The sequence below is a fragment of the Enterobacter cloacae complex sp. IR5403 genome (assembly GCF_049238705.1).
Classification (GTDB): domain Bacteria; phylum Pseudomonadota; class Gammaproteobacteria; order Enterobacterales; family Enterobacteriaceae; genus Enterobacter; species Enterobacter hormaechei_C.
In genome coordinates this window covers 1-56,467 of sequence record NZ_JBMKHP010000011.1, presented here as the reverse complement: position 1 = coordinate 56,467, position 56,467 = coordinate 1, and the positions used below count along the sequence as shown (strand labels likewise).

Annotated in this window: 54 protein-coding genes, 1 pseudogene and 1 riboswitch (1 of these 56 cut by a window edge); of the genes and pseudogenes, 31 read left to right on the top strand and 24 right to left on the bottom strand. The window is 56.8% G+C overall.

The features are described 5' to 3' along the window. Window positions 1-394 carry the 5' portion of a manganese-binding transcriptional regulator MntR gene (gene mntR, locus ACOTW6_RS15510; RefSeq protein WP_022650657.1) on the bottom strand. It extends 80 nt beyond the left edge of the window, so the window shows 394 of its 474 coding nt (coding positions 1-394); its start codon is at window positions 392-394; the stop codon falls past the left edge of the window. A 183-nt stretch (window positions 395-577) separates the two neighbouring features. Here mntR and mntS point away from each other — a divergent pair, with 183 nt between their 5' ends. Then, the gene (gene mntS, locus ACOTW6_RS15505) at window positions 578-706 is read left to right on the top strand and encodes a manganase accumulation protein MntS (protein WP_017384915.1); all 129 of its coding nucleotides are present in this window, start codon (window positions 578-580) and stop codon (window positions 704-706) included. Between the two features lie 269 nt (window positions 707-975). Further along, a complete protein-coding gene (locus tag ACOTW6_RS15500; RefSeq protein WP_213788866.1) occupies window positions 976-2,559 on the top strand; it encodes a phosphoethanolamine transferase in 1,584 nt (527 codons plus the stop codon). Window positions 2,560-2,675: 116 nt separating this feature from the next. Here the strand turns inward: ACOTW6_RS15500 and ompX are convergent, their stop codons facing one another. Then, window positions 2,676-3,194 carry an outer membrane protein OmpX gene (ompX, locus tag ACOTW6_RS15495; RefSeq protein WP_003858450.1) on the bottom strand — a complete coding sequence of 173 codons (519 nt, stop codon included), beginning with the start codon at window positions 3,192-3,194 and terminating at the stop codon, window positions 2,676-2,678. 354 nt (window positions 3,195-3,548) lie between these two features. Here ompX and rhtA point away from each other — a divergent pair, with 354 nt between their 5' ends. From rhtA to ybiO, 6 genes are all read left to right on the top strand, one after another. Next, a complete protein-coding gene (gene rhtA / locus ACOTW6_RS15490) occupies window positions 3,549-4,436 on the top strand; it encodes a threonine/homoserine exporter RhtA (protein ID WP_193136120.1) in 888 nt (295 codons plus the stop codon). Window positions 4,437-4,734: 298 nt separating this feature from the next. Continuing rightward, window positions 4,735-5,238: a DNA starvation/stationary phase protection protein Dps gene (dps, locus tag ACOTW6_RS15485; protein WP_193136121.1), complete on the top strand. Its 504-nt coding sequence runs from the start codon at window positions 4,735-4,737 to the stop codon at window positions 5,236-5,238. A 363-nt stretch (window positions 5,239-5,601) separates the two neighbouring features. Further along, window positions 5,602-6,345 carry a glutamine ABC transporter substrate-binding protein GlnH gene (gene glnH, locus ACOTW6_RS15480; RefSeq protein ID WP_003858455.1) on the top strand — a complete coding sequence of 248 codons (744 nt, stop codon included), beginning with the start codon at window positions 5,602-5,604 and terminating at the stop codon, window positions 6,343-6,345. Between the two features lie 93 nt (window positions 6,346-6,438). Beyond that, window positions 6,439-7,098 carry a glutamine ABC transporter permease GlnP gene (gene glnP, locus ACOTW6_RS15475; RefSeq protein ID WP_003858462.1) on the top strand — a complete coding sequence of 220 codons (660 nt, stop codon included), beginning with the start codon at window positions 6,439-6,441 and terminating at the stop codon, window positions 7,096-7,098. Beyond that, window positions 7,095-7,817: a glutamine ABC transporter ATP-binding protein GlnQ gene (gene glnQ / locus ACOTW6_RS15470; RefSeq protein WP_006809503.1), complete on the top strand. Its 723-nt coding sequence runs from the start codon at window positions 7,095-7,097 to the stop codon at window positions 7,815-7,817. Before glnP ends, glnQ begins: the two co-directional genes overlap by 4 nt. A 120-nt stretch (window positions 7,818-7,937) precedes the next feature. Continuing rightward, complete coding sequence (gene ybiO, locus ACOTW6_RS15465) at window positions 7,938-10,148, top strand: mechanosensitive channel protein (protein WP_017384918.1); 2,211 nt, start codon at window positions 7,938-7,940, stop codon at window positions 10,146-10,148. 45 nt (window positions 10,149-10,193) lie between these two features. Here ybiO and rlmF read toward each other — a convergent pair whose 3' ends face one another. Beyond that, window positions 10,194-11,105 carry a 23S rRNA (adenine(1618)-N(6))-methyltransferase RlmF gene (rlmF, locus tag ACOTW6_RS15460; protein WP_032647782.1) on the bottom strand — a complete coding sequence of 304 codons (912 nt, stop codon included), beginning with the start codon at window positions 11,103-11,105 and terminating at the stop codon, window positions 10,194-10,196. A 242-nt stretch (window positions 11,106-11,347) separates the two neighbouring features. Here rlmF and mcbA point away from each other — a divergent pair, with 242 nt between their 5' ends. From mcbA to ybiJ, 3 genes are all read left to right on the top strand, one after another. Next, on the top strand, window positions 11,348-11,611 hold the full coding sequence (mcbA, locus tag ACOTW6_RS15455) for a DUF1471 family periplasmic protein McbA (protein ID WP_003858470.1): 264 nt from the start codon (window positions 11,348-11,350) through the stop codon (window positions 11,609-11,611). A 123-nt stretch (window positions 11,612-11,734) separates the two neighbouring features. Beyond that, a complete protein-coding gene (locus ACOTW6_RS15450) occupies window positions 11,735-12,001 on the top strand; it encodes a DksA/TraR family C4-type zinc finger protein (RefSeq protein ID WP_062932149.1) in 267 nt (88 codons plus the stop codon). 285 nt (window positions 12,002-12,286) lie between these two features. Continuing rightward, window positions 12,287-12,547 (top strand): DUF1471 family protein YbiJ, encoded by a 261-nt coding sequence (gene ybiJ / locus ACOTW6_RS15445; RefSeq protein ID WP_003858474.1) that lies wholly within the window; start codon window positions 12,287-12,289, stop codon window positions 12,545-12,547. Between the two features lie 115 nt (window positions 12,548-12,662). On the opposite strand, the gene ybiB is transcribed toward ybiJ, so the two are convergent. Further along, on the bottom strand, window positions 12,663-13,625 hold the full coding sequence (gene ybiB / locus ACOTW6_RS15440) for a DNA-binding protein YbiB (protein ID WP_047053105.1): 963 nt from the start codon (window positions 13,623-13,625) through the stop codon (window positions 12,663-12,665). Between the two features lie 256 nt (window positions 13,626-13,881). Here ybiB and ACOTW6_RS15435 point away from each other — a divergent pair, with 256 nt between their 5' ends. The 5 genes from ACOTW6_RS15435 to ACOTW6_RS15415 all read left to right on the top strand — a co-directional run bounded on the left by ACOTW6_RS15435 (window position 13,882) and on the right by ACOTW6_RS15415 (window position 19,253). Next, window positions 13,882-14,418, top strand: coding sequence for a fimbrial protein (locus tag ACOTW6_RS15435; protein ID WP_047053102.1), 537 nt, complete (start codon window positions 13,882-13,884; stop codon window positions 14,416-14,418). Between the two features lie 69 nt (window positions 14,419-14,487). After that, the gene (locus ACOTW6_RS15430; protein ID WP_062932150.1) at window positions 14,488-15,162 is read left to right on the top strand and encodes a fimbrial biogenesis chaperone; all 675 of its coding nucleotides are present in this window, start codon (window positions 14,488-14,490) and stop codon (window positions 15,160-15,162) included. A 26-nt stretch (window positions 15,163-15,188) separates the two neighbouring features. After that, a complete protein-coding gene (locus ACOTW6_RS15425; protein ID WP_139157939.1) occupies window positions 15,189-17,732 on the top strand; it encodes a fimbria/pilus outer membrane usher protein in 2,544 nt (847 codons plus the stop codon). Between the two features lie 22 nt (window positions 17,733-17,754). Next, a complete protein-coding gene (locus ACOTW6_RS15420) occupies window positions 17,755-18,744 on the top strand; it encodes a fimbrial protein (protein WP_213788867.1) in 990 nt (329 codons plus the stop codon). A 5-nt stretch (window positions 18,745-18,749) separates the two neighbouring features. Beyond that, window positions 18,750-19,253 carry a fimbrial protein gene (locus ACOTW6_RS15415; RefSeq protein ID WP_047053095.1) on the top strand — a complete coding sequence of 168 codons (504 nt, stop codon included), beginning with the start codon at window positions 18,750-18,752 and terminating at the stop codon, window positions 19,251-19,253. Here ACOTW6_RS15415 and dinG read toward each other — a convergent pair. Then, window positions 19,240-21,417, bottom strand: a complete 2,178-nt coding sequence (gene dinG, locus ACOTW6_RS15410; protein WP_421766266.1) for an ATP-dependent DNA helicase DinG — start codon at window positions 21,415-21,417, stop codon at window positions 19,240-19,242. The genes ACOTW6_RS15415 and dinG overlap by 14 nt on opposite strands. Window positions 21,418-21,514: 97 nt before the next feature. Continuing rightward, window positions 21,515-22,897, bottom strand: a complete 1,383-nt coding sequence (rhlE, locus tag ACOTW6_RS15405; protein ID WP_062932153.1) for an ATP-dependent RNA helicase RhlE — start codon at window positions 22,895-22,897, stop codon at window positions 21,515-21,517. A gap of 204 nt (window positions 22,898-23,101) precedes the next feature. Between rhlE and cecR the strand changes: the two genes are divergently transcribed. The 5 genes from cecR to ACOTW6_RS15380 are packed head-to-tail and all read left to right on the top strand — an operon-like array spanning window position 23,102 to window position 28,790. After that, window positions 23,102-23,779 (top strand): transcriptional regulator CecR, encoded by a 678-nt coding sequence (gene cecR, locus ACOTW6_RS15400; protein WP_213788868.1) that lies wholly within the window; start codon window positions 23,102-23,104, stop codon window positions 23,777-23,779. Further along, window positions 23,776-24,771 carry a secretion protein HlyD gene (hlyD, locus tag ACOTW6_RS15395; protein ID WP_023296152.1) on the top strand — a complete coding sequence of 332 codons (996 nt, stop codon included), beginning with the start codon at window positions 23,776-23,778 and terminating at the stop codon, window positions 24,769-24,771. Before cecR ends, hlyD begins: the two co-directional genes overlap by 4 nt. After that, window positions 24,764-26,503, top strand: coding sequence for an ATP-binding cassette domain-containing protein (locus tag ACOTW6_RS15390; RefSeq protein WP_062932155.1), 1,740 nt, complete (start codon window positions 24,764-24,766; stop codon window positions 26,501-26,503). Before hlyD ends, ACOTW6_RS15390 begins: the two co-directional genes overlap by 8 nt. Continuing rightward, window positions 26,493-27,626 (top strand): ABC transporter permease, encoded by a 1,134-nt coding sequence (locus ACOTW6_RS15385; protein ID WP_047740623.1) that lies wholly within the window; start codon window positions 26,493-26,495, stop codon window positions 27,624-27,626. The genes ACOTW6_RS15390 and ACOTW6_RS15385 overlap by 11 nt, the downstream gene beginning before the upstream one ends. Window positions 27,627-27,683: 57 nt before the next feature. After that, window positions 27,684-28,790, top strand: a complete 1,107-nt coding sequence (locus tag ACOTW6_RS15380) for an ABC transporter permease (RefSeq protein WP_062932157.1) — start codon at window positions 27,684-27,686, stop codon at window positions 28,788-28,790. Here ACOTW6_RS15380 and ACOTW6_RS15375 read toward each other — a convergent pair. Continuing rightward, entirely contained in the window at window positions 28,752-29,162 is a 411-nt protein-coding gene (locus tag ACOTW6_RS15375; protein ID WP_003858499.1) for a YbhQ family protein, read from the bottom strand. The genes ACOTW6_RS15380 and ACOTW6_RS15375 overlap by 39 nt on opposite strands. A gap of 133 nt (window positions 29,163-29,295) precedes the next feature. Between ACOTW6_RS15375 and ACOTW6_RS15370 the strand changes: the two genes are divergently transcribed. Genes ACOTW6_RS15370 through ACOTW6_RS15360 form a run of 3 tightly spaced genes read left to right on the top strand, consistent with a single transcriptional unit; the run spans window position 29,296 to window position 32,254 of the window. Continuing rightward, window positions 29,296-30,057, top strand: coding sequence for an endonuclease/exonuclease/phosphatase family protein (locus tag ACOTW6_RS15370; protein ID WP_047053083.1), 762 nt, complete (start codon window positions 29,296-29,298; stop codon window positions 30,055-30,057). Next, on the top strand, window positions 30,054-31,292 hold the full coding sequence (clsB, locus tag ACOTW6_RS15365) for a cardiolipin synthase ClsB (RefSeq protein WP_047364663.1): 1,239 nt from the start codon (window positions 30,054-30,056) through the stop codon (window positions 31,290-31,292). The genes ACOTW6_RS15370 and clsB overlap by 4 nt, the downstream gene beginning before the upstream one ends. Next, window positions 31,292-32,254, top strand: coding sequence for a lysylphosphatidylglycerol synthase domain-containing protein (locus tag ACOTW6_RS15360; RefSeq protein ID WP_062932159.1), 963 nt, complete (start codon window positions 31,292-31,294; stop codon window positions 32,252-32,254). The genes clsB and ACOTW6_RS15360 overlap by 1 nt, the downstream gene beginning before the upstream one ends. A gap of 125 nt (window positions 32,255-32,379) precedes the next feature. On the opposite strand, the gene ACOTW6_RS15355 is transcribed toward ACOTW6_RS15360, so the two are convergent. The 6 genes from ACOTW6_RS15355 to moaA all read right to left on the bottom strand — a co-directional run bounded on the left by ACOTW6_RS15355 (window position 32,380) and on the right by moaA (window position 35,853). Next, window positions 32,380-33,087, bottom strand: coding sequence for a Bax inhibitor-1/YccA family protein (locus ACOTW6_RS15355; RefSeq protein WP_015571081.1), 708 nt, complete (start codon window positions 33,085-33,087; stop codon window positions 32,380-32,382). A 58-nt stretch (window positions 33,088-33,145) separates the two neighbouring features. Further along, window positions 33,146-33,598 carry a molybdopterin synthase catalytic subunit MoaE gene (gene moaE, locus ACOTW6_RS15350; RefSeq protein WP_062932160.1) on the bottom strand — a complete coding sequence of 151 codons (453 nt, stop codon included), beginning with the start codon at window positions 33,596-33,598 and terminating at the stop codon, window positions 33,146-33,148. A 1-nt stretch (window position 33,599) separates the two neighbouring features. Beyond that, the gene (gene moaD / locus ACOTW6_RS15345; protein ID WP_062932161.1) at window positions 33,600-33,845 is read right to left on the bottom strand and encodes a molybdopterin synthase sulfur carrier subunit; all 246 of its coding nucleotides are present in this window, start codon (window positions 33,843-33,845) and stop codon (window positions 33,600-33,602) included. Further along, window positions 33,838-34,323 carry a cyclic pyranopterin monophosphate synthase MoaC gene (gene moaC / locus ACOTW6_RS15340; protein ID WP_017384934.1) on the bottom strand — a complete coding sequence of 162 codons (486 nt, stop codon included), beginning with the start codon at window positions 34,321-34,323 and terminating at the stop codon, window positions 33,838-33,840. The genes moaD and moaC overlap by 8 nt, the downstream gene beginning before the upstream one ends. Before the next feature lie 3 nt (window positions 34,324-34,326). Continuing rightward, window positions 34,327-34,839, bottom strand: coding sequence for a molybdenum cofactor biosynthesis protein B (moaB, locus tag ACOTW6_RS15335; RefSeq protein ID WP_045334163.1), 513 nt, complete (start codon window positions 34,837-34,839; stop codon window positions 34,327-34,329). Between the two features lie 24 nt (window positions 34,840-34,863). Then, window positions 34,864-35,853: a GTP 3',8-cyclase MoaA gene (moaA, locus tag ACOTW6_RS15330; protein WP_017384935.1), complete on the bottom strand. Its 990-nt coding sequence runs from the start codon at window positions 35,851-35,853 to the stop codon at window positions 34,864-34,866. Further along, a riboswitch (molybdenum cofactor riboswitch) is annotated at window positions 35,841-35,974 on the bottom strand. It overlaps the preceding gene by 13 nt. A 226-nt stretch (window positions 35,975-36,200) precedes the next feature. On the opposite strand from moaA, the gene yvcK reads away from it, so the two are divergent. Next, window positions 36,201-37,109, top strand: coding sequence for a uridine diphosphate-N-acetylglucosamine-binding protein YvcK (gene yvcK / locus ACOTW6_RS15325; protein ID WP_121479181.1), 909 nt, complete (start codon window positions 36,201-36,203; stop codon window positions 37,107-37,109). Window positions 37,110-37,187: 78 nt separating this feature from the next. Here yvcK and uvrB read toward each other — a convergent pair whose 3' ends face one another. Beyond that, on the bottom strand, window positions 37,188-39,203 hold the full coding sequence (gene uvrB, locus ACOTW6_RS15320) for an excinuclease ABC subunit UvrB (protein ID WP_213788869.1): 2,016 nt from the start codon (window positions 39,201-39,203) through the stop codon (window positions 37,188-37,190). A 748-nt stretch (window positions 39,204-39,951) separates the two neighbouring features. Between uvrB and ACOTW6_RS15315 the strand changes: the two genes are divergently transcribed. Continuing rightward, window positions 39,952-40,674: an ABC transporter ATP-binding protein gene (locus tag ACOTW6_RS15315; RefSeq protein WP_062932164.1), complete on the top strand. Its 723-nt coding sequence runs from the start codon at window positions 39,952-39,954 to the stop codon at window positions 40,672-40,674. On the opposite strand, the gene bioD is transcribed toward ACOTW6_RS15315, so the two are convergent. Genes bioD through bioB form a run of 4 tightly spaced genes read right to left on the bottom strand, consistent with a single transcriptional unit; the run spans window position 40,637 to window position 44,264 of the window. Next, entirely contained in the window at window positions 40,637-41,338 is a 702-nt protein-coding gene (gene bioD / locus ACOTW6_RS15310; RefSeq protein WP_062932310.1) for a dethiobiotin synthase, read from the bottom strand. The two genes, ACOTW6_RS15315 and bioD, sit on opposite strands and share 38 nt — an antisense overlap. Beyond that, complete coding sequence (gene bioC, locus ACOTW6_RS15305) at window positions 41,331-42,086, bottom strand: malonyl-ACP O-methyltransferase BioC (RefSeq protein ID WP_062932165.1); 756 nt, start codon at window positions 42,084-42,086, stop codon at window positions 41,331-41,333. Before bioC ends, bioD begins: the two co-directional genes overlap by 8 nt. Continuing rightward, entirely contained in the window at window positions 42,070-43,227 is a 1,158-nt protein-coding gene (gene bioF / locus ACOTW6_RS15300; RefSeq protein WP_062932166.1) for an 8-amino-7-oxononanoate synthase, read from the bottom strand. Before bioF ends, bioC begins: the two co-directional genes overlap by 17 nt. Next, window positions 43,224-44,264, bottom strand: a complete 1,041-nt coding sequence (gene bioB, locus ACOTW6_RS15295; RefSeq protein WP_017384942.1) for a biotin synthase BioB — start codon at window positions 44,262-44,264, stop codon at window positions 43,224-43,226. Before bioB ends, bioF begins: the two co-directional genes overlap by 4 nt. An 86-nt stretch (window positions 44,265-44,350) precedes the next feature. Between bioB and bioA the strand changes: the two genes are divergently transcribed. Continuing rightward, window positions 44,351-45,640, top strand: a complete 1,290-nt coding sequence (gene bioA, locus ACOTW6_RS15290; protein WP_407057590.1) for an adenosylmethionine--8-amino-7-oxononanoate transaminase — start codon at window positions 44,351-44,353, stop codon at window positions 45,638-45,640. Between the two features lie 47 nt (window positions 45,641-45,687). Beyond that, the gene (locus tag ACOTW6_RS15285) at window positions 45,688-46,164 is read left to right on the top strand and encodes a kinase inhibitor (protein ID WP_003858531.1); all 477 of its coding nucleotides are present in this window, start codon (window positions 45,688-45,690) and stop codon (window positions 46,162-46,164) included. 102 nt (window positions 46,165-46,266) lie between these two features. Here the strand turns inward: ACOTW6_RS15285 and hutH are convergent, their stop codons facing one another. The 5 genes from hutH to hutI all read right to left on the bottom strand — a co-directional run bounded on the left by hutH (window position 46,267) and on the right by hutI (window position 52,511). Further along, the gene (gene hutH / locus ACOTW6_RS15280) at window positions 46,267-47,787 is read right to left on the bottom strand and encodes a histidine ammonia-lyase (protein WP_047053065.1); all 1,521 of its coding nucleotides are present in this window, start codon (window positions 47,785-47,787) and stop codon (window positions 46,267-46,269) included. After that, the gene (gene hutU / locus ACOTW6_RS15275) at window positions 47,784-49,472 is read right to left on the bottom strand and encodes a urocanate hydratase (RefSeq protein WP_045906626.1); all 1,689 of its coding nucleotides are present in this window, start codon (window positions 49,470-49,472) and stop codon (window positions 47,784-47,786) included. Before hutU ends, hutH begins: the two co-directional genes overlap by 4 nt. 126 nt (window positions 49,473-49,598) lie before the next feature. Then, entirely contained in the window at window positions 49,599-50,333 is a 735-nt protein-coding gene (locus ACOTW6_RS15270; RefSeq protein ID WP_047053063.1) for a histidine utilization repressor, read from the bottom strand. Window positions 50,334-50,352: 19 nt separating this feature from the next. Beyond that, complete coding sequence (gene hutG / locus ACOTW6_RS15265) at window positions 50,353-51,291, bottom strand: formimidoylglutamase (RefSeq protein WP_213788871.1); 939 nt, start codon at window positions 51,289-51,291, stop codon at window positions 50,353-50,355. Beyond that, complete coding sequence (gene hutI / locus ACOTW6_RS15260; protein WP_047053059.1) at window positions 51,288-52,511, bottom strand: imidazolonepropionase; 1,224 nt, start codon at window positions 52,509-52,511, stop codon at window positions 51,288-51,290. The genes hutG and hutI overlap by 4 nt, the downstream gene beginning before the upstream one ends. Before the next feature lie 223 nt (window positions 52,512-52,734). On the opposite strand from hutI, the gene ACOTW6_RS15255 reads away from it, so the two are divergent. Continuing rightward, window positions 52,735-54,018, top strand: a complete 1,284-nt coding sequence (locus ACOTW6_RS15255) for a putative acyl-CoA thioester hydrolase (protein ID WP_213788872.1) — start codon at window positions 52,735-52,737, stop codon at window positions 54,016-54,018. Between the two features lie 103 nt (window positions 54,019-54,121). Here the strand turns inward: ACOTW6_RS15255 and pgl are convergent, their stop codons facing one another. Beyond that, window positions 54,122-55,117, bottom strand: a complete 996-nt coding sequence (pgl, locus tag ACOTW6_RS15250; protein ID WP_015571095.1) for a 6-phosphogluconolactonase — start codon at window positions 55,115-55,117, stop codon at window positions 54,122-54,124. A 119-nt stretch (window positions 55,118-55,236) separates the two neighbouring features. Between pgl and ACOTW6_RS15245 the strand changes: the two are divergent. Beyond that, window positions 55,237-55,449 (top strand): annotated as a pseudogene (locus ACOTW6_RS15245) (HAD-IIB family hydrolase); the annotation flags it as partial. Between the two features lie 156 nt (window positions 55,450-55,605). After that, window positions 55,606-56,388, top strand: coding sequence for a pyridoxal phosphatase (locus ACOTW6_RS15240; protein WP_421766265.1), 783 nt, complete (start codon window positions 55,606-55,608; stop codon window positions 56,386-56,388). Window positions 56,389-56,467 lie beyond the last annotated feature (79 nt).

Here is a 56,467-nt window from a genome sequence, read left to right as displayed (position 1 = left end):
CTTCGGCATCCCGACGGGCAATTTCCGGGCTGACGCCCAGCACCAGTAAAAAATTCTCGACGATCTGGTGGCGCTCGCGGCTCTCCTGCGCCAGCTTTTCGCCCTCAGCGGTGAGAAACACCCCGCGCCAGGGGATCATCTCGATCAGCCCGACCGACGCCAGACGTTTTAACATTTTGGCAACGGTTGGCTGCGACACCCCCAGGCGTGCGGCCATATCCACCTGGCGCGCTTCTCCAACCTCACGGATCAGATCAGAGATCAGTTCGACATAATCATCAATCAGCTCCCGGCGGTGCGCCTCGCGCACCTGGCGGAAGCCTTCCACATGCTCTTCAACGTTCACCAGTTGCGTCGTTTTTTTTGTTGTTGGCTTACCTGCGCGACGGTTCATTGTGCTTCCTCAATGGGGTTGACGCTTCCAGCGCCCTGTAACGGAGCGCACATTGTAAACCATAGCTCTACAAGCACAAAAAATTAACGAATTAGCCATAGCTATACAATATAGCCTGTGCTATATCTGTATGTAATGCAGTCACCCTTCACGGATCGAAGGGATCATGAATCAGGAGGTCTTATGAATGAATTCAAGAGGTGTATGAACGTGTTTACCCACTCTCCTTTTAAAGTGCGCCTGATGCTGTTGAACATGCTGTGCGATATGTTTAACGCCAAACCGCAGCAGGACGACAACTCTTCCCACTAAGCGGCGTCGCGGTACGCCGCTTCATTTTCCTGTCACACTTTCGCTGTACACTGGCCTGTTCCCGATTATTTTTGCGGATTTGCAGCCCCCTTCGCAAAACATCTGTTTAGCAACTGTTGACCTTAATTCATGCTCGCACTATCTTCTTGCAGCCCTGCACAATTTGCGGCTCGCTGAAGCGGACCTCTCATTCCCTTTCCACGCACTGTCCGGCAGGCTTTGACCCTTGACGCCAGGGTGAGCACATGGCGTTTTCGTGATAGTGATCTATGAACGTAACCCTGATTGATACACTTGTTACCCGCAGCCGGGCCTTAAGCCCGTGGACGGGATTCTATTTTTTGCAATCGCTGTTGATTAACTTTGCTCTTGGCTACCCCTTTAGCCTGCTTTATGCCGTCGGGTTCACCTGTATTCTTCACCTGCTCTGGCGAAGCGCACCGCGCATGCAGAAGGTGCTTATCGGGATCTGTTCTCTGGTTGCTGCCGCCTATTTCCCGTTTGGCCAGGCTTATGGCGCGCCGAACTTTAATACTCTGCTGGCGCTCCACTCCACCAATATGGAAGAGTCCACAGAGATCCTGACGATCTTCCCGTGGTACAACTACGTGGTTGGCCTTTTCATTTTTGCCCTCGGCGTGATTGCGGTTCGTCGTAAGCCCGTCGGGAAAAAAGCATGGGGTAAAATTGAAAGCCTGTGCCTGGCCTTTAGCGTGGTGACGTTTTTTGTTGCGCCGGTACAAAACCTGGCCTGGGGCGGCGTGTTTAAGCTTAAAGATACCGGGTATCCGGTGTTTCGCTTCGTCAAAGACGTGGTGGTGAATAACGAGGAAGTGCTCGACGAGCAGGCGCGTATGGCCGAGCTTTCCACCATGAAAGACACCTGGAACGTGCTGGCGGTGAAACCGAAGTATCACACTTATGTGGTGGTGATCGGGGAAAGCGCGCGTCGCGATGCGCTCGGCGCGTTTGGCGGTCACTGGGATAACACGCCGTTTGCCAGCTCCGTTAACGGTACGCTGTTTACCGACTATGTAGCGGCCAGCGGCTCGACGCAGAAATCACTCGGTCTGACGCTCAACCGCGTGGTGGATGGAAAACCGCAGTTTCAGGATAATTTTGTCACCCTGGCCAACCGGGCAGGTTTTCAGACGTGGTGGTTCTCCAACCAGGGACAGATCGGCGAGTATGATACCGCCATCGCCAGCATCGCGAAGCGTGCCGACGAGGTACAGTTCCTGAAAAGCGGTGACTTTGAAGCCGATAAAAACACAAAAGATGAAGCGCTGTTAAAAATGACCGCGCAGGTTTTTGCCACCCAGCGCACCCAGCCGCAGCTGATTGTCCTGCACCTGATGGGCTCCCACCCGCAGGCCTGCGACCGCACGCAGGGGAAATATACCGAGTTTGTGCAGTCGAAAGAGACCTCCTGCTACCTCTACACCATGACACAAACCGACGATCTGCTCAGCAAGCTGTACGCGCAGCTGCGCAACAGCGGCGACAGCTTCTCGATGGTCTATTTCTCTGACCACGGCCTGGCGTTTAAGGAGCGCGGTAAAGAGGTGCAGTATCTGGCCCACGATGACAAGTTCCAGCAGAACTTCCAGGTACCGTTTATGGTGCTGTCGAGTGATGACAAAACGCATCGCATCATCAAAGCGCGCCGTTCCGCGAACGATTTCCTGAAATTCTTCTCACAGTGGACGGGGATTAAGGCGAAAGAGATAAAAAATGATTACCCGTATATCTCCGGGAAGAAGGGCCCGCCAGTTTACATTACCAACTTTAAGTTACAGAAAGTCGACTATAACCATCTTGGGACGGATATTTTCGATATTAAGAGTAAGTAATTTCTGCCGTCTCGTGCAGGCTGATGCCCTCACCCCGGCCCTCTCCCACGGAGAGAAGGTACAAACAAAAAAAATCCGCCACATTGGGCGGATTTTTTACTGGCTCACCGAAGTGATTAGAAGCGGTAACCTACGCCCGCGATCCAGGTGCCAACGTCAACGTTGCGGATACGGCTCTGCTCATAGGAGAAGTCCAGAGCAACGTTTTCGATTGGGTTGAACTGCATACCTGCGCCATAGGAGAAACCATAGTCGCTGTTGCTTGCAGTACGGTTCAGACCTTGGTTTTCGGTCTGCTGGAATTTACCGTAGCCAACACCTACAACACCGTAGATGCTTGCCCAGTCATTCAGGCGGTAAGCAGGACCCGCGGTGATGCCGTAGTACTGACCTTTATTGTAAGAGCCATTTTCAGTACGATCTTTCTCGGTGTAAGTGAAAGAACCGATCACACCCAGCGGGTTGTTGTCTTGCTCATAACGGTACTTCAGGTTGAAACCGTTGGTTTTGTTCATCACGCCCTGCATATCGCTCTGAGCGTAACCACCAGTTACAGTAGAAGTTGCCGCTACAGCGGTACCTGCGGAAACAGCCAGAACAGCTGCCAGTGCTGAAAGACATGCAATTTTTTTCATAACCACCTCAAATGTGCTTCAAGTAAGTCCGTAAGTTTTAAATATATCAAAAAAATCTGTGAAACTCTTTGTCATTCACGATGTCTAATGCGACCTTTCCTGTAACAGAACATTTCCAGCACCAGCTATCTCGTTCAAATAACTCCAGATTTTCACCTGTAAATGCTAATAGTGCGCGTCATCGCCATTTAGTTCATCCAGATTATTCCTAATCTTTCAGGCGATAAAATCATCAGCGTTTTCTCATTTTACGGATTTTCCCTGGATTTTTTTCAACAGTAGCTCAACCGTTGCAGCTTATTTCCATTACACTGCGACTTTTACCTCATTTGACATAAATTGACAGGAGAAAGGATGCCAGGTTTACCCCGTAAATCGTCGGTCTGGATGCCGGTGGCAGTCATACTTATCGCGATGATGTCCATACAAAGCGGCGCGTCGCTGGCAAAATCGCTGTTTCCGCTGGTTGGTGCGCCCGGCGTCACGGCGCTGCGTATCGCATTAGGCACCCTGATCCTCGTGGTTGTCTTTAAACCCTGGCGGCTACGGTTTAAAAAGGAGCAGCGACTGCCTCTGCTTTTTTATGGGCTGGCGCTGGGAGGGATGAACTACATGTTCTATCTCTCTATTCAGACGATCCCGCTGGGGATCGCGGTCGCGCTTGAATTTACCGGCCCGCTGGCGGTTGCCCTCTTCTCTTCTCGTCGTCCGGTAGACTTTATCTGGGTCGTACTGGCCGTGCTGGGGCTATGGTTCCTGCTGCCGCTCGGGCAAAGCGTTTCACAAGTCGATCTGACCGGGGCAGCTCTGGCGCTGGGCGCGGGGGCGTGCTGGGCGGTGTATATTCTCACTGGTCAGCGTGCGGGCGAAGAGCACGGCCCCGCGACGGTCGCCTTAGGCTCGCTGATTGCCGCCGTTATCTTTGTTCCAATCGGAATGGCACAAGCGACGGACTCAATATGGCAATGGTCGATCCTGCCGGTTGGGCTGGCGGTTGCCATTCTCTCGACGGCGCTACCCTACTCTCTGGAGATGATTGCCCTGACGCGCCTGCCCACGCGCATTTTTGGTACGCTTATGAGCATGGAGCCCGCGCTGGCCGCCATCTCAGGAATGATTTTCCTCGGTGAAACCCTGACCCTGGTACAAACGCTGGCGCTCTGTTCCATTATCGCGGCGTCAATGGGCTCCACCCTGACCATGCGCCCGGAACCTAAAGTGCAAAAAATCGACCTCAACTAAGCCTTAAATTCTGCATGGCTAACCCGCCATGCAGAATATACGTCTCGTCAGTACTTCAAATAATTTCTTACAAACTCTCTTATATTGCCAAAATATTTCACCTGCCCGCCTTCCCGGAGAATGAATTAAGATTGATCTGTATCAACTTAAATAAATCACTTACTTTTCAAAAAGTTGATAATACAAGCCTCCTTTCGCTATTAAACCAATAGGCAGACCCAAACCGCAGAGAAAAAATCCGGTGCTATACTTAGTTCCGTAATTACCTGGGACACAAACATCAAGAGGATATGAGATTATGAGTACCGCTAAACTGGTGAAAACGAAAGCGTCTAATCTGCTTTATACCCGTAACGATGTATCGGATAGCGATAAAAAAGCGACCATTGAGCTGCTGAATCGCCAGGTGGTCCAGTTCATCGATCTTTCGCTGATCACCAAACAGGCCCATTGGAATATGCGCGGTGCAAACTTTATTGCCGTTCATGAGATGCTGGATGGCTTCCGCACAGCACTGGTGACTCACCTGGATACCATGGCCGAACGCGCCGTACAGCTGGGTGGCGTGGCACTGGGTACCACACAGGTGATCAACAGCAAAACGCCACTGAAAAGCTATCCGCTGGATATCCATACCGTTCAGGATCACCTGAAAGAGCTGGCAGATCGTTATGCGATTGTGGCGAACGATGTTCGTAAAGCGATTGGCGAAGCTAACGACGAAGATACTGCTGATATCTTCACTGCCGCATCACGCGACCTGGATCAGTTCCTGTGGTTCATCGAGTCCAACATCGAATAATCCCTGCGGATTTTCCGAATAACCCTCGCCCCCCTGGCGGGGGTTTTGCACATTTATGGTGCGCACTTTTGTCCGCAACGGCCGCAAAAGTGAATAAAATGTAATAATCACCTCACACAACCGTTAACGGAAGATTGTTTTTTCGTCAGATTCTGCGCTAAATATCCCCCTGTCAGAAGACCTTAACGAAGCGCACCAAAACGGTGCTCCATTCTGGTGCAACCTGACAGAATTGCCACGCTTTTTGTGCAATGCGTGACATCATCCCCTTTGCAAAACAATAGCTTGTAAAACTGGCACGATTTTTTCATTGTGCCAGAGGTTCTCGCAGGGGATCGCCCCGTGGATATAAAAGGAAATGCTATGAAGTCTGTATTAAAAGTTTCACTGGCTGCACTTACCCTGGCGTTTGCGGTGTCCTCGCAGGCTGCCGACAAACTGGTTGTGGCGACTGACACGGCGTTCGTACCGTTTGAATTTAAACAGGGTGATAAATACGTTGGTTTTGACGTCGATCTGTGGGCCGCGGTCGCAAAAGAACTCAAACTGGATTACACCCTGAAGCCAATGGATTTCAGCGGCATTATCCCGGCACTGCAAACCAAAAACGTTGACCTGGCGCTGGCAGGCATCACCATTACCGAAGAGCGTAAAAAAGCCATCGATTTCTCTGACGGCTACTACAAAAGCGGCCTGCTGGTGATGGTGAAAGCGGATAACAATGACGTGAAAAGCGTGAAAGATCTCGACGGTAAAGTGGTCGCCGTGAAGAGCGGCACCGGCTCCGTTGATTACGCGAAAGCTAACATCAAAACCAAAGACCTGCGTCAGTTCCCGAACATCGACAACGCTTACATGGAACTGGGCACCAACCGCGCTGACGCGGTGCTGCACGACACGCCTAACATCCTTTACTTCATCAAAACCGCCGGTAATGGCAAGTTCAAAGCGGTAGGTGATTCCCTGGAAGCTCAGCAGTACGGTATTGCGTTCCCGAAAGGCAGCGACGACCTGCGTAACAAAGTTAACGGCGCGCTGAAAACCCTGAAAGAGAACGGCACCTATAACGAAATCTACAAAAAATGGTTCGGTACCGAGCCTAAATAATTTCACCTGACTTCAGGTTTGTAACGCCCGGTGGCGCTTGCGCATACCGGGCCTACGTTTTTCGTTTTTCACCACGGTATACAGGAATACATCATGCAGTTTGACTGGAGCGCCATCTGGCCTGCCATTCCTCTCTTGCTTGAAGGCGCTAAAATGACCCTGTGGATTTCGGTCCTCGGTCTGGTTGGCGGGTTGATTATCGGTCTGGTGGCCGGTTTCGCCCGCACCTACGGCGGCTGGATTGCAAACCACATCGCACTGGTTTTCATCGAAGTGATCCGCGGCACCCCTATTGTGGTGCAGGTCATGTTTATCTACTTCGCCCTGCCGATGGCCTTCACCGACCTGCGCATCGACCCGTTCAGCGCCGCCGTTGTCACCATCATGATCAACTCCGGTGCCTACATTGCGGAAATTACCCGCGGTGCGGTGCTGTCGATTCATAAAGGCTTCAGCGAAGCTGGCCTGGCGTTAGGTCTTTCCCGTCGCGAAACCATCCGTCACGTGATCCTGCCGCTGGCGCTGCGCCGCATGCTGCCGCCGCTGGGTAACCAGTGGATCATCAGCATTAAAGACACCTCGCTGTTTATTGTTATCGGCGTGGCCGAGCTGACCCGTCAGGGCCAGGAGATCATCGCGGGTAACTTCCGCGCCCTGGAAATCTGGAGTGCGGTCGCCGTTGTCTACCTGATTATCACGCTTGTCCTGAGCTTTGTTCTGCGTCGTCTTGAAAGAAGGATGAAAATCCTGTGATTGAATTTAAAAACGTTTCCAAGCACTTTGGCCCAACCCAGGTGCTGCACAATATCGATTTGAACATCAGGCAGGGCGAAGTGGTGGTGATCATCGGGCCGTCCGGTTCCGGTAAATCCACCCTGCTGCGCTGCATTAACAAGCTTGAGGAGATCACCAGCGGCGATTTGATCGTCGATGGTCTGAAGGTTAACGATCCGAAAGTGGACGAGCGCCTGATCCGCCAGGAAGCGGGCATGGTGTTCCAGCAGTTCTACCTGTTCCCGCACCTGACGGCGCTGGAAAACGTGATGTTCGGTCCTCTGCGCGTGCGCGGGGCCAGCAAAGCGGCGGCGGAAGCGCTGGCAAAAGATCTGCTGGCGAAGGTTGGTCTGGCGGAGCGTGCCCACCATTATCCTTCCGAGCTGTCCGGTGGCCAGCAGCAGCGCGTGGCCATTGCCCGTGCGCTGGCGGTGAAGCCAAAGATGATGCTGTTTGATGAGCCAACGTCGGCACTCGACCCGGAGCTGCGTCACGAAGTGCTGAAAGTTATGCAGGATCTGGCGGAAGAAGGCATGACGATGGTGATCGTTACCCACGAAATCGGCTTTGCCGAAAAGGTGGCGTCCCGTCTGATCTTCATTGATAAGGGCCGTATCGCGGAAGACGGTAATCCACAGGCGCTGATTGCGAACCCACCAAGCCAGCGCCTTCAGGAGTTCCTGCAACACGTCTCCTGATAGCCACACCCAGAGCCGGGCATGCCCGGCTTTTTTACGCCGGATTGTTCCCAAAAACGCCTCTCCGCTCCCCGCGCTCTATACTTATCATTTTGCACGATATTTTTGTCGGAGGACGCCGTGCCGTGGATCCTGTTGCTACTGTTTAGCCTGTTTAGCGCGCCATCACTTGCTGTAACCCTTCCCGGCGTCACCACCGGAGCCACCGCCACCCAGCAAAATGCGCCGCCAGAGCCAGACGCTGAAAAGAAAAAAGCCGCTTACGGCGCGCTGGCCGACGTGCTTGAGAACGACACGTCCCGACAGGAGTTGATCGATCAGCTGAGGAAGGTGGCCGCCACGCCGCCTCAGGATCCGGTTCCTGCAATTGCGCCGCCGGAAGCCGAAGAAGAAAAAACGGTGCTGGAAAACGTCACCGACATCAGTCGCCGCTACGGGGAAGCCCTGTCGTCGCGTTTTGCCCAGCTCTATCGCAACCTGGTTGGCACCTCGCATAAGCCTTTTAATCCTCATACCTTTTCCGCAGCCGCCACCCAGTTTGCTATTCTGGCTGGCGCCGTGTTCATTTTTTACTGGCTGTTGCGCCTGTCTGTCTGGCCGCTTTACCGGAAAATGGGCCAGTGGGGACGCAAAAAGAATCAGCATAAAAGCAGCTGGCTGCATCTTCCGGCAATGATTACCGGGGCGTTTGTCATCGATTTGCTGCTGCTGGCCCTGACGCTGTTTGTCGGCCAGATGCTGGCCGACCGACTTAATACCGGAAACAAAACCATCGCGTTTCAGCAGGGACTATTCCTCAATGCGTTTGCCCTGATTGAGTTCTTTAAAGCCCTCCTGCGGTTGATCTTCTGCCCACGCGTGCCGGACCTTCGCCCCTTCGCCATTTCGGATCAGAGCGCCAAATACTGGGCGGTGCGGCTCAGCGTGCTGAGCGGGTTGATTGGTTATGGCCTGCTGGTTGCCGTGCCGATCATTTCCAACCAGGTTAACGTGCAGTTCGGCGCGCTGGCGAACGTGCTGATCATGCTGTGCATTACCGTCTGGGCGCTGTACCTCATCTTCCACAATAAAAAAGCGATCACCGACAGCCTGCTGCACCTGGCCGATCGCTCCCTCTCCTTTTTCAGCCTCTTTATTCGCGCCTTTGCGCTGGTGTGGCACTGGCTGGCCAGCGCCTATTTTATTGTGCTCTGTTTCTTCTCCCTGTTCGATCCGGGCAATAGCCTGAAATTTATGATGGGGGCGACGTTCAAAAGCCTGGCGATTATCGGCATCGCAGCCTTTGTCTCTGGCCTGCTCTCCCGCTGGCTGTCGAAAACGATCACCCTGTCGCCGCAGGTTCAGCGTAACTACCCGGAACTGCAAAAGCGGGTGAATGGCTGGATGACGGTATCCCTGAAGGTGGCGCGTATTCTGACGGTCTGCGTGGCAATTATGCTGCTGCTGAACGCGTGGGGGCTATTTGATTTCTGGAACTGGCTGCATAACGGCGCGGGGGAGAAGACCGTTGATATTCTTATTCGTATCGCGCTGATCCTGTTCTTCTCCGCCGTCGGCTGGACGTTGCTGGCAAGCCTTATCGAAAACCGTCTGGTGTCGGATGTCCACGGCAGGCCACTGCCGAGCGCACGCGCCCGCACGCTACTGACCCTGTGCCGCAACGCGCTGGCGGTGATCATCAGCACCATCACCATCATGATTGTGCTGTCGGAAATCGGCGTGAATATCGCCCCGCTGCTGGCGGGTGCCGGCGCCCTGGGGCTGGCGATCTCCTTTGGTTCGCAGACGCTGGTGAAGGATATTATCACCGGCATTTTTATCCAGTTTGAGAACGGGATGAACACCGGGGATCTGGTGACCATCGGACCGCTCACCGGCACGGTGGAACGCATGTCCATTCGCTCCGTCGGTGTGCGTCAGGATACCGGCGCGTACCACATTATTCCGTGGTCATCGATCACCACCTTTGCCAACTTTGTGCGCGGCATTGGTTCGGTGGTGGCGAATTATGATGTCGATCGGCATGAGGATGCAGAGAAGGCGAAACAGGCGTTGCGGGATGCGGTAAGCGAACTGATGGAGATGGAGGATATTCGCGGGCTGGTGATTGGTGAACCGTCGTTCGCGGGCATCGTCGGGCTGACGAACACTGCCTTTACCCTGCGCGTGTCGTTCACCACCCAGCCGCTTAAGCAGTGGACGGTGCGCTTCGCCCTCGACAGCATGGTGAAAAAACACTTCGATCTGGCGAACGTGAGAGCGCCGGTGCAGACGTATCAGGTATTGTCGCCGCCCGCTTCGCCGCTCCCTCCGCAGGAGCCGACGCTGTAACCGAGCCGGGTGGCGGCTTCGCCTTACCCGGCCTGCGATGGGGTGCTATTTGCGGCGTTTGTTATCGTCCATAAAGGTCCAGGCGATAAAGCGGCTCTGCTTCTGGCCCTGCGCCATCTCTTTTTTGACCACTTTCACCGCGCCGACGTCGGTCAGGGCGCGGTAAAGCGGCGGCAGGTTATCACCGCGGGAAACCAGCGTGGTAAACCATTTCACCTGACGACCGAAGCCCTTACTCTCGGCAATCATGCGCAGAATAAATGCCACTTCCCCGCCCTCGCACCACAGCTCCTGCTGCTGGCCGCCAAAGTTCAGCGCGCCATCTTCAGCCTGGCCCAGGTTACGCCGCTTGCGTTCACTACCCGCACGAGCGGAGGCGGCAGAGTCGTGGAAGGGTGGGTTGCACAGGGTGGCATCATATTGTTCGTTCTTGTGGATAATGCCGTTGAAAATAGCAGCGGCATCCTTCTGACGACGCAGACGAACGGCCCGGCTTAACCCTGGGTTAGCGTTGATAATGGCCTGCGCGCTGGCGAAGGCCTCGGCGCCGATCTCGCTGCCGGTAAACCGCCACTGGTACTCATGAGCGCCTATCAGGGGATAGATCAGGTTCGCGCCCGTACCGATATCAAGCACGGTGGCCTGTTTCGGCACCACGCCGCCATTATCATCCGCCAGCAGATCGGCAAGATGATGGACATAATCCGCACGGCCTGGCACCGGTGGGCAGAGAAAGCCATCCGGGATGTCCCAGTGCGTAACGCCATAAAAATGGGCCAGCAGCGCTTTGTTCAGCGTTTTAACCGCCAGCGGATCGGCAAAGTTTACCGACGGTTCACCGGCTGGTGTCTGAACAATAAAATCCTGCAATTCCGGGCAGCTCAGGCACAGGGCTTTCATGTCGTAGCGGCTACGGTGGCGGTTACGCGGGTGCAACCCCGGCTTTTGGGAAGTCATGGCATTCTCCTTTAGACAGCCGCGTAAGATACCCTGTGACGGCGCGGGGGTAAATATCTGTCTGCGCGGCACAAAAAACTGACGAAAATCAGCAACCTGTATGTCTATGATCTGTCAGCAAATTGTCAGAATTTATCGTTCAAAAAATAAGCAGATCATCATCAAATTTTTGCGCTAAATCACACGCGTCAGGCTTCTAAACTTAAGAGGAATCACCTGTTGTTTCCCCTGAGGATGTGATTATGAAAAAGTATCTGACCTTTATTATTGCGGGTGCGCTGGCAGGCGCATCGTTCTCAGCCTGGTCCGTTCAACCGCTAACCGACAGCAACGACACCAGCCAGCTACGTGCGGCGGGGACGGTCTCTGTCAGCCGGGCAAGCAACCTGGATGACCTTCAGGACAAGCTGGCCGAAAAAGCGCGTCAGGAAGGGGCTAAAGGCTTCGTGGTAAACGCCGCCGGTGGCGATAACCATATGTACGGCACCGCGACCATCTATAAATAATCGATTTCCTTCCCACACTGCATCTGCCAGGCAGATGCAGTTCTCATTCCTTTCCTTCGCCTTGACTGTGCGTTTTTTAACCCCATATTAAGATGAATGGCTTAAACAGATCAGGAGAACATGATGGCTTCCGGCTGGGCGAATGACGACGCCGTTAACGAACAGATCAACAGTACCATTGAAGATGCGGTCGCGCGTGCTCGCGGTGAAATTCCGCGCGGCGAAAGTTTAACGGAATGCGAAGAGTGCGGAGATCCGATTCCTGAGGCACGGCGTAAAGCCATTCCTGGCGTACGGCTATGTATTGCCTGTCAGCAGGAGAAAGATTCAAAAAATTCGACACATTCAGGATATAATCGCAGGGGATCGAAAGACAGCCAGTTACGTTGACTTTCCTTTACCGAAGTTAACCGCGCCAGTCGTTTACTTTACGCTCACGACTTTTAGCGAAACGCGTAGCAAAACGTGCCCTTCCGATGGCTTCTGTAAAGCGCATCCACAAGAAGTGTCAATTGCGCTTCTGAATTTATTAATAATCAATAAGTTATTTGTCATTCAATTTTTTTGAGCAACCACGTCAATTCTCTTCTATTTTATCTTCCGCTAAAAACCGTGATACTTATCACATCGACGGAACATCGTCCCCTTAACAGAATAACCTGCGAGAATTGACCTATGAAAACCATCAAATATGCTGTTGCCGCTGTTGCCCTGTCCGCTCTCTCTTTCGGCGCTTTCGCCGTGGAGCCAGTCTCCTCTACTCAGGCACAGGATCTGAACAAAATCGGGGTGGTGAGTGCTGAAGGCGCGACCACGCTGGACGGTCTGGAAGCAAAACTGGCGGAAAAAGCGGCCGCTGCTGGCGCAAGTGGATACACCATCACCTCCACTAACGGTAATAACAAACTGAGCGGTACTGCGGTTATCTACAAGTAATCGAACAAATTATGCTCCACCCTCACCATACCCTCTGGTGAGATGCTCCAACCCTCATTGACCCTGGTGTTGTTACCCTTGTTTGCCCGTCCGCCACTGGACGGGCTTTTTTTGCTTAAAACGACTGCGCCACGCGCTGCAATCCGGCTTCCACGGATGCCACTTCCCCTGCCGCCAGCAGGCAACAGGCCATTTGCAGCTTGATCGACTGCGGAACAGGCACCTTTCCGGCCAGACACTGCACGATCCAGTGCGCGGTGACCTGCGGATCTTTCGACTCAGGCAGGATCACACCGCTGTTCTCTTCCCCACGCTCCAGCACGACCCGCGTCCCGGCAGGCTCAATCAGCATCAGCTGTGGACAACGCTGCGGGTTGGCGTAAACCTCCCCTTCCGTCCCGTGCATCAGCAGCGCCCGCCCGCCGATTTCGGCAAAGAATTGCCCGACCCGCGTCACATACTCCGGATGGGAGACGCTGGAAAGACGTAGCGCGGCGTCTTCGGCAAACGGCGTCGCCAGCTTCGCCAGGGTGTGGGCGCTGTTACGAACTCCCATACGCCAGCGCATGTCCAGCTGCTTTTCCAGCGGCGGGCAGAGCGCGCGCACGGGAATATAGACCGGCTGGTTCCCCTCCAGTTTGGCCTGCGCCTGGCCAGCATGGAGAGTAGGTTCGATGCCTAATAATTCCAGAATGGTCTCTGTCAGCACGCGCGTTGGATCTTCGCTCACGCCATGCACCACCACCGGGAAACCGAGTTTCTGCAACAGAATAGCCAGCAGCGGCGTGAGGTTTGCCTGCTTACGCGCGCCATTGTAGGTCGGGATCACAATCGGCATCGGCTTCGTGACGGGCGGGGTTAAACGCATCGTCTGCGACTGCATGGCCTCATAAAAACCGCGCATCTCTGCCTCACCTTCCCCTTTGATACGCAGCGCAATCAGAATGCCGCCCATTTCCAGTTCCGGCACGTCGCCATTCAGCATATGCGTGTACAACGCACGGGCCGTTTCCTGGTCCAGATCGCGAGCATGGTTTTTCCCACGCCCTACCTCTTTGATAATTTTGCGGTAATCCACGACATTTCTCCTGACAGCATCATCTTGTTAACAATATAGCCCGATGAACACGCACCCGATAGTGTTTTGTGATCATTATCAACCTGCTGTTTTCAGGTAAAAAAAATAAACTCAAGCATTATTTGCATTATTTGTGATTGGGACAAAAGATTCGTCTCTGCCCTTTTTTTGATTAAATAAACATCTGAAAGTCATTAAAGGTCAACGGTGAAAACGTCCAGGCAACGTTTTTGCCAGAAACACATTGGGATTTACTATGAACAAGGTTGCATTAGGGTTGTTTATCGCCGCAACGGTGGGATGTTCTGCATCCGCATTTGCGGCAACCAACGGTGAAGGGCAGATTAATTTCACCGGAGAAATTATCGATTCTGCTTGCCAGGTCGTGAATGGATTAAGTAATCCATTAAATGTTCAGTTGGGAAAAGTATCTAAAACGGTATTTACCGGCGCAGGCTCTACCAGCACATTAACGAAGTTTGATATTAAGTTAACCAATTGTCCGGAAACCGTAACCTCGGCTGCAATTAACTTCGGTGGTACCCCGGATGCGGATAATAATGCCGCGCTGGCATTAACGCCCGATACCGATGCGGCTACCGGTGTAGCTATTCAGCTGGTTGACACGTCCGGGCAGCCTGTCACCCTGTATACCCCTTCGCAGCAATATCCTTTAGCCTCCGGCACGGCGGTTAACGATCTGGAGTTCGGCGCACGTTATATTCAAACCCAGGCGGCAGTCACCGCAGGCCCCGCTAACTCTGTATCGACCTTCACCGTTATTTATAACTGATCTTATCAATCCTGAGATATTAATGCTTTTGCGGGCATTAATATCTCATCTTTTTATTGAGAAATCTTTATGCGCCACGGTTATTTACTGAGCACTCTTTTACTGGTAGCAGCCTCGGCACAGGCGGGTGTTGTGATTAATGGCACCCGCCTGGTCTATCAGGGAGATAAAAAGGAATCATCTCTTGGTCTTTCAAACCCGGATACCACGGATTATCTGGTGCAGTCCTGGGTCGATTCTGGCGGTAAAAACCAGGCTAATGCCCCGTTCCTGATCACCCCGCCGCTTTTCCGGCTGGACGCGAAAGAGGATAACGTCCTGCGCGTGGTCCGTACGGGAGGAAATTTACCGGAAGACAGGGAATCTCTGTACTGGCTGAATATTAAAGCGATCCCGTCCTCGAAGCATGTTGAAGGCGTAAATACGCTGCAAATTGCCATTAATACCCGCATTAAATTGCTCTATCGCCCGTCAGCGGTAAAAGGCAGACCTGAAGATGTGGCCGATAAACTTGAATGGCATCGCGAAGGTAATGATTTAGTGGTGAATAATCCCACACCTTTCTATATGAATTTTCAGACCGTCACCCTCAATGGTCAGAAAGTCACGAAAGCCACCTGGGCCGTGCCGAAAACTGAAACGCATTTTGCTTTACCTGGCAACGTCGGAGGCTCGACCGTCGCGTATTCCATTATTACCGATTACGGCAGCATCAGCCAGACATGGTCTAAACCCGTTCATTAATCGTATTACCCGGTAATAAAATCATCATGTACAGCCATAAAAAGCCGTTCACCTGCCGATTTTCGTCATTGCTGATGGCTATTTTTTGCCTGGCAATGGCGATCTTTGCGCAGCAGGTTTTGGCTGATGATTATTTTAACCCCGCCCTGCTGGACATTGATAACCCGCAGCAGGGAAAGACCGATCTGTCTGTCTATGAAAAAGGTCCCGGCCAGGCGCCAGGTAAATATCAGGTCGCGGTTTTTATCAATAACAATAAAATTGATACCCGCGACGTGACCTTTAACTTAGTTAAAGATCCACAGGGCACCAGCACGCTTCAGCCTTGTTTTACACTGGACGAATTAAAGCGCCTCGGGATCAAAACCCAAAACTATCCACGGCTGATGGTAGAGGGTCAGTGCGCCGATCTACACGCCATCCCTTCGGCATCCGCGACCTTTCGCGTGCGCAACCAGCAACTGCTGCTGAGCATTCCGCAAAAGGCGCTTGGACAGGTTCCTCGCGGTTACATCGACCCGAAAGAGTTTGACGAAGGGATCAACGCGGGCCTGCTTAACTACAGCGTCAACGCCAGCCAGAGCCATGCGCGCCAGCAGGGTGAAGAGGATAGCAGCAGCCAGTACGTTAACCTGCGTCCCGGCTTCAACATCGGGGCATGGCGCGTTCGTAACTACTCCACCTGGAATCGCAGCACCACGGGTAACGAGGAGGAACAGAAATTCACCTCCGTTTATACCTATGCGCAACGCGATATTGTGGCGATGAAAAGTGACGTGACGGTAGGGCAAAGCACCTCGCCTGCCGACGTTTTTGACAGCGTCCCCTACACCGGCGTGGAGCTGAAATCCGACAACGACATGTTGCCGGACAGCAAAAAAGGCTATGCCCCCATTATTCGCGGCACCGCCCACAGCAACGCGCTGGTAATGGTCCGCCAGAACGGATACGTGATTTATCAGAATACGGTCGCGCCTGGCGCGTTCGAAATTAACGACCTCTACCCCACCGGCAGCAGCGGCGACCTCCAGGTCACAGTGAAAGAAACTGACGGCAGCGAAAGTCATTTCGTCGTGCCGTTTGCCTCCGTGCCGGTATTGCAGCGTGAAAAAAACCTGCGCTACAGCGTAACCGCCGGGCGCTATCGCTCTTATGACAAAGACGTTGAAAAGACCCCGTTTGCCCAGGGGAGCGCCATCTACGGTTTACCTTATGGTTACACGGCCTACGGCGGCGTGCAGCAGAGCAGCCATTATCAGTCTCAGGCGATTGGCGCCGGGAAAAACATGGGCGATTTAGGGGCATTCTCCATTGACGTGACCCGCGCCAGAGCCCTGTTGAAAAAACAGAAGTCCAGCAAAGGCCAGTCATGGCGCATCCGTTACAGCAAAGATTTCGCCGGTTCGGGCACCAACTTTACCCTTGCGGGCTATCGCTATAACAGCAAGGGGTTTTACACCCTGGACGACACCATGGAGTCGTATACCCGCTCCGACGACTGGTCTGCTCCCCAGCAGCGCCGCGCCCGTACCGAAGCCACCGTTGACCAGACGCTGCCAGAAGGCTGGGGGTCGGTCACGCTGAGCATGGTGAAGGAAACCTACTGGAGCCAGAGTCAGGACATGACTTCCCTGAGCGTCAGCTACAACAACAGCTGGCACGGCGTGAGCTACAGCCTCAGCTACAGCATGAACAAAAACACCCACGACAGCGATGAAAACGGTAATGAGGTAACAAACGACAACCAGTTCTCGCTGAGCGTTTCGGTTCCGCTGGATCGCTGGATGCATAACACCTGGGCCACCTACAACCTGAACAACACCAAAGACGGCACCACGCAGAACATTGGCCTGAACGGTACGGCGCTGAAAGAAGACAACCTGAACTGGAATATCCAGGAAGGGCTGAGCAGCACCGGCAGCGGTAACTCCACCAGCATCAACGCCGATTACAAAGCAACCTACGGCGAAGTGAGCGCAGGCGTCAGTCAGGATAAGTATCAGCAGACCCTGAACGTCGGTTTGCAGGGTGGCGTGGTGGCCCACGCTAACGGGATCACCCTGAGCCAGCCGCTCGGTGAAACCATCGCGCTGGTGAAAGCGCCGGGTACGCACGGCACCCATATTACCAACCAGACAGGCGTGGAGACCGACTTCCGCGGCTATACCGTCGTGCCGTTCGTGACCGCGTATCGCCATAACACTATCGCGCTGGATACCGAAACGCTGCCGGACGATGCCGACGTCACCCACGCGGCGCAGATCGTGACGCCGACCCGCGGGGCCGTGGTGCGCGCCAGCTTTACTACCCGCGTGGGTAACCGCGTCCTGATGACGCTTACACAAAATGGTAAACCGCTGCCCTTCGGCGCAACGGTCACCACCGGGGATAAGGACAGCGAATTTATTGTCGGGAATGACGGCCAGACCTACCTCTCGGGTCTGCCACAGCAAGGGCATCTCATCGTTTCCTGGGGACAGGAGGCGAGCGAGCACTGCGTCGCTGACTATGCGCTAACGGATGAGAAAGAGAAAACCAGCATCATTAACGCTGCCGCGCAGTGTCACTGATCCACCGTTCAGGCTAACGATTATGCAGATGATTAAACAGTGCTTTTTCTTACTGGTTCTGGGAACCGCCGCGTTATTTATGCCGCATGCGAAGGCGACCTGCACCACGCCGGATCTGCCCAAAATGATTAATGTGGCCTCCATCTCTGTCCCCATGACGCTGGCGGTTGGCGCAACCATTCCGGGTACAGAGCAGAGCGTTCATGTTGCCGGGCACTGCGATCAGAGTATCGACAGCGGACTGGAAATTGTCTCGTGTTACTACGGTACCGGAGCGGAAATTCCGGGGCTGAAGGGAGTATATGAATCCGGCGTACCGGGTGTCGGGGTCGCATTGATGAACGATCAGGGTCAGCGAATCAGCGGAGCAGGCGGAGTACAGTGCGATTCACGCGGAACGCCTGTTGGCTATGTTTCTGGTGATGGCACACAGTCGTTCAACTTTGACGTCACGCTTGAACTGGTCAAAACAAGCGACGCCGTGACCTCCGGCACGCTGGTGCAGTCTCAGACCGAATTTGGCATTGGCGTTTTCGGTCACGAAGGGATCGGCAGCCCTAACCATATTGCGTATGCAGGTAACGTCATTTTGCATCAAGTCACCTGCTCTGTTTCGCCAAAAAATCTCACCGTTAATTTGGGTGATTTTCCCGTCAGTGATTTTATGAGCGTGGGGTTTTTATCCAGCCCCGCTCAAACGTTTAATATCACCGTTAACTGTGACACAACCGTTCAGCCTGAGCTAAAAATCACCAGTGCTAACGGCTACGAGACGGCATTCGAGGGGGTGATCAAACTGACGAAGCAGACAGGCATGGCAACGGGCGTCGGGGTGAGAATGCTGTTTGATGACCGCATTGCGACCTTTGACACCTACGTCAGCACCCAAAGCCAGGCCGTTGCCAATGAAACGCTGGATATCCCCTTTCAGGTTCGCTACGAGCAGATCAGCGATGTGGTGACGCCCGGCCCCGCCAACACCGTAGCAACCATCACTCTCGCCTATAAGTGACCGACATGAAAAAGACAATCGCGTTTCTGGCGGTGGGCTTACTGGCCCAGGCCCACGCAGACGATATTCAGATCCAGATGACGGGAAATATTTACGCCAATACCTGCGTCATTGACAGCGCCAGCCGCAACCTGACGGTGGACTTAGGCCAGGCGGTGTCGGGCAGTTTTAAAGACGTGGGGGATACCGGCGAGTGGAAAGACTTTTCCCTGTCCGTATCGCACTGCCCTGCCACGCTGGCGCTTGCCACGGCCTTTTTCTATGGCCAGGCAGACAGCGTGCATCCGACAAAATTTGCCAATATCGGTAGCGCAAAGGGACTGGCGCTGGAGCTGGCAGACCGACAGGACAAAATACTGATTGCCCCGCAGGCCGCCTTTAACGCCGCCATCAATCCGGGTGACCACACAGCAACCTTTCCCCTGTCCGCACGTTACTATGCCACCTCAATGCCCGTCACTGCCGGGACATTCAGCAGCGTGATTCAGGTGACATTCACTTACCAGTAGGACCGCGCCCCTTAGCACGGAAGCTTTTTCGACGCCCGGCAGCAAGTTTTGCCGGGCGTTTTTTTACTTCCGGCACGTCCGGCTGCTCAATCGGGAAGATCGGCAGCGCATTCAGCAGCCGCTGGCCATAGTTTTTGGTGAGCAGACGTTTGTCATAAATCACCACCTCGCCCCAGCAGCCGTGGCTACGGATCAAGCGCCCGACCTGCTGGATCAGGTTAAACGACGCCGCAGGCAGGCTTTGCACTTCAAACGGATAACGGTTGAGGCTTTTCAGCCATTCGCCTTCGGTGATCACTACCGGGCTGTCGATGGGCGGGAAAGCGATTTTATGGATATGCACCTGCGTCAGGTAGTCGCCTTTCAAATCCAGCCCTTCCGCAAAGGACTGTAGCCCCACCAGCACGCTGCGCTCGCCGTTATCAATACGTTTACGGTGGGTTTCCACCAGCCGATAGCGCGGCTGATCGCCCTGCACCAGCAGGAGTAAGCGCAAATCGGTGACGTGCTCAAGGAAGCGTTGCATCGCGCGGCCACTGGCAAACAGCACCAGCATGCCGGGATATTTTTTACTCTCAACCTGCTCGCGGAAGTAGGCCGCCATTTCCGCAATATGCTGCTCTTCGTTATCGATAAGCGGCTCATAGTTCATGCGCGGGATCACCAGCTTGCCCTGCTCACAGTGGTTGAACGGCGAGTCAAGGGCCACAAAACGGTCGCCCGCTTTCTCTTTCAGGCCGCTCATTTCCTGCAACCTTGAGAAGCTGTTCAGGGAACGCAGGGTCGCCGACGTCACTACCACGTGCGGCACGCTGCGCCAGATCAGCTTTTCCAGCTGATCGGCCACGCGAATGCCCACGCAGTGGAAGAACAGATGTACCTGCCCGTCCCGCACTTCGCGGGTGGCCCACTTAGTCACTGGCGCCCCGGATGCCTGCGCCATTGAGGCCAGCCGCCAGAGTTTGCTCTGCGCCTCAAACATGCCCAGCGCGCGGTTCATTTGCAGCAGAATGCGGTGCAAGCGCACCACGTCATGGGTACCGGTTTTCTCGCTGAGATCGTTTAAGAACATCTCCGCCAGCCCGCGCAGCTTTTCAAGGTGCTTCGCCAGCTGCTGGCAAATCTCCATCACTTCCTGCGGCAACTCACCCATCGCAAAGCGGTGTTCCGCTTCCTGGGTGGCGGGGAGATACAGGTTGAGAATGTTATTCAGCGAGGCGATGAGGCCGTACACCTCTTCACAGTGCTCGCTCAACCGCTCCGGGACCGCCAGCGGCGGCGTGGTTTTCGGGCGGAACTGCTCCATGCAGGTTGCCACCAGCTTGCAGAACAGATCCAGTTGCAGGCGAAACCACGGGGCGGTAATTTCCGCGCTCATCTCCAGCGCATCCCGTGCCACGTCGGGCAGATGATGACCTTCATCAAGCACCAGCAGCAGGTTTTTGGGCTCCGGCAGGACCGCTTCACTCTCCAGGGCGGCCATCACCAGCGCGTGGTTGGCGACAACCACCTCCGCTTCCTGAATCTCACGCCGGGCGACAAAGAACGGGCACTCGCGGTAGTAGTGACAGTTGCGGTTCAGGCAGCTCGCTTTATCGGTGCTGAGCCTGCGCCACAGGTCGTCGCCGATTGCCTGGCTGGTGTGCTCCCGCAGGCCGTCCCACCTGTAGCCGTCGAGATCGGCCTTCAGCTTTGCGCACTGCTCCTGCTCCGCCTTGTTATTTGGCGTCAGCTCGTCATCAAGAAACGCGAGCAGATCCTGCTGGGAGGGTTCACTGCTGGCCAGCGCCGCCAGATTGCGCGGGCAGACGTAGCGCCCGCGACCAAAGGCGGCGGTGAAGCGTAAATCGGGGATAATTTTGCGCAGCAGCGGTAAATCTTTGCTGAAGATCTGATCCTGCAAGGCCACGTTGGCGGTGCTGACCACCAGCGTTTTGTCTTCTTCCCGCGCGATGGCAATGCCGGGAATGAGATACGACAGGGTTTTCCCGACGCCGGTCGGGGCTTCAATCGCCAGATGTCGCCCGTCGTCCCCGGCGAGCGTTTTTGCCACGTCGGCAATCATCTGCCGCTGCGGGGCTCGGGGGATAAAATCGGGGATCTGCTGTTGTAGCGCCTTATACCATGCGCCAATTTGCGCCTTGAGCGCAGCGGTTAAAGCCATCGGAAAACCTGAAATACTGTATAAACAGCCACTATTGTGGCACTTTCTCTCCGCTGCCGCAAAAAGAAAAGCCCGGCTTTACGACCGGGCTTCCAGATTACTGCGGGTTAGCAGGTTTACGCGGGCGGCGTCGGCGCTGCCCCTCGCCTGCCGGTTTCCCTTCGCCGCTACGCCACGGGTTTTCACCGGCCGGTTTGCTGTCGTTATGACGACGCGGCGGTTTGCCCGAAGATTTCGGTGCGCCACCTTCTGAACGACGCGGCTGCTGGCCGCGACCACCGCCGCCCTGACCGCGCCCGCCGCCCTGACGACCGTTCTGAATTGGCTCGGCTTTGATCGACGGGTCCACTTCATAACCCGGGGTTTCAATGCGCGGGATCTCTTTCTTCAGCAGGCGTTCGATGTCGCGCAGCAGCTTGTGTTCATCCACGCAAACCAGAGAGAGCGCTTCCCCGGTTGCCGCCGCGCGTCCGGTACGGCCGATACGGTGTACGTAATCTTCCGGCACGTTTGGCAGCTCGTAGTTCACCACGTGCGGCAGCTCTTCAATGTCCAGGCCACGAGCGGCGATGTCGGTTGCCACCAGCACGCGAATGTCGCCGGATTTAAAATCAGCCAGCGCACGGGTACGCGCGCCCTGGCTCTTGTTGCCGTGAATAGCCGCGCTGCGGATGCCGTCTTTATTCAGCTGTTCCGCCAGGTGGTTGGCGCCGTGCTTGGTGCGGGTAAAGACCAGCACCTGCTGCCAGTTGCCCTGGCCGATCATCTGGGAGAGCAGTTCCCGCTTGCGCTTCTTATCCACAAAGTGAACGTGCTGCGTCACCTGTTCGGAGGCGGTGTTGCGGCGCGCGACTTCCACTTCCAGCGGGTTATGCAGCAGCTTTTCCGCCAGCGCCTTGATCTCGTCGGAGAAGGTCGCGGAGAAGAGCAGGTTCTGACGACGCGCAGGCAGTTTAGCCAGCACGCGGCGAATGTCGTGGATGAAGCCCATGTCGAGCATGCGGTCGGCTTCGTCCAGCACCAGAATTTCAACGCTATCGAGCTTCACCGCGTTCTGGTGTTCCAGATCCAGCAGACGCCCCGGCGTTGCCACCAGCACGTCCACGCCGCCGCGCAGCTTCATCATCTGCGGGTTAATGCTCACCCCGCCGAAAACCACCAGCGAACGAATGTTGAGGTAGCGGCTGTATTCACGCACGTTCTCGCCAATCTGGGCCGCCAGCTCGCGGGTTGGGGTGAGGATCAGCGCACGCACCGGACGACGGCCTTTGGCGTGCGGCTGGTTTTTTACCAGCAGCTCAAGCAGCGGCAGGGTAAAGCCCGCGGTCTTACCGGTACCGGTCTGCGCGCTTGCCATCAGGTCACGACCCTGCAAAACGGCCGGAATGGCCTGCTGCTGGATAGGGGTTGGCTCAACGTAGCCCTGCTCTGCGATGGCGCGCAGAATTTCCGGGTTCAGACCAAGGGAATCAAAAGACATAAAAACTCCGAACCGCCCCGACCATCACAGGTGTAGTTTTCAGGGAGATATAGCGAATAGAAGGACAAAAACCACAATGTCGCGAAGGAGCGGAGTGTAGCAGCTTTTGTGACGTGGCGCATAAAATATCCCCGGTGATGGCTCGACGTATACTGGAATCAGGCATAATCTTAATCAATCGATTGATTAATTTTTAATGCTGCTATGAATACAACCCCAACGACAACCAAAGGCGAACAGGCGAAAAGTCAGCTTATCGCCGCCGCGCTGGCGCAGTTTGGCGAGTATGGTCTGCATGCCACCACGCGGGATATCGCCGCCCAGGCCGGGCAGAATATTGCGGCCATCACCTACTATTTTGGCTCAAAAGAGGATTTATACCTCGCCTGCGCCCAGTGGATCGCGGATTTTATCGGCACCAGCTTTCGCCCGCACGTGGAAGAAGCCACCGCGCTGTTCAGCCAGCCAGAGCCGGACCGGGCTGCCGTCCGCCAGTTGATCCTTAACGCCTGTCACAACATGATCCGCCTGCTGACGCACGACGATACGCTGAACCTGAGCAAATTTATCTCCCGCGAGCAGCTCTCCCCCACTGCCGCGTACCAGCTGGTGCACGATCAGGTGATCGCCCCGATGCACGGCCATCTGACCCGGCTGATCGCCGCCTATACCGGACGGGACGCCAGCGATACCGACACCATTTTGCATACCCACGCCCTGCTGGGCGAAGTGCTCGCCTTCCGTCTGGGGCGTGAGACCATCCTGTTACGTACGGGCTGGACACAATTCGATGAGGATAAAGCCGCGCAAATTAGCCAGGTCATTACCTGTCACGTTGATCTGATCCTGCAAGGCTTAACGCAAAGGAGCCTGAAGTCATGAAAAAACCTGTCGCCATCATTCTGGTGGTTGTTGTGTTACTTGCTGCGGGAATCGGTGGCTGGCTGTGGTATCAGAGCCAGCAGGATCGTGGCCTGACGCTGTACGGCAACGTGGATATCCGCACCGTGAACATGAGCTTCCGCGTCGGCGGGCGGCTGGCCTCGCTGAACGTTGACGAAGGCGATGCCATCAAAGCCGGGCAGACGCTGGGGATGCTGGACAAAGCCCCGTTTGAGAACGCGCTGATGCAGGCAAAAGCAGGCGTTTCCGTTGCACAGGCGCAATACGACCTGATGCTGGCGGGCTACCGTGACGAAGAGATCTCCCAGGCGGCCGCTGCCGTTAAGCAGGCAAAAGCCGCCTATGACTATGCGCAGAATTTCTATAACCGTCAGCAAGGCTTATGGAAAAGCCGCACTATTTCCGCCAACGACCTGGAAAACGCGCGCTCATCCCGCGACCAGGCGCAGGCAACGCTGAAATCTGCCCAGGATAAGTTAAGCCAGTACCGCACCGGTAACCGTGCGCAGGACATTGCCCAGGCGAAGGCCAGCCTTGAGCAGGCGCAGGCGCAGTTAGCCCAGGCGGAGCTGGATCTGCACGACACCACGTTAGTCGCCCCGTCTGACGGCACGCTGATGACCCGCGCCGTGGAGCCGGGCAGCATGCTCAGCGCGGGCAGCACCGTGTTAACGCTCTCCTTAACCCGTCCGGTGTGGGTGCGCGCTTACATTGATGAGCCAAATCTTGGCCAGATGCAGCCGGGCCGCGAACTGCTGCTCTATACCGACGGTCGCCCGGACAAGCCGTATCACGGCAAAGTGGGCTTCGTCTCTCCTACCGCCGAGTTCACGCCAAAAACCGTTGAAACCCCGGACCTGCGTACCGACCTGGTGTATCGCCTGCGCATCATCGTCACCGATGCGGACGACGCGCTGCGTCAGGGCATGCCTGTTACCGTGACCTTAAACGACGGGGAACGACATGAATGATGCGGTTATCCAGCTCAATAATCTGGTCAAACGCTTCCCGGGAATGGCTAAACCGGCGGTCGCGCCGCTGAACTGTACGATCCAGAAAGGCTATGTGACCGGGCTGGTGGGGCCGGACGGCGCGGGCAAAACCACGCTGATGCGGATGCTGGCGGGATTGCTGAAGCCGGATGAAGGCAGTGCCAGCGTGCTTGGCCTCGATCCGATCAAAGACGACGCGGCGCTCCACGGCATACTCGGCTATATGCCGCAGAAGTTTGGTCTGTACGAAGATCTGACGGTAATGGAAAACCTGAACCTGTATGCCGATCTGCGCAGCGTTACCGGCGAAACCCGGCAGAAAACCTTTGAGCGTCTGCTGGCGTTTACTTCCCTCGGCCCGTTCACCGACCGGCTGGCGGGCAAACTTTCCGGCGGGATGAAGCAGAAGCTGGGGCTGGCCTGCACGCTGGTGGGCGAACCGAAGGTGCTCTTGCTGGATGAACCCGGCGTGGGCGTGGACCCGATTTCCCGCCGCGAGCTGTGGCAGATGGTGCACGAGCTGGCGGGTGACGGGATGCTGATCCTCTGGAGCACCTCCTACCTCGACGAAGCAGAACAGTGCCGCGACGTGCTGCTGATGAATGAAGGCGAACTGCTCTATCAGGGCGAACCTACCGAGCTGACGCAAACCATGGCCGGGCGCAGTTTTCTGCTGCACAGCCCGCAGGAATCCAACCGCACGCTGCTGCAACGGGTGCTCAAGCTGCCGCAGGTGAGCGACGGGATGATTCAGGGCCGTTCGGTGCGCGTGATCCTCAAAGAAGAGACTACCGCCGACGATATCCGCCGTGCGCAGGGGATGCCTGAGATCGACATGACAGAGACCGCGCCGCGCTTTGAAGATGCGTTTATCGATCTGCTGGGCGGGGCGGGAACCTCAGAATCACCGCTTGGTGCCATCCTGCACACGGTGGAAGGCACGCCGGGCGAAACGGTCATTGAAGCGAAATCGCTCACCAAAAAATTCGGTGATTTCGCCGCCACCGATAACGTCAATTTTGCCGTGAAGCGCGGTGAGATCTTCGGCCTGCTCGGGCCGAACGGCGCGGGAAAATCCACCACCTTTAAAATGATGTGCGGCCTGCTGGTACCGACGTCCGGCAAAGCGCTGGTGCTGAACATGGATCTCAAAGTCAGCTCCGGCAAGGCGCGCCAGCACCTGGGCTATATGGCGCAGAAGTTTTCGCTCTACGGCAACCTGACGGTGGAGCAAAATCTGCGATTTTTCTCCGGCGTCTACGGCCTGCGGGGACGGGCGCAGAATGAGAAGATCGGCCGCATGTGCGACGCCTTCGGCCTGACCGATATCGCCTCACACGCGACCGACGCGCTGCCGCTTGGCTTCAAACAGCGGCTGGCGCTGGCCTGCTCACTGATGCACGAGCCCGATATTCTGTTTCTGGATGAACCGACTTCGGGCGTTGACCCCATTACCCGCCGCGAGTTCTGGCTGCATATCAATAGCATGGTGGAAAAAGGCGTGACCGTGATGGTCACCACCCACTTTATGGACGAGGCGGAGTATTGCGACCGTATCGGGCTGGTCTATCGTGGCAAGCTGATTGCCCACGGCACGCCGGATGACCTGAAAGCGCAGGCCGCCGACGACGCGCAGCCAGACCCGACCATGGAGCAGGCGTTTATTACCCTCATCCACGACTGGGATAAGGAGAATACTCATGCGCAGTAACGCCCTTTCCTGGCGCCGGGTGCGCGCCCTGTGCGTCAAAGAGACGCGGCAGATTGTGCGTGACCCCAGCAGCTGGCTGATTGCGGTGGTGATCCCCCTGCTGCTGCTGTTTATTTTCGGCTACGGGATTAACCTCGACTCCAGCAAGTTGCGGGTCGGGATCCTGCTGGAGCAACAGAGCGAAGAGGCGCTGGACTTTACCCACGCCATGACCGGCTCGCCCTACATCGATGCCACCATCAGCGACAACCGGCAGGAACTGATCCAGAAAATGCAGGCCGGAAAAATTCGCGGTCTGATCGTCATCCCGGTCGATTTCGCCGCCAACATGGCACGCCCGGGCGCCGATGCCCCGATTCAGGTGATCACCGACGGCAGCGAGCCAAACACCGCCAACTTCGTGCAGGGCTACGCGGAGGGTATCTGGCAGCTCTGGCAGATGCAGCGCGCCGAAGACCGGGGGGAAAAGTTTGAACCGCTGATTGACGTGCAGACGCGCTACTGGTTTAACCCTGCCGCCATCAGCCAGCACTTTATTATTCCGGGGGCGGTGACGATTATCATGACGGTGATTGGCGCGATCCTCACCTCGCTGGTGATCGCCCGCGAATGGGAGCGCGGCACCATGGAGGCGCTGCTCTCCACCGAAGTGACGCGCGTCGAGCTTTTGCTCTGCAAGCTGATCCCCTACTACTTCCTCGGCATGCTGGCGATGCTGCTCTGTATGCTGGTCTCGGTATTTATTCTTGGCGTGCCGTACCGCGGCTCGCTGGTGCTGCTGTTCTTTATTACCAGCCTGTTTTTGCTCAGCACGCTGGGGATGGGTCTGTTAATTTCCACCATCACCCGCAACCAGTTTAACGCCGCGCAGGTGGCGCTTAATGCCGCCTTCCTGCCGTCGATTATGCTCTCCGGCTTTATCTTCCAGATAGACAGTATGCCAGCGGTGATCCGCGCCGTGACCTACATCATTCCGGCGCGCTACTTTGTCAGTACCCTGCAAAGCCTGTTCCTGGCGGGGAATATTCCGGTGGTGCTGATCATCAATACCCTGTTTTTGCTGGCGTCGGCGGTGATGTTTATCGGGCTGACGTGGATGAAAACCAAAAGAAGATTAGATTAGCCATCGGATTTTGTAGGTCGGGTAAGCGCAAGCGCCACCCGACAGGAGGACGACGCGATGTTTCACCGTTTATGGACATTGATCCGCAAAGAGCTGCAATCCTTGCTGCGCGAGCCGCAGACCCGCGCCATTCTGGTGCTGCCGGTGCTGCTTCAGGTTGTACTGTTTCCGTTTGCCGCCACGCTGGAGGTCACCAACGCCACCATCGCCATTTACAACGAAGACAACGGCAAGCATTCCGTCGAGCTGACGCAGCGTTTCGCCCGCGCCAAAGCCTTTACCCATGTCCTGCTTCTGGAAAGCCCGCAGGCGATCCAGCCCACCATCGACATGCAGAAAGCATTATTGCTGGTGCGCTTCCCGGCGGACTTCTCCCGCAACCTGGACACCTTCCAGACCGCGCCGATGCAGCTGATCCTCGACGGACGTAACTCCAACAGCGCCCAGATTGCGGCGAACTATTTGCAACAGGTGGTGAAGGATTACCAGCAGGAGCTGATGGCGGGCAAACCCAAACCCAACAACAGCGAGCTGGTGGTGCGCAACTGGTACAACCCGAACCTGGACTACAAATGGTTTGTGGTGCCGTCGCTGATCGCCATGATCACCACCATTGGCGTGATGATTGTCACCTCGCTGTCCGTGGCGCGCGAACGTGAGCAAGGTACGCTGGATCAGCTGCTGGTCTCGCCGCTCGCCACCTGGCAGATTTTTGTCGGCAAGGCGGTGCCGGCACTGATTGTCGCGACGTTCCAGGCCACCATCGTGCTGGGGGTGGGAATATGGGCGTACCAGATCCCGTTTGCCGGATCGCTGGCGCTGTTTTACTTCACGATGGTAATTTACGGCCTGTCGCTGGTGGGGTTTGGGCTGCTGATTTCCGCGCTCTGCTCAACGCAGCAGCAGGCGTTTATCGGGGTGTTTGTCTTTATGATGCCGGCGATCTTGCTTTCAGGGTACGTTTCGCCAGTGGAGAACATGCCGGTGTGGTTACAGGATTTGACGTGGATAAACCCGATTCGTCACTTCACGGATATCACCAAGCAAATCTATCTGAAGGATGCGAGTCTGGATATTGTATGGGGAAGTTTGTGGCCGCTACTGGTCATCGCGGCCACAACGGGCTCAGTGGCCTATGCGATGTTTAGACGAAACATCGCGTAGCTTTTTCTCTTTGGTGAGTAACGACACCACCGCAGGCCCTGCGAGGATAGCCAGACCCGCCAGGGCCAGCAGCAGGTTGTTTTGCAGCACGCGTGACAACAGCCACAGGACGATCATTGCCGCACCAAAATACCAGGTGGTGGTGAGCTCTTCGAGCACATCACCCACTTCACGCCAGCGCGCGTCGTGGTGACGCTGTAAAAACAGCATCGACAGCACGGTCACGCCGTAAACCACACATAACCCTAAGCCGACGCGCACCAGCGTGCCGCTCATCCAGCCCATCACCAGTACGGCCACGACCAGTAAATGCAACATTATCTGCCAGCAACTCAAACCGGTTGCGACACGAACGCGTTGTTGCCACTTCATGGCTTCTCTCCTGAAGGATTTTTCTCTGCTAATTCAGACTACCGCACTTTACGGAAAATTCCGTAACGCCGCATCTTTTTGTGACGCCTACTACACTTTATTTTCATCGGGATAGTCACCCAGGAAGGTGTTTATGAGCAAAAAAACGCAGCATTTCTCGCTTAAGGTGCTGACGATAAACATTCATAAGGGCTTCACAGCATTTAACCGCCGCTTCATTTTACCGGAGCTGCGCGACGCGGTACGCACCGTCAGCGCCGATATTGTCTGCCTCCAGGAGGTCATGGGCGCGCACGAAGTGCACCCGATGCATTTCGAAAACTGGCCCGACACGCCCCATTACGAGTTTCTGGCGGATACTATGTGGAGCGATTACGCCTACGGGCGCAATGCGGTCTACCCGGAGGGGCATCACGGAAACGCGGTGCTGTCGCGTTTTCCTATCGAGCATTATGAGAACCGGGACGTCTCCGTTGGCGAGAGCGAAAAACGCGGGCTGTTATACTGTCGTATCACCCCCCCGGCGCTCGATTTTCCCATTCATGTAGGCTGTGTTCATCTTGGCCTGCGTGAAGCCCACCGTCAGGCCCAGCTACAGATGCTGGCAGACTGGACCAATGCGCTGCCGGAGGGCGAGCCCGTGGTGGTGGCCGGTGATTTCAACGACTGGCGACAGCGGGCCAACCATCCTTTGAAGGTGAATGCGGGGCTGGAAGAGATTTTCACCCGCGCACGCGGTCGTCCCGCGCGGACGTTTCCGGTGCGCTTCCCCCTGCTGCGCCTTGACCGTATCTACGTAAAAAATGCCCACGCCAGCAGCCCGACGGCGCTGGCTCTACTCAACTGGCGACATCTCTCCGACCATGCCCCACTCAGCGCGGAGATCCACTTATGAAATGCACATGGCAGGAAGGTAACCGTATTACGCTGCTGGAAAATGGCGATAACTACTATCCGGCGGTTTTTGAGGCGATTAGCCACGCGCAGCAGAAAGTCTTTCTGGAAACGTTTATCTGGTTTGAAGACGACGTGGGCAGGCAGTTGCACAGCGCCCTGCTGCATGCCGCCCGTCGCGGTGTAAAAATCGAGGTTCTGCTCGACGGATATGGTTCGCCGGATCTCAGCGACGAATTTGTTAACGAGCTCACCGCCGCAGGGGTGGTTTTCCGCTATTACGATCCCGGCCCGCGTCTGTTCGGCATGCGCACCAACCTGTTCCGTCGAATGCACCGCAAAATTGTGGTGGTGGATGAAACGGTGGCCTTCGTTGGCGGCATTAACTACTCCGCCGAGCATATGTCGGATTACGGTCCTGAGGCCAAACAGGATTATGCAATCCGCATTGAGGGGCCGGTAGTTCAGGATATCCAGCTGTTCGTGCTGGAAAACTTACCCGGCAAAGAGGCCGCTCGCCGCTGGTGGCGACGCCGTCATCGTCCGGAAGAGAACCGCAAGCCCGGCGAGGCGCAGGCGTTGTTTGTCTGGCGGGATAACGAGGAGCACCGGGACGATATCGAGCGTCATTACCTGAAGATGCTGGCGAACGCGAAGCGCGAGGTGATTATTGCCAACGCCTATTTCTTCCCCGGTTACCGGATTTTGCACGCCATGCGCAACGCGGCCCGACGCGGCGTGAGCGTGAAGCTTATCGTGCAGGGTGAGCCCGATATGCCAATTGTGAAGGTGGGCGCGCGTCTGCTCTATCGCTATCTGGTCAAAAGCGGCGTGCAGATCTATGAATATCGCCGCCGTCCGCTGCACGGCAAAGTCGCCGTGATGGATGACCACTGGGCGACCGTTGGCTCCAGCAACCTTGATCCGCTGAGCTTATCGCTCAATCTGGAAGCGAACCTCATCATCCACGATCGCCAGTTTAATCAGACCCTGCGCGATAACCTTCAGGGTCTGATCAATAAAGACTGCGTGCGGGTGGATGAGTCCATGGTGCCGAAACGCAGCTGGTGGAACGTGGGCATCGGCGTGGTGGTGTTCCACTTCCTGCGCCACTTCCCGGCCATGGTGGGCTGGCTGCCCGCGCATACGCCGAAACTGGCGCTGGTGGATCCGCCTGTGCAACCCGAAATGGAAACCCAGGACCGCGTAGAGGCGGAAGATGGAGGGAAAACCTGATGTCGAAATCTCATCCTCGCTGGCGGCTGGCGAAAAAAATCCTGACCTGGCTGTTCTTCATTGCCGTCGCGGTCCTGCTGGTGGTGTATGCCCAGAAGGTGGACTGGGAAGAGGTGTGGAAGGTTATTCGCAACTACAACCGGACAGTCCTGCTGGGAGCCGTTGGGCTGGTGATTGTGAGCTACCTGATGTACGGCTGCTATGACCTGTTAGGGCGCGCCTACTGCGGGCACAAGCTGGCAAAGCGGCAGGTCATGCTGGTGTCATTCATCTGCTACGCCTTTAACCTGACGCTGAGCACCTGGGTGGGCGGGATTGGTATGCGCTATCGCCTGTACTCCCGCCTTGGCTTACCGGGCGGCACCATCACGCGTATTTTCTCCTTAAGCATCACCACCAACTGGCTGGGCTATATTCTCCTCGGCGGGGTGATTTTCGCCATCGGCGTGGTGCAGCTACCTGCGCACTGGTATATCGATGAGGCCACGCTGCGCATTCTGGGCATCGTACTGCTGCTGATCATCGCGGCCTACCTGTGGGCCTGCGCCTTTGCCAAACGTCGCCACATGACCATTAAAGGCCAGAAGCTGGTGCTGCCGTCATGGAAGTTTGCCGTCCTGCAAATGGTGGTTTCCAGCGCTAACTGGATGGCGATGGGGGCCATTATCTGGCTGTTGATTGGCGAAGATGTGAACTACTTCTTCGTGCTGGGCGTGCTGCTGGTAAGCAGTATTGCCGGGGTGATTGTGCATATTCCGGCGGGTATTGGCGTACTGGAAGCGGTGTTTATCGCGCTGCTTGCAGGGGAGCATGTGTCTCACGGGACGATTATCGCCGCCCTGCTCGCGTACCGCATGATCTACTACTTCCTGCCGCTGGCGCTGGCAACGGTCTGTTATCTGGTGCTGGAGAGTCGGGCGAAGAAGCTGCGCGCGAAGAACGAGAGGATGTTAGCGAAGTGAGTTGTGTCGGGTAGCGCTGCGGTCTGATGCCCTCACCCCGGCCCTCTCCCACGGGGAGAGGGAGAAAAGCCCGCACCGTGCAATCCCCTCTCCCTGAGGGAGAGGGTTAGGGTGAGGGGAAATAACTAGCGACGGTTGCCGAAGATACGCAGCAGCATCAGGAACAGGTTGATGAAATCCAGATAAAGCGTCAGCGCGCCCAGAATCGAGTATTTGCGCAGGTTTGAACTGTCGCGAACATCAATTTGTTCACCGATGTTTTTCAGCTTCTGGGTGTCATAGGCGGTTAAGCCCACGAAGATCACCACCCCGATATAGGTCACCGCCCACATCAGCGCGTCACTCTTCAGCCACAGGTTCACCAGCGACGCCAGCACAATCCCAATCAGCCCCATAAACAGCATGTTGCCGAAGCCGCTCAGGTCACGTTTGGTGGTGTACCCGTACAGGCTCATCACACCGAACATCCCGCCGGTCACCACAAACGTGCTGGCGATGGAAGAGTAGGTGTAAACGATGAAAATACTGGAAAGCGTCAGCCCGGTCAGCGCCGAATAGAGCATAAACAGCGTGGTCGCCATACCCGCGCTGAGCTTATGCACCAGCCCGGAGAGCACGAACACCAGCGCCAGTTGCGCAATAATCAGCCCAAAGAAGGTGATTTTGCTGGAGAAGATAAACATCATCAGTTCAGGCGTATTTGCCGCATACCACGCGATAAACGCGGTAAGCAGCAGGCCAACCGTCATCCAGCCATACACCTGAGCCATGTAGGTTTGCAGCCCGCTACGGGTCTGCTGAACTATCGAATCGGAACGCGGAAATCGGTCCATGATTCACTCCTGATTAAGTAAACACACACGTTAAGACTAACACATCCACGTAAACCTGTTACCAGCGGCTGGCAGCCTGTTTGTCGCTGTCGCGCGATTCCACCCAGCGCTCACCTTCCGGCGTCGCTTCACGCTTCCAGAACGGCGCTTTGGTTTTAAGGTAATCCATGATGAACTCCCCCGCCGCAAAAGCACTCCCGCGATGGGCGCTGGTGACGCCGACAAACACAATCTCTTCGCCGGGCCACATTTCGCCGATGCGATGGATAACCGTAACGCGCCCCAGCGGCCAGCGGCCTCGCGCCTCTTCCACAATGGCCGCCAGCGATTTTTCGGTCATTCCCGGATAGTGCTCCAGCGTCAGCGCTTTTACGCTGTCGCCGAGATTATGATTACGCACTTTCCCGGTAAACGTCACGACCGCGCCGTCTTCGTCGCGCCCGGCCAGCCAGTCATATTCCGTGCCCACGTTAAAACGCTCATGGCTGACCAGAATTCGGGTTTCCGTCATCTTAACCCCCTGTAACTGGCGGGAAGAAGGCCACTTCGTCCCCATCGGCCAGCGGGTGGGTCAACTCCACCAGCGTCTGGTTCACGGCGGCCAGCAGTTTGCCTTCGTCCAGCGCCAGCGCCCAGCGGTCGCCTTGCGCCGCCAGATGCGCACGCAGGGCGGCGACGTTTTCGAAAGCGCCGTCCAGCGTCAGGCTGTCGGTATTCACCAGCTCACGGACTTGGGCAAAAAAGAGCACATTAATCATGGCTTTCCACCTTAAAATCACCGGATTTGCCGCCGCTTTTTGCCAGCAGACGCACCGGGCCAATCACCATATCTTTCTGTACCGCTTTACACATGTCGTAGATGGTCAGCGCCGCCACGGAGGCCGCCGTCAACGCCTCCATCTCCACGCCGGTTTTCCCGGTTAAGCGGCACAGGGACTCGATACGCACGCGGTTATGCGCCGGCTGCGCCTGCAAATTTACCTCCACTTTGCTGAGCATCAGCGGATGGCAGAGCGGGATGAGGTCCCAGGTACGTTTAGCGGCCTGAATACCGGCGATGCGGGCGGTGGCAAACACGTCACCCTTGTGATGGCTGCCGTCGATAATCATCGCCAGCGTCTCCGGCAGCATGGTGACGAACGCTTCAGCACGCGCCTCGCGCACCGTTTCGGCTTTGGCGGAGACATCCACCATATGCGCTTCGCCAGCGGCGTTTATGTGGGTCAGTTGTGACATAGCTTATTTCTTTAAATGGGGATGAAAATTACACGGACGGGTACGGGCATCCAGCTGCGGGGCAATAATGTTTTCCCACGCGGTGCGGCAGGCTTTGGTCGACCCCGGCATGGCGAAGATCAGCGTCTTGTTCGCCACCCCCGCAACGGCACGGGACTGAAGCGTAGAGGTGCCAATCTCTTCAAACGAGAGCATGCGGAACACTTCGCCGAAGCCTTCCACTTCGCGATCGAACAGCGGGAGCAGCGCTTCCGGCGCCTGGTCGCCTGCGGTAAAGCCGGTGCCGCCAGTGATCAGCACCACCTGGACGTCATCACCCGCAATCCACTGTGAGACCTGAGCGCGAATGGCGTAACGGTTTTCTTTGACGATCGCTTTATCAACAATCTGGTGTCCGGCCTCGTGTGCCGCCTCGCGCAGCCAGTGGCCGGAGGTATCATCCTCTTCACCACGACGATCGGAAACGGTAAGAATAGCAATGCGTGTCGGGATAAATTCCGCGCTTACCTGACTCATCTTCTGGTTCCTTCTAAAGCCTGATTACCCGCCGATATAGGACAGGTTCTGAGTAATGCCGGTGTTGCCCTGATGCAGGAAATGGGTCTGCTTTTTGTGCGTCAGCGCCTCGGAAATACGTGCTTCAAGCGCGTCCTGCTGGGCGTCATCTTCCAGCAAATCGCGCAGATCGACGCCGCCATCCCCGAACAGGCAAAGATGGAGCTTGCCGACGGAGGAGACGCGCAGGCGGTTGCAGCTGGCACAGAAGTCTTTTTCATAGGGCATGATCAGGCCGATTTCGCCTTCATAATCCGGATGACAAAAGACCTGCGCCGGGCCATCGCTGCGCTGGCGGATCTGGTGGATCCAGCCGCGTTTCAGCAGTTCGTCGCGCAGAACCATGCCGGAGATATGATGGCGACGGAACAGCTCGCTGCCCTCCCCGGTCTCCATCAGCTCAATAAAACGCAGTTGAATGCGGCGCGGTTTGATCCACGCCAGGAAGGTGTCCAGCTGATGGTGGTTCACATCACGCATCAACACGGTATTGACTTTGACCTTGTCGAAACCGGCGGTGAACGCGGCATCGATGCCGTCCATCACCTGCTGGAACTTGTCCTGGCCGGTAATGGCGTGGAACTGACGGGCGTCCAGGCTATCGACGCTGACGTTGATCGCCGTCAGCCCCGCATCGCGCCAGTTCGCCACGTCACGCGCCATGCGGTAACCGTTGGTGGTCACCGCAATCTGGCGGATACGTTCGTTTTCACGCACGGCGGCAATGATGTCAGGGAAATCACGGCGCAGGGAGGGTTCGCCTCCGGTCAGACGCACTTTTTCCGTGCCGAGTTCAGAGAACGCGCGCGTGACGCGTCGTACTTCATCCACGGAGAGAAAGCCATTATTGGTGACGCTGCCCGGCTTGTAGCCATCGGGCAGGCAGTAGGTGCAACGGAAGTTACACACGTCGGTAATCGACAAACGTAAGTAGAAAAACTTACGCGCGAAAGCATCAGTAAGTTGTGAAGCCATGTACACCTTTCCAGATCGGGAGGCACAGTCATTTCTTTCTGTACCCTGGTGGCAAATCCGCCACGGCCAGGGCGCCATATCTCTCGACACAGGCGCCAAGGCTAGAGTGTATGTTTTCAGTTTTGAAAACGTGGTTATGGCGATAGTAGCGTGGAAATCGCGACTTCGCCATTGTCGCTTTTCGCTATATAAATTTATACATAACGATGTTATCGTGCATTTTCACTACAGGATACGCAAAAACAGCGCTTTCGCATTGATATACGTCATTATGGATTGTGAGAGGCATCGTCTTTTAGGAGTAGTTGCGTTACTGTGACGCAAGCTTAACAGGATAAGGAATTGGTATGCCCAATCGCACTTTTGCGGATCTGGACCGCGTGGTCGCTCTTGGCGGAGGTCACGGTCTGGGACGCGTGATGTCGTCGTTATCGTCACTGGGCTCGCGCCTGACGGGCATCGTGACAACCACGGACAACGGCGGCTCAACCGGGCGGATCCGACGTGCTGAAGGCGGGATTGCCTGGGGTGACATGCGCAATTGCCTCAACCAGCTCATCACGGAGCCAAGCGTGGCCTCGGCAATGTTTGAGTACCGTTTTGGCGGGAATGGCGAACTTTCAGGCCATAACCTTGGAAATCTGATGTTAAAGGCGCTGGATCACCTGAGCGTGCGCCCTCTGGAAGCGATCAATTTAATTCGTAACCTGTTAAAGGTGGATGCATTCCTGATCCCGATGTCTGAACAGCCGGTGGATTTAATGGCGATCGATGCCGACGATCACGAAGTGTATGGTGAAGTGAATATCGACCAGCTTCTTCTGCCGCCAAAAGAGCTGATGACCTACCCCAGCGTACCCGCAACGCGTGAAGCGGTAGAAGCGATTGCCGAGGCCGATCTGATCCTGATTGGGCCAGGAAGTTTTTATACCAGCCTGATGCCGATCCTGCTCGTTAAAGAGCTGGCGCAGGCGCTGCGCAGAACGCCTGCGCCCATGGTCTATATCGGTAATTTAGGCCGCGAACTCAGCCCGGCGGCGGCAAGCCTGTCGCTGGCGGATAAGCTGGACCTGATGGAACAGTACGTTGGTAAGAAAATTATCGATGGTGTCGTGGTCGGGCCGAAAGTGGATGTATCGGGGATTGGCGATCGCGTGGTGGTGCAGGAGCCGCTGGAAGCCAGCGATATTAAATATCGCCACGACCGCCATCTGCTGCGCGAGGCGCTGGAGAAGGCGATTCAGGCATTAGGTTAGGTTCGTTTTGTGCGGCCTGATGCCCTCACCCCGGCCCTCTCCCACAGGGAGAGGGAGAAAACGCCACCGGGCAAAAAACTACGATGCCGCAATAAACAGATCCCGCAGCTGATGCAGCTGATCGCGGATTTGCGCGGCCTCTTCGAACTCCAGGTTCTGCGCATGCTGCATCATCTGCCCTTCCAGCTCGTGGATCTTCTGCTGCAACGCTTTCGGCGTCAGCGCGACGGTATCCTCTTCCACCACTGAACGGGCCTTGCCGCGGCCTTTCGCTTTGGTCTTCGCAATGTTCTGACCCAGCGCCAGGATATCCACCACCTTCTTGTTCAGCCCCTGCGGCGTAATGCCGTGCTCTTCGTTGTAGCGCTGCTGCTTCTCGCGACGACGTTCCGTTTCGCCAATCGCTTTGGCCATCGACGGGGTGATTTTATCCCCGTACAGGATCGCCTTGCCGTTGACGTTTCGCGCGGCGCGGCCAATGGTCTGGATCAGTGAGCGCTCGGAACGCAGGAAGCCCTCTTTGTCCGCGTCCAGAATCGCCACCAGCGACACCTCCGGCATATCCAGCCCTTCTCGCAGAAGGTTAATACCGACCAGCACGTCGAACTCGCCCAGACGCAGATCGCGGATGATCTCCATACGCTCCACGGTATCAATATCCGAGTGCAGATACCGCACCTTCTCGCCGTGTTCTTCCAGATACTCCGTCAAATCTTCCGCCATACGTTTGGTGAGCGTGGTAACCAGCACGCGCTCGTTGATGGCGGAACGGGCACGTATTTCCGAGAGCAGATCGTCCACCTGCGTCGCCACCGGACGCACCTCGATAATCGGATCCAGCAGCCCGGTCGGACGCACCACCTGGTCCACCACGTCATCACCGGATTTTTCCAGCTCGTAGTTGCCCGGCGTGGCCGATACGTAGATGCTCTGCGGAGCAAGCGCCTCAAATTCTTCAAACTTCATCGGACGGTTGTCCAGCGCTGACGGCAGTCGGAACCCGTACTCCACCAGCGTCTCTTTACGCGCGCGGTCACCGCGGTACATCCCGCCGATCTGGGGGATCGTAACGTGGGATTCATCGATCACCAGCAGGCCGTCCGCCGGAAGGTAGTCAAACAGCGTCGGCGGCGCTTCGCCCGGCCCGCGCCCGGAGAGGTAGCGCGAGTAGTTTTCGATGCCGGAGCAGTAGCCCAGCTCGTTCATCATCTCCAGATCGAACTGGGTACGCTGGCTCAGGCGTTGCTCTTCCAGCAGCTTATTGTTCGCCAGCAGCACCTTGCGGCGGTCCGCCAGCTCAATTTTGATCTCTTCCATCGCCTGCACGATACGCTCGCGCGGCGTCACGTAGTGCGTTTTCGGGTAGATGGTGAAGCGCTGGATCACCGACTCGACGTGACCGGTCAACGGATCGAACAGCGACAGGCGTTCAACCTCTTCGTCGAACAGCTCCACGCGCAGCGCCATATCGTCCGACTCCGCCGGGAAGATATCAATCACCTCGCCGCGCACGCGGAAGGTCCCGCGCTGGAACGCCTGATCGTTACGGGTGTACTGCAACTCCGCCAGACGGCGCAAAATCGCCCGCTGATCGATGATCATCCCCTGCGTCAGGTGCAGCATCATCTTGAGATAGAGATCCGGGTCGCCCAGGCCGTAGATCGCCGACACCGAGGCCACCACCACCACATCACGACGCTCCAGCAGCGCCTTGGTCGCCGACAAACGCATCTGCTCGATATGTTCGTTCACCGAGGCATCTTTCTCGATAAACGTGTCGGAGCTGGGAACGTAGGCTTCCGGCTGGTAGTAGTCGTAGTAGGAGACGAAATACTCCACCGCGTTTTCCGGGAAGAACTCTTTCATCTCACCATACAGCTGCGCCGCCAGCGTTTTGTTCGGCGCGAGGACCATCGTCGGACGCTGGAGATCGGCAATGACGTTGGCAATGGTGAAGGTTTTGCCCGAACCGGTAACCCCCAGCAGGGTCTGGTGCGCCAGCCCGTCTTCCAGCCCCTCTTCCAGGCGACGAATAGCCTCGGGCTGATCCCCGGAAGGACGGAAAGCAGAATTCAGTTTAAACGGTTTACTCATGGGCGACGACCTGATGACAGAATAAGCGGCAGGTGAGTAATTTTACTCGTTGTGGCCAGGATTGCCAGTAAAAAACACTGGATGAAAAACCAGTAGCGTGTCAGGATATTTAGCGTAGCGCAGAGAGGATTAGCGCGTTCGCGAGCCAAATTTCGACTGTGACAAAATAAAACACCAGCCTCAGGGGGTTATCCCCAGAACTATTACTTTTTTAACATTTGTCAAGGGCGGTTATGAAAGTTTTATGGCAACAGGTGTCGCTGGCGTTGAGGGAATTGCTTTTATCTAATTCGTTAAAAAATAAAGACTAATTTATTAAGCCGCGTTTCGCATCAATTTGGTCGTAACCCGCGTATTCTCTCGCTTATCGCGTGTTTTCTAACTCTAATGCACAAGGTTATCCACAGGAATAGTGGATAACTGCCTCCAGCCCGTACAGCATGCACTCCAGCAAATTCCCGGTTTTTCCCACGAAGCGGCAGTAAAAAATTTTTATCACTCTTTTTTGCCTGGAAAACGTTCATTTTTTCATAAGCGACTGGCGAGATCTTAATCACAATTCTGTCATTTCTCCTGCACCACGATTCGACATGCGCAGCACCGGGAGTGTGCATTTCGTATAAACGTTCAGCTTTTGATAGTGAGTTATTCCTAAAAATGGCCTTTTTTTAATCATTCTGAAGTTCCTGGCAGGCGTTTTGCAGACATCACTCTGTGCATCACCCCACACATTTTTAAGGAGAGAAAGATGTTGAGTCTGCGTGCTGTAAATCAGTTTTACGGAAGCCAACATACGCTATGGAACGTGAATATCGATTTCCCGCAAGGCATCTGTACGGGCATTGTTGGCCTGCCTGGGATGGGTAAATCCACGCTTATGAACTGCATTACCGGAAAGGTGCCCGTCGAGAGCGGCACCATCATCTGGCATGAGGCTGGCGCGCCGCCGCGTAATTTGCTCAGCCCTGTGTCAGCATTCCCGGCGCCGCCGACGATAGGCTACGTCCCGCAGGATCGGCGAATATTTTCCCAGCTGACCGTCGATGAAAATCTGCATATCGCTATGCGGGCGACGGGGAAACCCGACCCGGCATCAAAAAGTGACGTGTATGCCCTGTTTCCGGAGCTTTATCCGCTGCGACAGAGCCGTGCCTCTGCGCTGTCCCCTGACGACCAGTATCAGCTGGCCCTCGCCAGTGCGCTGGTTAATCGCCCGCGCGTGCTGATTCTGGATGAGCCCATGTATGGCGCAGGGCACGGTTTCGCGCGCAGGCTGGGGCAGCTGCTGGTGCGGCTGAATCGGGAGCTGGGAATGACGGTGCTGTTAGCGGAGCAACAGCTGTCGTTTATCCGCCGGGTAGCGGATCGTTTCTGCATGCTCTATCGGGGTCGTAACGTGGCACAGGGCCACGTTAACGAGCTGGATGACGATCTTATTGCGCACTGGATGGCGCGGGACATAAGGCGCTAAGGTCAAGATAGCGTCCGGTTTCCGCCTGCTCTGCGCCGTCGGCAAGCCACGGGATCTCGCCGAGAAACGGCGCAGGCAGCACCCGCTTCAGCGTCGCCAGATACTCAGGATGGCGTTTTCCCGGCGCTACCACGTCATTGGCAATCCACCCTGCCAGACGCAACCCGGCCTGCTGCACGGCCTGAGCGGTCAGCATAGCGTGATTGATACAGCCAAGCTTCACGCCGACCACCAGAATGACCGGAAGCTGCTCGGCCTGCACCCAGTCAGCAAATGTCTGCTCGTCGGACAGCGGGGTAAACCAGCCGCCAGCCCCCTCCACCAGCACCCAGTCGGCCTGCATTTCAAGAGCGCGTAACCCGCAAGAGAGCACCGAAAAATCAATCGGACGATCTTCATCGGCGCTGACGATGTGCGGCGAGGTGGGTTCAGCAAAGGTATAGGGGTTCACCGCAGAATAGGCCAGCGCAAGGCTGCTGTTACGCTGAAGCGCCAGCGCATCGGTATTGCGTAAGCCTTCCGGCGTCATCTCGCTGCCGGAGGCTACGGGTTTATACCCGGCCGTTGTTTTCCCCAGCAGACGCGCCGCCTGCAACAGCGCGGCGCTGGCAACCGTTTTACCGACTTCAGTGTCCGTGCCGGTAACAAAATAACGTTCAGTCACGTTCAATAATCCCATGAAAAAGATGATAAGAGAGCGGGAATCGGCCCCGCTCCTGCGGCCAGGCCAGCTCGAGACGCTGGAGTTGGCCGCGGGTAAGGGGTCTCTTCTCCCGTCCGGCGTGCAGGTGCGTCGCGCCTATGCCCTTAAGCGATCGCATGGCGCTTAACGCATCGCTAAATTCGAGGGTGACGGTCTGGACCACGCTGCGATAGCGCCAGCCTGCCAGCGCCTGAGTGACCTGTTCGTGTGAAAGAAACCGGTTGGCGTGCGGCTGCGCATCCACTGCCTTCCACGCCTGATTCAGCTCTGGCAACGAACTTTCCAGCAGGGTGGTAAAGGCCACCGCTCCGCCGGGCCGCGCCACGCGGTATAGCTCGCGTAAGGCCTGCGGCAGGCTGGCGCACCACTGCACCGCCAGATGGCTCCAGACGAGGTCAAACAGCGCATCCTCCAGCGGGATGGCCTCAATATCGGCCACCAGATAACGGTCTGCTGACTGCTGCTGGCGGGCCTCATCCAGCATCTGCGCGGATAAATCCAGCGCCGTGACGTGGCTACCCGTTGCACGCCAGTAGCGGCTATTGCCGCCTGGCCCGCAGCCAGCGTCGAGCACCTGCGCAAAACGCCCCTCACCGAGCGCGGCCAGCAGCCCGCGGGCGCTCAGGCGTTGCAGCTCATCGTGCTGTGAATAGCTTTGCGCTGCCCGGCCAAACGCGGCGGCAACGGCCTGTTTATTGACGGGAGACATACAGTGCCTCCAGAAGCGTATCGATATCCTGAGGCTCGTGCGCTGCGGTGAGCGTCAGACGCAAACGCGCGGTGCCTGGCGGCACGGTGGGTGGGCGGATCGCCGTGACCCACTGCCCGCGTTCTCGTAACGCCTGTGCCAGCATCACCGCCCGAGGGTTCTCACCCACAATCACGGGCTGAATGGCGCTGTGCGAGTCGGTAAGCCGGTAAGACAGCTCGCTTACCCCCCGGCGAAAACGCTGAATATGGTCGGCCAGCCGCGCCCGGCGTTCAGCGCCGTCTTCGCCGCGGATCACCGCAAGCGACGCAGAGAGCGCCACGGCCTGCGCCGGGGGCATGCTGGTGCTGTAGATCAGGTGCCGGGCGAACTGCACCAGGTAATCGGCCACCGGCTCGCTGCACAACACCGCCGCGCCGCTGACGCCGAAGCCTTTGCCGAAGGTGACCACCAGCAGTTCCGGCCTGACGCGTTGCTGGTGCGCGCTTCCGCGCCCCTCCTCGCCGGTGACGCCAATGCCGTGGGCATCGTCGACCAGCAGCCAGGCGTTCTGCTGCTTTGCGACGTCATGCAAGGTGGCAAGGGGCGCGCTGTCGCCGTCCATGCTGAATACCCCTTCCGTCACCGCCAGCTGAAGCCCTGAACAGGGTTTACCCAGCAGGACGTTCAGCTGAGAGGCATCGTTATGGGCAAAACGCCGCAGCTGCGCCGGGCTGAGACTGGCCGCTTCAAGCAGGGACGCGTGGCTCAGGCGGTCCGCGACGATGCGGTCATCTTTGCCCATCAGGGCGGCAATCACCGCCTGATTCGCGGCAAAACCGGAGATAAACAGCAGCGCCCGCGGGTACCCCAGCCAGTCGGCCAGCTCTTCCTCCAGCGCGTGATGCGCCGTGGTGTAGCCGCTGACGTGCCCGGAGCCACCGCTACCCACGCCGTAACGATCCGCGCCCTGCTGCCAGGCGCGAACGATCTGCGGGTGCTGGCTCAGGCCCAGATAATCGTTGCTGGAGAAATTACAGAACCGCTCTCCTTCCCGGGTGAGAAAACGGCCTGCACCGTTTTCCACGACCCTGCGTACCCGAAACGCATCCGCTGCCCGCCGCTCGTCGAGCGCGGTCCTGATACGTGCCTGCCAGGTCATACGGCTGCCGCGTTGTAGAACTGGTCGGTGTCGGCGTTGAAAATCTGCTGCTCCAGCTGCTGCTGTTGCTCGTTATCCCCCGCCTGTACCCCGGTCTGGTGTGGGTTCAGCCCCAGCTTGCGGAACAGCTGGACATCTTTGTCCTCTTCCGGGTTTGGCGTGGTCAGCAGTTTGCAGCCGTAGAAGATGGAGTTGGCCCCGGCCATGAAGCACATCGCCTGGGTCTGCTCGCTCATCTGCTCGCGACCGGCAGAGAGGCGAACGTAAGAGGTCGGCATCATGATGCGCGCCACCGCGATGGTGCGGATGAAATCGAAGGCATCCACGTCCTCGTTATCCGCCAGCGGCGTCCCTTTTACCTTCACCAGCATGTTGATGGGCACGCTTTCCGGCGGGGTCGGCAGGTTTGCCAGCTGTAACAGCAGGCCGGCACGATCTTTTACCGTCTCGCCCAGTCCCACGATCCCGCCGGAACAGACCTTGATCCCCGCATCACGCACTTTATCCAGCGTGTCCAGACGCTCCTGATAGGTGCGCGTGGTGATGATGTTGCCGTAGAATTCCGGCGAGGTATCGAGGTTGTGGTTGTAGTAATCCAGCCCCGCCGCCGAGAGACGCTGCGCCTGCTCCTCGTTCAGCGTGCCCAGGGTCATACAGGCTTCAAGCCCCATCTCCTTCACCCCCTTCACCATCTGCTCCAGATAGGGCATGTCGCGGTCATGCGGATTTTTCCACGCCGCGCCCATGCAGAAGCGGGTCGAGCCAGCGTTTTTGGCTTTGCGCGCGGAGTCGAGCACCTGCTCGACTTCCATCAGGCGTTCGGATTCGAGACCGGTTTTATAGCGCGCGCTTTGCGGGCAATATTTGCAATCTTCCGGGCAAGCCCCGGTTTTGATCGACAGCAGCGTGCTGACCTGAACATGACGCGGATCGAAGTGCTGGCGGTGCACCTGTTGCGCCTCAAACATCAGCTCCAGAAAAGGTTTGTTGAATAATTCAGTGACTTGCGACATCGTCCAGCGTGCGTGGTGAGCCATCGGGCTTCTCCAAAGGGTTTTGTTAATTGTCGGTTCGGTTTATACTTGTAAACCTAAAACTTTTCAAAATGGTTTACAAGTCGATTATGACCCAGGACGATCTCGCCTTCGACAAGCAGCATATCTGGCACCCTTACACCTCCACGACCCGCCCCCTTCCCGTCTATCCGGTAGCCTCTGCCCACGGCTGCGAGCTGCATCTCGCCAGCGGCGAGCGGCTTGTTGACGGGATGTCCTCCTGGTGGGCGGCGATCCATGGCTACAACCACCCGCGACTGAACGCGGCGATGAAAGCGCAGATTGACCAGATGTCACACGTGATGTTTGGCGGGATCACGCATCAGCCCGCGGTGGATTTATGCCGTCGCCTGGTAGCGATGACGCCTGAATCGCTGGAGTGCGTTTTCCTGGCCGACTCCGGCTCGGTGGCCGTGGAAGTGGCGATGAAAATGGCGTTGCAGTACTGGCATGCGAAGGGCGAAACGCGCCAGCGGTTCCTTACCTTCCGCAACGGCTATCACGGCGACACTTTCGGCGCGATGTCGGTATGTGATCCGGACAACTCCATGCACAGCCTGTGGAAAGGCTATCTGCCGGAAAACCTGTTTGCGCCAGCCCCGCAGAGCCGCTTCGACGGCGAATGGAACGAGATGGACATGGTGGGCTTCGCGCGGCTGATGGCGGCCCATCGCCACGAGATTGCCGCCGTTATTCTCGAACCGATTGTGCAGGGCGCGGGCGGAATGCGGATGTACCATCCCGAGTGGCTGAAGCGCATTCGGAAGATGTGCGACCGCGAAGGGATCCTGTTGATTGCCGATGAGATCGCCACCGGCTTTGGCCGCACCGGGAAATTGTTCGCCTGCGAGCATGCGGGGATCGCGCCGGATATTCTGTGCCTGGGGAAAGCGCTCACCGGCGGCACCATGACGCTCTCCGCCACGCTTACCACCCGCCAGGTTGCCGACACCATCAGCGACGGCGACGCGGGTTGCTTTATGCACGGCCCGACGTTTATGGGCAACCCGCTGGCCTGCGCCGTGGCAAGCGAAAGCCTCGCCATTCTGGAGAGCGGCGCGTGGCAGACGCAGGTGGCGGCGATTGAGGCGCAGCTGAAGCAGCAGTTAAGCGCGACGGCGGAGGCGGAATACGTCGCGGACGTCCGCGTACTGGGCGCCATCGGGGTAATCGAGACAACGCATCCGGTGAACATGGCCGCATTGCAGCGCTTCTTCGTTGACCAGGGTGTGTGGGTGCGGCCTTTCGGTAAGCTGATTTACCTCATGCCGCCGTACAGCATTTCTGCGGATCAGCTCCGCAAGCTGACCGGGGCAGTGGTTAAAGCCGTTACCATTTCAGCGCATTTCACGATTTAACCCCATGCGTTACACTTTCTGAATGAGTGAGTAACGAGGAAAATCGGATGAAAATCATCAGTAAAGATTTGCGCGACGGCGAAAAGCTGCCGGAACGTCACGTATTTAACGGGATGGGTTATCAGGGGGATAATATCTCTCCCCATCTGGCGTGGGACGATGTGCCAGCGGGAACCAAAAGTTTTGTTGTGACCTGCTACGATCCGGATGCGCCAACCGGGTCGGGCTGGTGGCACTGGATCGTGGCAAACCTGCCCGCCGACACGCGCGTGCTGCCGCAGGGCTCCGGTTCCGATCTGGTTGCTCTACCCGACGGTGCGATTCAGACGCGCACGGACTTTGGCAAAGCGGGCTACGGCGGCGCGGCGCCGCCAAAAGGGGAAACGCACCGCTATATCTTCACCGTGCACGCGCTGGATGTGGACAAGATTGAGGTCGACGAAGGGGCGAGCGGCGCGATGGTAGGCTTTAACGTGCATTTCCATTCGTTGGGTAGCGCGTCGATTACGGCGATGTATTCGTAATCGTGCGGCTGATGCCCTCACCCCGGCCCTCTCCCACAGGGAGAGGGAGAAAACCTAACAATTCCCTCTCCCTGTGGGAGAGGGTTAGGGTGAGGGTAAAAATCACAGCACGGAAGGCAATAGCCCCACCAGCCGTCCTTCCTCCAGAAGCTGCATCGCCTTATCAATATCCGGCGCAAAGAAGCGGTCGTCATCGTAGTGCGTAACGTGCTCGCGCAGCGTATGACGCGCCTGCTCCAGCAGCGGGCTGGATGTTAGCCCTTCACGCAAATCAATACCCTGACACGCCGCCAGCCACTCCACCGCCAGCACGCCGCGGGTGTTAGAGGCCATCTCCCAGAGGCGACGCCCGGCAGCCGGGGCCATCGAAACGTGATCTTCCTGGTTGGCTGAGGTTGGCAGGCTGTCCACGCTGTGCGGATGCGACAGGGCTTTGTTCTCGCTTGCCAGTGCCGCGGCGGTGACCTGGGCGATCATAAAGCCCGAGTTCACGCCGCCGTTGCGCACCAGGAATGGCGGCAGCTGGGACATGTGCTTATCCATCATCAGCGCGATTCGACGCTCAGACAACGCCCCGATTTCGGCAATCGCCAGGGCGATGTTATCAGCGGCCATCGCCACCGGCTCGGCGTGGAAGTTACCGCCGGAGACCACCTCGTTTTCCTGGGCAAACACCAGCGGGTTGTCGGACACCGCATTGGCCTCCACCAGCAGCACTTCTGCCGCCTGGCGCAGCTGCGTCAGGCAGGCGCCCATCACCTGCGGCTGACAGCGGAGGGAATACGGATCCTGCACCTTCTCGCAGTTGTGATGCGAATCGGCAATGTCGCTGGTATCGGTAAGTACGTGGCGGTACATGGCAGCGGCATCAATCTGACCGCGCTGACCGCGCACCTCGTGGATGCGGGCATCGAACGGACGACGCGAGCCGAGCACCGCCTCAGTGGTCAGTGCACCGCACACCACCGCGGAGGCGAACAGATCTTCCGCTTCAAACAGACCGCGCAGCGCGAAAGCGGTCGACGCCTGCGTGCCGTTGAGCAGCGCCAGCCCCTCTTTTGCCGCGAGGGTGATCGGCGTTAACCCGGCTTTTTTCAGCGCCTCTTTCGCAGGCAGCCACTCCCCTTGCCAGCGCGCCTGGCCTTCACCCAGCAGGAGCAGCGACATATGCGCCAGCGGCGCCAGATCGCCGGAGGCGCCGACGGAGCCCTTCGCCGGGATCCACGGATAAACTTCTGCATTGACCAGCGCCATCAGCGCCTGGATCACGCTCAGACGAATGCCGGAAAACCCACGCGCCAGGCTGTTGATTTTCAACACCATCATCAGGCGGACGATCTCATCGTCCAGCGGCTGACCGACGCCCGCCGCGTGCGACAGCACCAGCGAACGCTGTAAATTCTCCAGATCGTGCGTGGCGATGCGGGTCTGCGCCAGCAGGCCAAACCCGGTGTTGATGCCGTAGGCGGTGCGCCCCTCCGCCACAATCGCCTCCACGCAGGCCACGCTGTCGTTAATGGCGCGGTGGGCGCTTTCATCAAGGGAGAGTGTCACCGGCTGACGCCAGACGTGACGCAGCTGTTTGAGCGTCAGCGAGCCGGGAGTAAGTGTTAACGCGTTCATGCAGGCTTTCCTTGTGTGGCGGGGATCATCGGCAGGTTCAGGCCCTGCTCTTTGGCACAGTCAATGGCAATCTCGTAACCCGCATCCGCGTGACGCATCACGCCAGTTGCCGGGTCGTTGTGCAGCACGCGAGCGATACGCGCCGCCGCTTCATCAGTTCCGTCACAGACGATGACCATCCCGGAATGCTGGGAGAAGCCCATCCCGACGCCGCCGCCGTGGTGCAGCGATACCCAGGTCGCGCCGCTGGCGGTGTTCAGCAGGGCATTCAGCAGCGGCCAGTCGGAGACCGCATCCGAGCCGTCGCGCATGGCTTCGGTTTCACGGTTCGGACTGGCGACAGAGCCGGAGTCCAGGTGGTCGCGGCCAATGACGATCGGCGCGGAGACTTCGCCGCTGCGCACCATTTCGTTAAAGGCGAGGCCGAGTTTTTGCCGCCACTCCAGCCCGACCCAGCAGATACGCGCCGGTAAGCCCTGGAAATTAATGCGCTCGCGCGCCATATCCAGCCAGCGATGCAGGTGTTCGTCGTCGGCGACAATCTCTTTCACTCTGGCGTCAGTTTTGTAGATATCCTCCGGGTCGCCGGACAGGGCAACCCAGCGGAACGGCCCGATGCCGCGGCAGAACAGCGGACGAATATAGGCGGGCACGAAGCCGGGGAAGTCAAAGGCGTTATTCACACCCATCTCTTTCGCCATCTGGCGGATGTTATTCCCGTAATCAAAGGTCGGAATACCCATCTTACTGAAGGCCAGCATCGCGGAGACGTGTTCCGCCATGGCGCGTTTAGCCGCCAGTACCGTGCCCTCAGGATCGGTTTCCGCTTTTTGCTGGTAGTCTTCCCACGTCCAGCCTTTTGGCAGATAGCCGTGAAGCGGATCGTGAGCGCTGGTCTGGTCGGTGACCAGATCCGGACGCACGCCGCGCGCCACCAGTTCCGGCAGAATATCCGCCGCGTTGCCGCACAGGGCAACCGACACGGCTTTGCCTTCAGTAGTGTACTTTTTGATGCGCGCCAGCGCGTCATCGAGGTTGTCGGCCTGTTCATCGACATAGCGGGTACGCAGACGGAAATCGATGCGGCTCTGCTGGCACTCAATGTTCAGGGAGCACGCACCCGCCAGCGTCGCGGCCAGCGGCTGCGCGCCGCCCATGCCACCCAGTCCGGCGGTGAGCACCCAGCGGCCTTTCAGTGAGCCGTTATAATGCTGACGGCCCGCTTCCACGAAGGTTTCATAGGTGCCCTGCACAATCCCCTGGCTGCCGATGTAGATCCAGCTGCCCGCGGTCATCTGGCCGTACATGGCCAGCCCTTTTGCGTCCAGCTCGTTGAAGTGTTCCCACGTCGCCCAGTGCGGCACCAGGTTGGAGTTGGCAATCAGCACGCGGGGCGCATTTTTATGGGTTTTGAATACGCCAACCGGTTTGCCGGATTGCACCAGCAGCGTTTCGTCGTTTTCGAGATTCGTCAAAGACTCGACAATCGCGTCATAGCACGCCCAGTTGCGTGCGGCGCGGCCAATGCCGCCGTAGACCACCAGCTCGTGGGGATTTTCTGCTACCTCAGGATCAAGGTTGTTCATCAACATGCGCAGCGGTGCTTCGGTGAGCCAGCTTTTTGCGGTGAGCGTGGTGCCGCGCGCGGCGCGGACATCCTGCTTGCGGTATTTATCTGACGACATTGTGTGTTCCTCATAGGGACAGGTAATGCATTTAGATATACTTGTATAGACAAGCACACACAAGGTCGGATTTAACAAAAAAGATACAATTTTGCTATATTGCGTTAGCGATCACGCTTATAAAACTTATGACATAAAGTGGCCCTGCAACCGGTAGCGATTCCCCGGGAACAGCAGCTTCGCATGCGAAACAATTTGCGAGGACGACCAGGTACGACGGCGGATCAGCAGGCAGGGATCGTGCTCTTTAATACGCAACAGCTCGCACTCCTGCGGCGTGGCGCGCACGGCTTCCACGATATGCTCCCCTTCCGTTAGCGGGGCGACGAGCGAGAGATACGCATGCGGTGTGGTTTGGGTGTAATCCTGGTTCAGGTAGTCCGGTATCCGCTCCGCGTTGACGCAGCGATCTTCAATCTGGACCGGAATGTCGTTCTCATAATGCACCATCACCGAATGGAAAATCCGGGTGCCCTCGGTAACGTTCAGCTCGATGGCCTGTTCGGCGCTGGCCTGCGTCTCTTCAAGCACCAGCACCTCGCAGTGGTGCTGATGGTTACGGGCGGCAATTTCATCGGCAATGCTGCGGATTTCAAACAGCGCTGACTGTCCTTTTGGCTCCGCCACAAATGTCCCGACCCCTTGCAGGCGCACCAGCAACCCTTCATCGGTCAGTTCACGCAGTGCGCGGTTGATGGTCATTCGGCTAAAGCCAAACTGCGTCACCAGCTCGGCCTCGGACGGAATGCGGTCGTGCGGGCGCCAGACGCCGGCGGCGATTTTTTCGCTGATCGCCTGCTTCACCTTTTCGTAAAAAGGTGCGGGAGGGCTCGGCTGCGGCAGGGGCGAGCGTGAAAACATCATGACTCCTTGAATGTTGTTATGCCCACCAGTGAGCAATTTGCCAGGCCAGTCGGGCGGCGAGCTTCGCCCCCTGTCCGTCCCGATCGTAGTGCGGATTAAATTCCACCAGATCCGCCGCCTGTAGTTTACCGCTTCGGCAGATACGCTCAATCACCGGGAACAGATCCAGCGCCGGGATCCCCAACGCCGCAGGGGCGGACACGGCAGGCATTTCTGCGGCGGGCAGCACATCCAGGTCAACGGTGAGATAAACCCGGTCTGCCTGCGCAAGCACGCTATCCAGCGCGGATAGCGCATCCCGGCGAAAATCGAGATCTTCAACCAGCGTCACGTTCAACCGCTCAGCTTCCTCCCACAGCGCCTGAGTATTCGCCGCACGGCTTACCCCCAGGCATGCGTAGTGAAACGCCCGCGACTGAGACGCGCAGTAGTGCGCCAGCTGGCGGAACGGCGTGCCGGACGTTGCCCGTTCGGCCTTGCGTAAATCGAGGTGCGCATCCAGGTTGATCACCGCAATGCGATCGTTCGGAAAGGCGTCCAGCACGCCGCGCCCGTGCGCCCAGGCGGTTTCATGTCCACCGCCGAAAACCAGAGTACGCATCCCGGATTGCTGGCACGCGGTTATGGCCTCGCTCAGCGCCTGCTGTGCCGCCTCCAGCGCGTCGCCTTCAACATAAACAGAACCCATATCCACGAGGCGCGCATGCCCATGATGGCTCGCCATATTCGCCAGCGCGCCGCGCAACACATCGGGCGCCTGTGCAGCACCGGGCCTGCCCTGGTTACGCTTAACCCCTTCATCACATTCAAAGCCCAGCAGGGCAATGCCTGACGGCACGGGAGAAAAGTGTTCGCGCTGCTGTATGGTCTGGAAGAGACGTTTCGCGGTGCTGGACTCGGCGCTGTCGTCACGCCCTTGCCAGACCTGCGGAGAGACGGGATGCCACAGTTTCATGCTACCTGCCCCCGAAACACGCGTTGATACAAAGGATTCCGCCCCGGCTCGTAAACCATCTCAACCGGATGATTCGCCTCCCAGACGACGAAATCAGCCACATAACCGGGCTTTAACTGCCCGTGCGTCGCACCACGTCCTAGCGCCTGCGCCGCATGCCGCGTCACGCCAGCCCAGGCCTCTTCCGGCGTGAGGCCAAACTGGACGCAGGCCATGTTCATTGCCAGATGTAGGCTGGCAAACGGGCTGGTGCCCGGATTGTAGTCGGTAGCCACCGCCATCGGCACGCCCTGCTCTCTGAGCTGCGCCACCGGTGGACGCTGGCGCTCCTGAAGAAAATAGAACGCGCCGGGGAGCAATACCGCCACCGTGCCGCTTTGCGCCATCGCCTGAATACCTGCATCATCGAGATACTCAATATGATCGGCCGACAGCCCTTTATACTGGCTGACCAGCGCCGCGCCGCCGAGATTCGACAGTTGCTCTACATGCCCTTTTACCGGGATCCCGAGCGCGGCGGCGGCCCGGAACAGGCGCTCGGTTTGCGCCGGGGTAAAGCCGACGTTTTCACAAAACACGTCCACCGCTTCAAATAACTCTTTTTGCCACAGCGTGGGCATGATCTGCTCACAGACCAGCGTCAGATAGGCATCCGGATCCTGTCGGTACTCGGCAGGAACGGCGTGCGCGGCCAGCAGCGTCGGGCTGATATCGACCAGATTATTCAGGCTGAGCTGGCGGGCAACCAGCAGCATTTTCTCTTCGGCTTCGGCATTCAGTCCGTATCCTGATTTGATTTCAACGGTCGTTACGCCTTCATTCATCAGCCGCTGGAGTCGCTGCTGCGCCACCCTCAGGAGCGTTTCCGGCGAACTGTTGCGGGTGGCCGTGACCGTGGCGTTAATTCCGCCGCCCTGCGCGCTAATGGTCTGATATGACACGCCGTTAAGCCGTTGCTCCCATTCCGCTGCGCGATCGCCGCCGAACACCAGATGGGTGTGGCAATCGATCAGGCCGGGGGTAACCAGACGCCCGTCGAGATCGACACACTGACGATGCCCGGAGGGGATCTCGGATTCAGGAATCACGGCCAGAATCGTCTGGCCGCGCACAACGAGGGCATGTTGTTCTCTCAGGCCGTAGGGTTCCGCCTCACCTGTCGCCAGGGTTGCCAGTCGCGCATTTCGCCATATCACATCATCGGGATGAAGCTGCTGCATGTGCCTTCCATTTGTCATGGGTTGTATAGACATTTATTTTCATCTGCCGCCTGCTGTCAACCGCATTGGGGGAAAATGTTATTTATTTGTGATGACTTTCCCGTCGCCTGCGGGCAAAAATGCAACTTTTCCGGTTTTTATCTTCCCGTTTCGCTCAACTTAGTATAAAAAAGCAGGCTATTTCGTCTATCCAGATAAGACTTGCATACCCAGGAGCATTACCTTGAATATTTCCAGGATTTCCCGTCTGGCGTTGGCACTCGCCTTTGGCGTGACTTTATCCGCTTGCAGTTCAACACCACCGGATCAGCAACCTTCTGAGCAGGTTGCTCCGGGCACCGCTTCCCGTCCGATCCTGTCAGCGGCTGAAGCGAAGAACTTCACCCGTGAGCACTATTTCTCGGCGATGGATCCCAATGCAGCCCCGTGGACGCCTTCTTCTATTAACCTGCCTAAACAGCCAGACTTCGTTGTCGGCCCGGCCGGGGCGCAGGGTGTAACTCACACCTCTATTCAGGCAGCCGTTGATGCGGCAATCACCAAACACAGCGCATCTCGTCAGTACATTGCCATCCTGCCGGGTGAATACGAAGGAACCGTTTATGTTCCGGCGGCACCGGGAAGCATTACGCTTTACGGCCTGGGCGAAAAAGCGGTCGATGTAAAAATTGGCCTGGCGATTGATTCAGAGATCGACAGCACCACCTGGCGCCATCTGGTGAACCCGGCCGGTAAATACATGCCAGGTAAACCGGCGTGGTATATGTTTGATAACTGCCAGCGCAAGCGTGCCGCCACCATTGGCGTGATGTGTTCGGCGGTATTCTGGTCACAGAACAATGGCCTGCAATTGCAGAACCTGACCATTCAGAACACCCTGGGCGACAGCGTTGACGCAGGTAATCATCAGGCCGTGGCGCTGCGTAGCGATGGCGACAAGGTACAGATTAACAACGTCAATATCCTGGGCCGCCAGAATACCTTCTTCGTGACCAACAGCGGCGTGCAGAATACCCTTCAGAACAACCGTCTGACGCGTACTCTGGTCACCAACAGCTACATAGAAGGCGACGTGGATATGGTCTCCGGCCGCGGCGCGGTGGTATTTGATAATACCGACTTCCGCGTAGTGAATTCACGTACGCAGCAGGAAGGTTACGTCTTTGCCCCGGCCACGCAGTCTAACCTGTTCTATGGCTTCCTGGCCGTGAATAGCCGCTTTACTGCTGCTGGCGATGGCGTGGCGCAGCTTGGTCGCTCTCTGGACGTGGACTCCGCCACTAACGGCCAGGTCGTGATCCGCGACAGCGTGATTAACGAAGGCTTTAACATGGCGAAACCGTGGGCGGATGCGGCGATCTCGAAACGTCCTTTCTCCGGCAACACCGGCACGGTGGATGATAAAGACAACGTGCAGCGTAACCTGAACGACGCTAACTTTAACCGCATGTGGGAATACAACAACCGCGGTCTGGGTAGTAAAGTGGTTGCTGAGCCGAAGCAGTAAAATGCCTGCTGCCGGGTGGCGGATGCGCCTTACCCGGCCTACCTCATGCATTAACCGCGCATAAAAAAACCTCGCATTTGCGAGGTTTTTTTTCGTCTACGGATCAGTGAGCGTTAATCACAACCCACATCGGCCCTTGTCCGACCGCATAGCGTCCTTTCTCTTCCAGCAGACCCTGCACGCCCTGGATTTCATAGAGCGCGATGTGGTGGGATTTCTGCCCCGCCGCAATCAGGTATTTGCCGCTGTGATCGACATTAAAGCCGCGCGGCTGGGTTTCTGTCGGCTGGAAGCCTTCAACTGCCAGAACGCTGCCGTCTTCAGAGACGCTGAAGATGGTGATCAGACTGGAGGTACGGTCACAGGCATACAGGTGACGGCCATCCGGCGTAATGTGAATGTCTGCCGCCCAGCGTGTGTCGGAGAAATCAGATGGCATCATGTCCAGCGTCTGTACGCACTCGATCTGTCCATTAGGATCGTTCAGTTCCCACACGTCTACCGAGCTGTTCAGCTCGTTAACGACATAGGCATACTGCTGATTCGGGTGGAAGACCATGTGGCGCGGGCCTGCGCCTTCCACGGTGGTGACTTCCGCCGGGCTCTGCGCGACCAGATGGCCGTCATCGCTCAGGGTGAACAGGCAGATGCGGTCCTGCTTAAGCGCTGGCACCCACAGCGTGCGGTTATCCGGCGAAATGTTGGCGGAGTGGCAACCTTCGAGCCCTTCTACCACGTCGACGGTTTCAACGGGAATACCGTCTTCCAGGCGGGTGACGCTCACGCAGCCTGCATTGTAGGAGCCGCTGAAGATAAAGTTGCCTTTATGGTCAGTGGAAATATGGGTTGGACTGCCCGGCAGCGGGGCTTCTGCGGTATAGGTCAGCGCGCCGTCATCCGGGGAGATGCGGTATGCCAGCACGCGGAATTCCGGGCGCACGCCGACATAAAGAAAACGTTTATCCGGGCTGACGACCATCGGCTGCACCTGGCCTGGCACATCAACAACCTGAACCAGCGTAAGCGAACCTTCTGTATTCAAACGCCAGACATGGATCTGCTGACTTTCAGGACTGGCGGTATAAACGGTTTGTTTCATGAATACTCCTGATTATTTTTAACGGTGAATGCTGAATTGTAGTCCGGGATTTTGCAGGGTTCCGCTCTCGGTGTACCATCCCGACAGACCTTAAATTCAACATTAACCCGGAAGAAAAAATGACCTCGCGAGTGATTGCCCTGGATTTAGACGGAACACTGCTTACCCCTCAGAAAACCCTGCTCCCCTCTTCCCTTGAGGCCCTCAAACGAGCCCAGGAAGCGGGGTATCAACTTCTTATCGTAACGGGTCGACATCACGTAGCCATTCATCCTTTTTATCAGGCACTGGGCTTAGATACACCTGCAATTTGTTGTAATGGCACCTATTTGAATAACGGCTAATGTAAACAAACAAATTCTTCACACACAAAAGCGGCCCCCTATCGCTGTTCCAGTGCTCAAAAACTCACTTCACCTTGTTTCGTCGTAGCCGTAAAGCGGTGTACTATCGGAAAAACTACATACCAAAACCAGGTGAATCAATACATGAACTATCAGGTAATCGCCCTTGATCTGGACGGCACTTTATTGACGCCAGAAAAAACAATTTTACCAGCCTCACTATCTGCCTTACAGAATGCCCGTAAATCCGGGGCAAAGGTTGTCATCGTTACCGGACGGCACTTTGTAGCCATCCATCCTTTTTATCAGGCATTAGCTTTGAATACACCAGCAATATGTTGCAATGGTGCTTTATTGTACGATTACACCGTAAAAAGAGTGATTGCTTCAGATCCATTACAACCAGAACAAGCTTCACAATTAGTTGACCTACTTGATAGTTACAATGTTCATAGTCTGATGTATGCCGATGATGCCATGTTCTACCAAAATCCAACTGGGCATATTACCCGTACAGAAAATTGGGCTAAATCGCTTCCAGAGTCACAACGTCCAATCTTCAAACAAGTACCCTCTCTTCGTGAAGCATCTCAGAACGTTGATGCAATCTGGAAATTCGCCCTTACTGATTCTGATACTGAAAAACTATATAGCTTTGGTCAGATTGTAGAGCGTGAGCTTGGCCTTGCTTGTGAATGGTCTTGGCACGATCAAGTAGACATAGCACAAGCCGGAAACAGTAAGGGTAAACGCTTGGCACAGTGGGTAGAATCACAAGGTATATCTATGAGCCAGGTAATAGCCTTTGGTGATAATTTCAACGATCTAAGTATGTTGAAGAATGCTGGCTTGGGTGTTGCTATGGGTAATGCTGTTGATGAAGTAAAAGCCTGTGCTGATTTAGGGAAGGTGCGAACAAGTCCCTGATATGAGATCATGTTTGTCATCTGTAGCCATGGAACAGGGTTCATCATGAGTCATCAACTTACCTTCGCCGACAGTGAAT

Bases quoted from the DNA above. Each gene is read 5' to 3' on its own strand.
- rlmF (WP_032647782.1), bottom strand. From the start codon at position 11,105: ATGACTTCCCAAAAGCCGGGGTTGCACCCGCGTAACCGCCACCGTAGC.
- yvcK (WP_121479181.1), top strand. From the start codon at position 36,201: ATGCCCAATCGCACTTTTGCGGATCTGGACCGCGTGGTCGCTCTTGGC.
- ybiJ (WP_003858474.1), top strand. From the start codon at position 12,287: ATGAAAACCATCAAATATGCTGTTGCCGCTGTTGCCCTGTCCGCTCTC.
- glnP (WP_003858462.1), top strand. From the start codon at position 6,439: ATGCAGTTTGACTGGAGCGCCATCTGGCCTGCCATTCCTCTCTTGCTT.
- ACOTW6_RS15375 (WP_003858499.1), bottom strand. From the start codon at position 29,162: ATGAAGTGGCAACAACGCGTTCGTGTCGCAACCGGTTTGAGTTGCTGG.
- hutG (WP_213788871.1), bottom strand. From the start codon at position 51,291: ATGAAACTGTGGCATCCCGTCTCTCCGCAGGTCTGGCAAGGGCGTGAC.
- glnH (WP_003858455.1), top strand. From the start codon at position 5,602: ATGAAGTCTGTATTAAAAGTTTCACTGGCTGCACTTACCCTGGCGTTT.
- ACOTW6_RS15430 (WP_062932150.1), top strand. From the start codon at position 14,488: ATGCGCCACGGTTATTTACTGAGCACTCTTTTACTGGTAGCAGCCTCG.
- dinG (WP_421766266.1), bottom strand. From the start codon at position 21,417: ATGGCTTTAACCGCTGCGCTCAAGGCGCAAATTGGCGCATGGTATAAG.
- ACOTW6_RS15355 (WP_015571081.1), bottom strand. From the start codon at position 33,087: ATGGACCGATTTCCGCGTTCCGATTCGATAGTTCAGCAGACCCGTAGC.
- ACOTW6_RS15450 (WP_062932149.1), top strand. From the start codon at position 11,735: ATGGCTTCCGGCTGGGCGAATGACGACGCCGTTAACGAACAGATCAAC.
- rhlE (WP_062932153.1), bottom strand. From the start codon at position 22,897: ATGTCTTTTGATTCCCTTGGTCTGAACCCGGAAATTCTGCGCGCCATC.
- ACOTW6_RS15500 (WP_213788866.1), top strand. From the start codon at position 976: ATGAACGTAACCCTGATTGATACACTTGTTACCCGCAGCCGGGCCTTA.
- mcbA (WP_003858470.1), top strand. From the start codon at position 11,348: ATGAAAAAGTATCTGACCTTTATTATTGCGGGTGCGCTGGCAGGCGCA.
- ACOTW6_RS15390 (WP_062932155.1), top strand. From the start codon at position 24,764: ATGAATGATGCGGTTATCCAGCTCAATAATCTGGTCAAACGCTTCCCG.
- hlyD (WP_023296152.1), top strand. From the start codon at position 23,776: ATGAAAAAACCTGTCGCCATCATTCTGGTGGTTGTTGTGTTACTTGCT.
- cecR (WP_213788868.1), top strand. From the start codon at position 23,102: ATGAATACAACCCCAACGACAACCAAAGGCGAACAGGCGAAAAGTCAG.
- bioB (WP_017384942.1), bottom strand. From the start codon at position 44,264: ATGGCTCACCACGCACGCTGGACGATGTCGCAAGTCACTGAATTATTC.
- moaA (WP_017384935.1), bottom strand. From the start codon at position 35,853: ATGGCTTCACAACTTACTGATGCTTTCGCGCGTAAGTTTTTCTACTTA.
- moaC (WP_017384934.1), bottom strand. From the start codon at position 34,323: ATGTCACAACTGACCCACATAAACGCCGCTGGCGAAGCGCATATGGTG.
- ACOTW6_RS15285 (WP_003858531.1), top strand. From the start codon at position 45,688: ATGAAAATCATCAGTAAAGATTTGCGCGACGGCGAAAAGCTGCCGGAA.
- ACOTW6_RS15380 (WP_062932157.1), top strand. From the start codon at position 27,684: ATGTTTCACCGTTTATGGACATTGATCCGCAAAGAGCTGCAATCCTTG.
- bioA (WP_407057590.1), top strand. From the start codon at position 44,351: ATGACCCAGGACGATCTCGCCTTCGACAAGCAGCATATCTGGCACCCT.
- ACOTW6_RS15270 (WP_047053063.1), bottom strand. From the start codon at position 50,333: ATGTTTTCACGCTCGCCCCTGCCGCAGCCGAGCCCTCCCGCACCTTTT.
- ACOTW6_RS15435 (WP_047053102.1), top strand. From the start codon at position 13,882: ATGAACAAGGTTGCATTAGGGTTGTTTATCGCCGCAACGGTGGGATGT.
- moaE (WP_062932160.1), bottom strand. From the start codon at position 33,598: ATGACGGAAACCCGAATTCTGGTCAGCCATGAGCGTTTTAACGTGGGC.
- ACOTW6_RS15370 (WP_047053083.1), top strand. From the start codon at position 29,296: ATGAGCAAAAAAACGCAGCATTTCTCGCTTAAGGTGCTGACGATAAAC.
- ACOTW6_RS15315 (WP_062932164.1), top strand. From the start codon at position 39,952: ATGTTGAGTCTGCGTGCTGTAAATCAGTTTTACGGAAGCCAACATACG.
- bioC (WP_062932165.1), bottom strand. From the start codon at position 42,086: ATGTCTCCCGTCAATAAACAGGCCGTTGCCGCCGCGTTTGGCCGGGCA.
- ompX (WP_003858450.1), bottom strand. From the start codon at position 3,194: ATGAAAAAAATTGCATGTCTTTCAGCACTGGCAGCTGTTCTGGCTGTT.
- ACOTW6_RS15420 (WP_213788867.1), top strand. From the start codon at position 17,755: ATGCAGATGATTAAACAGTGCTTTTTCTTACTGGTTCTGGGAACCGCC.
- ACOTW6_RS15425 (WP_139157939.1), top strand. From the start codon at position 15,189: ATGTACAGCCATAAAAAGCCGTTCACCTGCCGATTTTCGTCATTGCTG.
- dps (WP_193136121.1), top strand. From the start codon at position 4,735: ATGAGTACCGCTAAACTGGTGAAAACGAAAGCGTCTAATCTGCTTTAT.
- bioF (WP_062932166.1), bottom strand. From the start codon at position 43,227: ATGACCTGGCAGGCACGTATCAGGACCGCGCTCGACGAGCGGCGGGCA.
- ACOTW6_RS15385 (WP_047740623.1), top strand. From the start codon at position 26,493: ATGCGCAGTAACGCCCTTTCCTGGCGCCGGGTGCGCGCCCTGTGCGTC.
- ACOTW6_RS15240 (WP_421766265.1), top strand. From the start codon at position 55,606: ATGAACTATCAGGTAATCGCCCTTGATCTGGACGGCACTTTATTGACG.
- hutU (WP_045906626.1), bottom strand. From the start codon at position 49,472: ATGTCGTCAGATAAATACCGCAAGCAGGATGTCCGCGCCGCGCGCGGC.
- hutI (WP_047053059.1), bottom strand. From the start codon at position 52,511: ATGCAGCAGCTTCATCCCGATGATGTGATATGGCGAAATGCGCGACTG.
- uvrB (WP_213788869.1), bottom strand. From the start codon at position 39,203: ATGAGTAAACCGTTTAAACTGAATTCTGCTTTCCGTCCTTCCGGGGAT.
- moaD (WP_062932161.1), bottom strand. From the start codon at position 33,845: ATGATTAATGTGCTCTTTTTTGCCCAAGTCCGTGAGCTGGTGAATACC.
- moaB (WP_045334163.1), bottom strand. From the start codon at position 34,839: ATGAGTCAGGTAAGCGCGGAATTTATCCCGACACGCATTGCTATTCTT.
- mntS (WP_017384915.1), top strand. From the start codon at position 578: ATGAATGAATTCAAGAGGTGTATGAACGTGTTTACCCACTCTCCTTTT.
- ACOTW6_RS15360 (WP_062932159.1), top strand. From the start codon at position 31,292: ATGTCGAAATCTCATCCTCGCTGGCGGCTGGCGAAAAAAATCCTGACC.
- pgl (WP_015571095.1), bottom strand. From the start codon at position 55,117: ATGAAACAAACCGTTTATACCGCCAGTCCTGAAAGTCAGCAGATCCAT.
- rhtA (WP_193136120.1), top strand. From the start codon at position 3,549: ATGCCAGGTTTACCCCGTAAATCGTCGGTCTGGATGCCGGTGGCAGTC.
- hutH (WP_047053065.1), bottom strand. From the start codon at position 47,787: ATGAACGCGTTAACACTTACTCCCGGCTCGCTGACGCTCAAACAGCTG.
- clsB (WP_047364663.1), top strand. From the start codon at position 30,054: ATGAAATGCACATGGCAGGAAGGTAACCGTATTACGCTGCTGGAAAAT.
- ACOTW6_RS15415 (WP_047053095.1), top strand. From the start codon at position 18,750: ATGAAAAAGACAATCGCGTTTCTGGCGGTGGGCTTACTGGCCCAGGCC.